Below are 57,671 nucleotides of genomic sequence, written 5' to 3'. Positions count from 1 at the left end.
AATCGAGGCCACCACTCTTGACCGTTTCCTACACGAAAGCGACAAGACCAAGCACACCTTGACCCACGGCGACGTCCTGCTGGTGGACGAAATCAGCATGGTCTCAACCCCCAAACTCAACGAGCTACTGACCCATTCCTACAACAGCGGTGCAGTTATCCGAGGTATGGGCGATACCCGTCAGCTCTCAGCCGTTGGTGCCGGTGGTGCCCTACGACTGATTGAACGAGAAGTCGGTGCTGTCTATCTCGAAGACGTTTTCCGTTTCCGTAACGAGGACGGCAGCACCAACATTGAAGAGGCCAACGCCTCTATGCTCTTGCGTGAACCTGCCGCTACCGGAGCCGACAAACCCTTTGCCTGGTACATCGACAATAACCGTGTGATGGCCGGTGAATCTGATGTCATGCTCTCCAAGGTCTTTGAGGCATGGAGCGCAGATACCGCAGCCGGCAAAAAATCACTGATGCTGGCAGCTAACAATCAGGCCGTCCAAGAGCTAAATAGGCGCGCCCAGATTCAGGCCATTGCCCAGGGCAAGGTAGTGGAAAATAAGTGGGGCATCTCCCTGCATGATTCGACCACAGCCTACAAGGGCGAGACTGTCGTAACGCGTGAGAATGACCGCCGTAACCAGGTACGTGGTGGCAAAGACTTTGTGAAGAACGGCGACCTCTGGCAGGTTCTCTCCACCCGTAAAGACGGGTCTATGGTCGTCAAGAACCTCAAGCACGGTGGTAAGACTGTCCTATCAGCTCACTACGTTGCCAAGAACGTTGAGCTGGGATATGCCTCAACTATTCACCGCTCCCAGGGTGCGACCGTAGACACCGTTCACGCCTACGTTGATAAGAGCACCGACCGCGCCGGGGCCTACGTTGGTATCACCCGTGGCCGTTTCTCCAACCGCATCTACGTGGCTACCGACGCCGAGAACAACCGCGACGCCGTGCTGGAGGCTATCACTAACAACTACGATAAGAACCTCTCCGTGCATGAAGAGGTAGAGCGTCTGCGCGCAGAGACCCGCGACGTGGCAACCCGCGTCAGCATCTACAACAACCTGGCCGAGCACTCCATGAAGCAGTCCTACGCCACCATGCTGCGCCAGGAAGTCGGGGACACCCTGGCTGAGAAGATGATTAACGCCGGGGCTTACGGGGCCCTGTGCTACGAGCTAGATGAAGTCTACCGTGCCGGGTTCGACCCCCGTGATGCTGTACGCCAGGCCTTCCCCACTCGCGGGTTCGAGGACGCCCACGATGCAGCGGCCGTCATGCAGTGGCGTGTGAAGCAGGTACGCGAGCACAACGAGGCATTGCTTGAGGAACGCATGGCCCGCCCGCTAGGTGGCTACTCTGATGCCACACTGGCTAAGATGATTGCCCGTGCTGAGGCCAACCTGCCCAAGAAGCCTGATAGCGCCAACCTTGAAGATGCCAACTGGGCTGACCGTCCCTACGCTCTGGTGAAGACCGAAGAGCTACGCGAGATGCGTATGAAGACCTTTGCCCTGTTGCGCTCTCGTGAGGACGCCAAAGACCCCCATATCGACGATTTGCGGCAGAACGCTTACGCAATGGATAACGAATGGGTACGACGTGCACAGATGGGCCCGGAGCAAAAGGCCGTGGAGCAGTTCGTCCGTGGTGAGAAGCGCCGCGACCACCTCTTCACCATCGTCAAGGCTCTCAAGAGTGAACAGCGTCTGCGTAGAACCGCACTCAAGACCGTAGAAGATGCCGGGTACAAGACCCCGGCCAAGGACGCGGTACGTGCGGGGGTCTCCAACCACACCGTTGACCCGTACTGGGCTACTAACCCGATGGTCAAGCCTGAGAACAAGGCCCTGCTAGCGTCCCACCGTAAGCAAATCGGGCAGCTTATCGAACTGCGCGGTAAGCAGCTGGCCGATGAACGCCCCGAGTGGGTCAAGTCCTTGGGTGAGGTGCCAGCTTATCCCCGTGCAGCCAAGCGCTGGTACAGGATCGCCGGTGAGATTGAGGCCTACCGCAACCAGTACAAGGTGCCTGTCGGTGAGGTTGTGGCCATTCCGAAGAAGTACCAAGAATCGGAGCGCGGCCAGTACCTGCAAGCCCAGATGGTTGCCATGCACAAGAGCTCCCGCCTGTCCTCAACTCTGCTCTCTGCTGAAGAGTCCGCAAGGATTGCACAGCGAGCCGAGCACCTGCAAGAGACCCGCGAGAACCGTTCAGAGGTCGAGTACGTCCTGGATGTGCAGAACCGTGATGAGAAGGTAGCTTACCTCCAGGAGCAGGTCAGCTCCTTTGATGAGCAACTTGCGAATCTATCGGCCCAAAGCGATGAGGTGGCCCGCAAGACCCGTGAGCTCAAGCAGCTGGTAGAAGAGCTGACCCCCTTGCACCAGCAGTACCGTGTGGAGTTGCTCAAGGCTCAGTCTGATGTATTCTTTGACGCGAAGAAGGCCTACCGCCCGGTCAAGGAGGCTAAGGCAGCGCTGGAGGGGGCTAGCTTCTTCAGCCGTGCTAAGGCCGCGCGTCAGGTAGATGAGGCCACCGCCAAGTTTGCTGCATCCTATGGTGGGTTCACCACACTTGAAGAGGTTGAAGCGCAATGGGTGCCTGCCCAGGGTATTGTGCGTGAGGCCAAGGAGCGGTTCGAGCTGAACCAGGCCGCTTTGGCTCAGGCTAAGGAGCAGCTGGAGCAGTTCGAGCAGCAGGGTCAGGACGTGAAGCGAAAGATGATGAAGGCCCGTAGCTCTCGCAAGGACGCTCAGGTGAAGCTGGGTAAGTTGCAGGAGACGGTGCAGGCGCGTCAGCATCGTAGCCGTCAGATTGCTGTGGCTCTTGATGCTCAGGCCAAGCGTGAAAGCGCCGCTGACCGTCTGAACCGGCAACAAAAGGTGTTCAAGACAGCTATCCGGTAGAGGACAGTGTTCTTCCCTAAATCCCCCTTAGTTGCTCACTACCAGGAGGAGCTATATACACAGCTACATATAAAAGGGTTGTAAATCTCAGTAAAAAGTGAAACAATGTAGGTGTAGGATTCCTGAAGCAAAGGGACTCCCGCATTGCCTTAACCCCCGCCACTAGCGGGGGTTTTGTGCATCTACAACGGCTAAGGCCAGATACGCCCTCGACCTCGACTCGGTGTATATATTGAATGGTTGAATGTGTCCCATAAATCACGCTTGAACTTTTGAGCTTTTGGATTACTCTCTTCGATAGTTTCCAGCCGATTGTAGATATAGGTTGTCATGTCAGCAGCCTGAAGCAGTCTACTCTCTGTCGAAGCTATGAATTCAAGATCAGGGTCGATTCCCTGCAACTTATTTGATTTATACCCGTAGGTTCCCTGTGTTCGATAACGTGAGAAATTACTTCGGCTTGTGGTTGCGGTGTGGTGCTCATCAGCTATAATGTGCACTTGGTTTTGTTCATAGCCATAATAATTAATCTGTTCAAAAAGATGGCTGAAAGCACGTTCCCTAGGGCTCATCTGCTTATTAGCTGCTGGGTGAAGCGCAGCATGATGGATGCCTTCCACAAAAACTCGTGCACCTGATTGATAGATTGCATCGAAAACTTTGCGGAACATTGCAAACTTGATACGCAAAGGTACGTCCTTCCACACCCCCTTCCCGTTCATCATCTCACTACCGTGAAACTCTGTGTCTGGAGTCAACACCGGAACCACCTGCGAGTACTCACCCATGATTGAATCCATTTTGTCCGATATCTCTATTATTTGTTGAGCAGAAGCAACGATAGCTCCCATAAAGTAATGAGTATTAGCTCGTTCTGACTCATCGATAAAAGCAAAAATCTCTTGGCTTGGGGAGGGCGGCTGATTCTGACATCCTCCATGAGTTCGACTATCGCAAGACAGAAATTTGTGCTCGGTGTCGCAGAAGTAATAGTGCATCGGAACCCTTGGTATCTATCTTTGTTTTAACATTTATTATTCTAGCTGTCCGAAACAAATCACAGAAAAATAAAAAAAGGGGGTAGTCCACAGGATCTGTGGACTACCCCCTGGCCATTGCTGGCGACGGTGTCTATCTACTAGCTACCGGTAGATTCTTTCTCTTCTGTATCTGAGGGGCCCTCTAGCATCTGAGTGGGTTCTTCTTCTGCCGGGTAGAGCACATCCCAATTAATCTTGGGAAAGGGCCTGGGCTCAGTCATTGCCCGTTCATAGGTGTGAGGCTCAACGTGGTTATAGGGCGTGCAGTTTGAGAACGGGGAGGACGAACCATCAAAGAGCATCTTGTTCTGGATGTCAGCTTCTCGCCACCATTCCCGCAGACTCGTGGCCTGCTTCAAGGCGTCCTCATCCCCCACCGGTGTGCCGGTCATATCGACGTCGGAAATACTCACGGTCAGGGAGGCCGCCCACAGGGCGATGAGGCGGTCTACAGCCTCGGGGTGCAGATACCACTTGATGCAGGGTTGGTGCGCGCGGTTGGACTCGAGAACCTGGAAGTACCATTGCACAAAGTTCTCAAACTCGTCCTGTTGGGCGGGGCTAAGGGTCAGTAGCCGGTTCGGTTCTTGGGGGTTATACAAGGCGCAGGGGCTCCTTCTTATCTGGGGACGGGGACGGGGACGATGAGTTCTCTTTAGCTAGTCCCAGGCTGTAGCCCAGGCTGTTAGCGATTCGCTCTACTTCTTTGGGGTCAATTTTCTCTTTGAGTGCTTCATCTCTGAACCAAGGGGTGGTTTCGACCAGGCCGCGCCCTACACCTGAGATACGGCAGACGGCCCGGAACTGGGGCAGGTTACTGAGTTCGGCCACCGACATAATCTCTTCCTTGCGGCGTGAGATGGAGGTTGAGGTAGCCCCGGTATTGAACCCGCCCTCACGTGAGGCTGAGGACGAAACGGTTTTCTTCTCATAGGTGCCCAGGGTCTTAGCGATAGCCGCTAGCTCACGCTCTTCGTCAATGCCACCACCAACGACCTTGACGGTAGCCGCAGACAGCAGAGCCCTAAAGCCCTTTTCGCCGTAGAGCCTGGCCCCGTCTGAGTATGTCTGGAAATACTGATTGACGATGATGCCGCGAGACCCAAAGTAGGTGTACCGCTTGGGCATGGTGCGAATGTGAACGGTGTTGTTCGCTTCATCGAAATCGCAGACCAAGGGCGGGTCAAGCCGTGGGCTTGCCGCGTCCAAGGCGGCGTTCATGACAGCCTCAGCGAGCAGGGAGGATAAGGTGGCAGCAGAAGAGCCGCCGTCCTTGACCAGAATGATGAGGGTGTCACGGGTACGGACGAACTTGGCAGGGTCAAAGAGCTCGTGCTTGCGGACGGTGCTGGAGTCGAGCCAAGGGATAATCTCATCGTTAGAGAGCGCCGAGAGAATACGAGAGGCACCTGCCAGGATGTTCTCTTTGGTCTTATCGGGCTGTTCTGCCACCTTCTTGACATCAGCAGACAGCAGAGGGAAGTCCTGCTGAACGATGGAATAGAGCTGGGCAAGGGTTGATTCTTGAGTCATTTCCAGCATCTTCACCACCGAGTACCCGCGTGATGAGGCCGCGAGCAAGGAGGCGACAACGACTTTTTGGGCTAGAGGCTCAAAGAAAGCATCCGATGAGACGTTATCGCTTTCGCCTGAGAGCTTGGATGAGTCATTGAGGATCTTTGCGTAGGCTTCAGCGCGAGAGCGAGAGGTGATAGAACCGAGGAAGTTCCAGACCATCAGAGGCTTCTTTTCTTGGTCGTCAGCTACAGGTACAGGTAGTAGCCCCTCTGTATCCCATAACCAGATTTGGCCCATGTGCTGACGGGCGGTAATAATCTCAGCAACCCCATCAGGCTTATTGGCCGTAAAGATATAAGCCCCAGGTGCCTCAATTGCGTGGCGCACTACGATACCGCTGGTTTTACCCATGCGGGGGCCCATAAAGTACAGGCCGACTGACTCCCAGTTCTGGATTACGCATTTTCCTGACCCGATGATACGTCCGATGGTCAGGCCGGTGAGAGTAGCGTGTTTGGAGAGGTTTTTGCCGGTGGCGGTTTTCTCTAGCTTATGTGCCCCCAGCAGCTGATTCTTGCGCTCGGGTGACTTCTCATTAGGTTCTTCACCAAAGACCACGAAGAAAATAACGCAGCCGATGATGACCAGGGCAACGAGAACCCAGCTAAGGGGTGAGGCTTTGATGCGCCCGGTAATGAGTTCGAGAATACCGATAAGGGGGTTGAGGCTTGTGGTTTTGGCCCCGGTGAGCCGTTGCCCTACTTGGAGGGCAACGGCCAGACCGATAAAGCCTAGTACCAGTGTGTAGAGCCCCACCCATGAACGTGAGCGGAACATAAGGTGTGTGTCCTTTCTACTACTTCTTAGGCAGCACGCATAGGTGAGCGGGCACGAGAGATAGCTTGGCCCCATGCTCCATCAGATTCAAAGATTTCTTTCTCGCCCCGTGTGATGGTCAGCTGGAAAGGCTTACCAGGGCCCTCACCGTACTTGAGCAGGAACTTGCCGCGTCCGATGGGAGGTGAGACCTGCATGGTTTCAGGATCCATGTGACCAGCTGGTGACCAGGAGATGAGAGTGTTCTTCTCACGCTGTGTCATGGGCATGACCTTATCTAGGGCCTCCATATCGTCCTCAGCCAGCGCCCCGTAGAGCTTCATGGGTGAGCGCTCAAGGAAGCCCTTAGCCTTTTTAGTCAGGCCAGGGTCGTTGAACACAAAGTCTTTGGGGGTGTGAGTAATGAGAATCTGGGCAATACCCAAGGTGCGGTTAAGTCGGGTGATTTCGTCGATGTGGTGAATCATCTCAGGGTTAATCTCTAGCAGCGCCCAAAGCTCATCCATTGCCACGCAGTAGTTCCGCTGAGGTTCCAGGCCCACATCAGCTAGACGTTTGGCCGCGCCAATTGCAGCCTGACCGTAGGCCCAGCAGACAATCTGGACAGCAGCCAGCAGGTTCTTGTTTTTAGACTCGCGTACCGATGAGATGTCAAAGTCCACTGAACGGGTCACGTCAATCTCGGTAGTGGTCTGGCGAGAGAATACGTCACCGAACGCGCCACCGGTGTTGAAGACGTTCAAAGCCAGCACCAAATCGCGTGAAGCAGCCTTGTATTCTTCTGTGGTTTCAGTCAGTAGCGCGGTTCGCATCGCTTCGTTGCCTGCCAGAACAGCTTGACGTACATCTTCAATCAGAGGCTGGCGGGGCGGGTTTTCTGCCATGCACTGTGCATCTGCTTGGTCGATAGCAAGTGAGAGCAGCAGAGAGTCGTTGGCAACTCGGGTTGCCTTTTCATCACCTGAGAGCCGGAAGAGGGACTGCATGGTAGAGACGCGGCGGGTATGAATCTCTGCCTTGAGGGTCTTTGCGTGGCGGGTGCCATTGGCGGCATCAAAGGCTTCGAGGTCTTTGATACGGTGCCACAAAGGCCCGGCATCCAGAGGGTTAATGGCGTCCAGTTCGGGGCCAGGTTCAATGACCTGCCCGCCCAGGGCCGTGATGGTCTTTCTAAAGTCGGGCTTCACATCGCCCAGGGCCATAATCAAGAACCCTGCATCGGCAATTCCTAGCATCATTCGTTGTACCAGCGTTGATTTGCCGCGCCCGTTGAGACCCATGACGATTGCCAAGGGGGCAGAGATAATACCGGCAAGGTAGAGGGAAACAGGATCTCCGGTGACAGGCTGGCCATTGGTCAAAGAGCGGCCCAAGATGGTGCCAATGAGCGGTTCTGAGGAACCGACGCAGAAGGGGAAGAGACCGGCGACCTGTTGGGATGAGGCTGAAAATTCTACGGGTGGTTCGATGACGCTCATGTAGCCGCCACCTGATTTTTTGAATCCTCGGGAGGTCAGTTCGCTGAATTGTGCTTCTGGTGCCGGGGCTTCTTCGGGGGCAAAGTCTTTTTTGGAGCCGTTGAATTTATCGAGGATTTTGATAGTCCAGTCGATGAGGAAGTCCATGTGTCCGCCTGCCTAACGTGGTGGTGGGTGATGTTTTGAGGTGTAAAGGGGTACGTCCCCCTAAGCCAGCTAGGGCCCAGGGGGACGGGTAACGATGAGGTGCGTAGGTTAGAGCTTGAACTCGCGCGGGATGATGCCAGCTCCCAGGCCCAGGGCAAAGGCTGCATCGTGGGTGTAGGTAGCTTCACGTAAGCCCAGGTTGACCCCGGTGGCCCCGGCACGGCGCACATCGGTGGAGATACGCGGGAACTTCTTTGGGTTATCAGTGGTAGCGCTGACAATCATGGTGAACGGCACCAGCGTGGCCCCGTGTGCCATCTCGTTTTCGGTCTGTTCTGCCTTTTGAATCAGTACGCGAGAGCGGGAGCCTCCCTTTCGCCCTTTCTGGTTGCCTTCATAGAGGGCATCGTTAACGGTGCTCAGGGCGATTTCGTGGCTCTTATCCTGGGCTAGGGGCCGGTAGATAAGGGTCACGCGCTTCTTCTCTAGGTTGGCATCAGGTGAGAGTAGAGCCCGGAGCGAATCTTCCATGAAGAGGGTGGCCGGGGGTTTCCACATCTGGAAGCTCTTGGTGTAGTAGCCCGAGTGCGCGTAGTAGTCCTTTTCGGCGTCCGCGTGAGTGGGCCCTGCTTCTTCCCAGCGCAGATTGGTGCCACCATCAGCCATGCGAGCAACATCAATAGAGTGTGCCTGGCCGGGATTATAGGCGGAGTAGAAACTGTCAGTAATTGATTGGGCATCCATCAGGCGCACTGTACCGGCAGCGGCAGCTGAGAGGGTGTCCTTGAAGCTCTTGATAACCGTAGAGACTTCATCGGCCAGTTCGTCCTTGGTGCGCGCGGCAATGCCCTCTTCGCTCATGGCCCGAGCTGAAAAAGTCAGTGAGACGGTGTGCTCGATACGCGGCAGGGCCTGGTTTTCCATATCCAGTACCTCGTCCATGATTTCCCGAGCAGCTAGGGGTACTGGGGAATCACCGGCGTAACTGCGGTGCTTGGCCACAGCCAGGGGCAGGCGCATACCGGAGTCTTTGGTGGAGACAACGGATGCGGCAACCTGGATGAGGTTGGCGCTGGTGCCTGCTTGGCGCTGGAATGCGGCCCACTGGGCTACCATGCCATCGACGAACTTTTGGTCTAGGAGCTGAAGACCGGGGGCTGCAACAGACATGAAGATGGTGCCGACCTCGCGTTTAGGATCCCAGAGCAGGCCAAAGGGCTCATGGAATGAGTCGATGTAGTCTGAGCATTCGGTGGTAGCCAGTACACCCGGTAGACGGTAGGAGCCGTCGGGGGTATTACCAGAGGGGCCGGGACGGTAGGAGGTCAGGCCTTCCTTTTTTGCTTTGAGAAAGAGCTTTTTCATTTTCTTTTCCTGCCATTTGTAGCGTCCTGCAACCCCCTTGCGGAGGCGACGCAGGATGTAGATGCCGGAGATAGTGATGTAGATAAGCACAACCCACATGGAGTAGCGGGCCAGGGCGGGGATGAGGGAGAGGAGGAACCAGAGGGCAAAGGCACTAAAGATGATGCCCACTGCCAGGTTCGAGACTGCTTTGGGGATGCCAAAGAACCCTGAGTCTGGTGGGATGATGATGTTGCCGTAGCGGGTACGGGTTTCTTCTTGGGTACTCATTTACTGGCCTGCTCCTTCTGGTCTGATAGCGCCTTCGGTTTCGTCCCCAATTGCGCGGGTCATATCTTGCAGATACCGGGCTGCATCGTGGGCAGCTGTTCCCCCGCGTGGGCGGTAGGTGCTGTTGGTGGTGGTAGGTGCCCCGTTGGCAGTGGCGGGAGCCGAGGATGAGCCGCCGTCTGAGTAGCTTGATGAGAGGCTGGCACCTGAGCTTGCAGAGGTATCGGAACCTGCTGAGGTGCCCGAGACCTCAGCGGAGGTTGCCCCGGTACTTGAGCTGGAAGAACCGGCAGCACCGCTTGCGGTAGAGCTAGAGCTAGTGTCTGAGTCGGCTCCACTAGCTGGCGTCTGAGCGCTGGCACCTGTATCGAGGGCGCTAGCTCCTGCTGCATCAGAGGTACTTGCACCTGTATCGGGGGCGTCGGTGCTTGCCCCACTCTGAGCCCCAGCTGGTTCAGTAGTAGAGCTATCGGGTGCGGAGGTATCGGATGCAGGGGCACCGTCAGCTGAGTAGCTATCAGCACCGGCAGCATCAGCGTCACTGGCACCGAGATTCGAACCAGTAGCATCAGCCTCTACCCCTGGTGTGCCGCCTGGTGCAGAGGCTTCATCGGCACCAAGTTCACTAGCACCGGTTGTTTCACCAGCACCAGCACCAGTACCGCCGGCAGCGCCTGAGCCTTCTGCGGAGGCATGGGCTCCACCAGCAGCGAGCTCTGAACTTGCACCGCCAGCAGCCTCAGCACCGGCACTACCACTTGCGCTACTTGCTGCACTGGTGCCAGCTGTGGCCGTACTTGCACCAGCAGCAGTACCACCGGCGGCACTGCCCGCCGCGCCGCCAGCAGCTCCACTGGCACCGGTAGCAGCAGCGGCAGGAGCAGCACCAGCACCACCAGTAGCCGCACCCGCAGCCATCACAATAGCTGCACCCACCGCCGCCGACGCAGCAGAAGAAAGAAAACGACCACCAGATGCACCAAGGACACCAGACATAGGAGCCACCAGAGCAACCAAAGCAGGCAAAGAAAGGCAAGCGAGAATAATAGTCATCAGCCCCGCAATAATTGATAAAGCAGGGTTAGATGTACCCTCAAAGGAGCTGAGATTTCCGCCAAGAGTCAGGGCAACCCCAAAACCATAGATAATGGCAGCAGCTGGTTTGAACATCACGCAGGAAATAATCCAGCCCACTTGCTTCCAGAAGGCCCGGTTTCCTTGAGCAGTTACCGATGCAGCAGCAGTAATCGGCAAAAGACCCGACAAAAGGGAAGCCGCAATATCTGTGCCCATAGCCATCATGAGCTGAATCAGTGAAGCGAATAAGACGAACGGGGCGACATTATAAAGTGCAATAGCAATAAATCCGGTAGTAGCAATTTCTGTTCCTTGTGGGAGCGTAGAAATCATTGTGGCTCCCTCATGGCCAGCTATCTTGACGATGCCCCTAAAAATCCAAGGGGAAAACTCAGAGGAAAAAGCCATCAGTAACTGGGTGCCAGGAATCGCGACACTACCTGCAATAGCTACACGCATCAGCCCTTCGATAAGCACTGAGGTGTCTTCTTTAGCTCCAGCAGATCGTCCTACTCTCACAAAGGCAACGATAAGACCAACTGTGCCAACCATCGCAGCCAGAGGACGGGTGACGTCGCTAATCACTCTGACAACAGATTCCTCGCCATCACCGATAGGTTTAATTTCCAGCCACCAGATTCCAACGAGGTTGAGCATATCCACAAGCCAGATATAGATATATCCTGCTAAGGCTTCAAGAGCTTTGCCCAATGCAGATTGTAAAAGAGAATTGATAACAGGCATCAGTGCTTCTTTCTTCGTGTGTGCCAGTCACAGCGCTTATGTATGGTGGTGCTACCCCATAGGTGATGTGGTAGCACCACACGTTTTAGGTTCGGGTTTACATGAAGAAATTGAAGATGGTGCCAGCCATACCCATCAAAGCAGCGCCAACCAGGGGCCAAGTCGGAGCCTCGACACGTTCTTCTGCGTGCTGGCGGCGAGACTGAGCCGCCTTGACGATGCCGATGATGAAGAAAGCCAGCAGACACATCATGCCGCCGTACATAATCCAGCCGATAACGGTGGTCAGGTTTTCTGCGCCGGGGAATGCGGTGGGGGTTACGTTCATTGGTACGTTCTTTCTATTCGTGAAGAAATGGTGATTTTGGGTGTAAAAATGCCCCTATCTGCAACCGGCCCAGCGCCTGGGGGGGTGTAGATAGGGGCAACTGCACCAGCGCGGTGCAGCAGAGTGTTAGGAGCTTGCTACCTTGCTCAGGCTCTCTAGCGCCTTGCGGTAGCGGTAGGGCAACTTGGTCACGTCCTTGGGTTCTCGCAGGTCATTGACAAAGGGGATGCCCCAGCTGTGCTTGGTCATGCGAAGAGTTTTTTTGGCCTCCTTAATAGTGTCTTTTGAGAGCTTGGGGCGGTCTTCTACCAGCACGATTCCGATAATCTGCTGGCCGCTGGCAGTGGTGCCGGTGCGAAGTAGATTCTGGGCCTTGTAGAGGTGGTCAGCAGCCGTGGTGCTCACAAGAATGACCGCATCACAAACCTGGTGATTCTCGGTCAGGGCACCGCGTGCGAAGCGAACCATCGTGGATAACCCCACTCCCCCAGCTACCGGGTAGAGCCCAATGGACGATGACCCAAAGCTGGGGGCTTCAAAGTGCTTGGACACATCGTTATCGAATAACTCGCTAACGCCGATGTCCTCGACTTCTTCTTTCTTTGTAGGCGGTGCTACAAAGGGGTTAGCCGGGGCGGGTTTTTCCAGTACCGCTTGGCGGCGTGAGAAAACGGCCATGCTAATTCTCCTTTCGTAGGACGTAGAGCTTTGAGGGCACATCCTGGGCAGAGGGCTTATACAGCACCACGGCCCTACCTTGGCTATCAACGTCAGCCGGGATAACAGGGGTAGCGGAGCTAGTAGCCCAGCTGGTGACATCGCCGGTGACGCTAATGCGCTGGGGGTCAGTGCCACGAGCCCAGGCATACCCTCCACCGTAAGAGGCATTCGACCCAACATTCATTGCCTGGTTAGCGGCAACATCCACGAGGGTTGAGCCGGTCAGCAGCAGGTTACGAGCCAGGTCAACAGAAACCTGTGTCTGGTTGTAATTACCCTTGACGGTGCGACCGTTCTCCAAGGTGCCTGTCTCGGTGGCATCAGCTAGAACAATGACCTGTTCGCGTGACTCGGTATTACTAAAGGCAAAGGCCAGGTGGTTATTGACCGATGCGATAAACCCCTGGTAGGTGTAACCTCCAGGGGCTGGAATACTGACCGGAGCCGGTAGTTCAGGTGCGTCCGATGAGATGAGCCATGCTTGGGTATCGACTGTTGAGACCATCCAGACGGTGCCACCGAATACGGCAGCGGGGACGGTATCAGCTGGGGCGGTGAGCTTGGTCAGTTCACCGTGGGTGTTAGGCACCCATACCGCGCCTGTGCTGGTAAAGACTGGCACGCCTGACACCCAGTGCAAGGTAGCTTGGCTCGTGGGGCGGCTGATGGTGTGCAGTTCCCCTCCCAGTGTGCCGATAGCTGCTTGGGAGTTAGCCCCGCCAACAGCAATGATGTTCTCCCCTAGTCCTGTCACGGTGGTGATGGAGGTGATGTCAAAGCCTACAGGGTGAGCTGAGAGCTGTACCCCGTCGAGGGAGTTAGCGGTTTTCAGTTCGCCGCCCTGAGCATAGAGCAATTTATCTCCGACAATCAGCGGTGAGGCTGTGGTGGCTTCTAGGGAGTAGTCCGCGAACGTGTCCCATCCAGCTGGTGCTGAGACGGGCAGCTGTACCGGTGGTGGGGTGTAGATGGGTGCGGCTTCTTCCTGGCCGTTCTTCCATAGCACTGCTCCAATCATGGTTGCAACGCAGAGGATGAAGGCGATGATTGCTCCCCAGAGCTTAGGGGAAAGCCCCCCAAAGGTTTTACCGTTGGAGGGCTTTGATTCTTGAGGGCTGGACTCTGGGAGCATCTGTAGTTCTGTGCCTTGATGATCCATCCACATCTTGTAGATGTTTTCATCATCCATCGCTACATTCACGCGCACAGGGTGCTTGATACCGATGTCCTGGGCGATAGCACCGGCAACCTTGGCAACTTGCTCGTTGCGGTAGGCTACTTGGGTTTCGTCGGCCCATTGCTCTCTATCGTAGGAGTGGGTGATAAGAGTAGAGCCGGGTGCTGAGGCGTAGAGCTGGTGGTTCTCATCATCGACCTCTACCGTAATGACAGGAAAGAGCGGTAGCTCTGGTGGTTTGGTGGTGGGTGTGTCTTCGTTGCTCACTGGTAGGTCACTCCTGAGAAAGAGTCAACCAAAATAGAGCCGTCATCTGCCTTGATGAGAGTTACATCGTAGAAGCCACGAGGTTCACGGCCACCGATAACGCCTGATGAGCCGATACGTACGATAGCCTTATCAGCTTGTGAAAAGTCGGTTGATTCTACAAGGCGCACGATGCCGCGTGTCTTCAGGTCGTTGCGGGTACCATCTATTTGAGTGCGGAAGTTATCGGTGCCGTACGATTCGATGTGGAAAAGGTAGGCCTCGAAATCACGCTCAGGGCCGCGACGTTCGACGGCCACGGCGGCAGCGGCAACAGCGATAGCGTTGTCCTGTTCTTCCACGCTCCAGTATTGGGTGTCAGCCTGATAGGTCTCGATAGTGGCCTGCTGGGTCTGGACGGTGCTTTCCAAGGAGGCGACGTTATCCTGTGCGGTCTTGAGTTCGGCCTGGGTCTTGGAGTAGCCGATACCCAGCACCAGGGTGCTCAGGGCAAGCAGGGCAGTCAGCAGGATAAGGGCCCATGCTTTGATGGAGACTCGTTGCTTGAGGGGCTGCTGGTTTTCTGTTGTGGTGCTCATGGTGATTCCTTTCTACTGGTTGGTGTTGCCGTAGAGCATGCCGGTTTCGCTGGTTGTTGAGTTAATCTGCATTCCGCTGATAGCCCACTGCCCTTCCTCTTCTACAGCAGCTACGGTTGCAAGGGAACGTCCACCTTTATATTCGTAGCCATCTCGTCCGAGCCATGTCCATTCAACGATGACGTCTTTAGCGATAAAGCCTTCTGGCATTTCTTCTGTCTCTTCTGGGGCAAAGCTAACTACCGGGAGGGTGTAGGCTTTGCTTTTTGATACGGCCAGAAAATCCGCACTCATAGCGTTACGAACGTTGGGGTCTAGGGAGTTGTAGTATTCCTCGGTCAGCAGGGGCTGTGCGCGGAGAATGGCTGCTGTGGTGTTGGGGTCAGTGGTGCTGTCCCAGCAAAAGGCAATTTCGGTAAATCCCTTGATGAGAGCTTCGGGGTCTGACCTATCGACGGCGGCCGGGTCGGTGCAGCTGCCTTCTGCCAGAAGTTCCCGTCGTTCAGCGATACTGAGTGTTGCCGAGGGGCTTGGGCTTGCCGTTGCCGCCGGTGAAGTATTGACAGGAGCTGTCGAGCTTTCTTCGTTAGTGTCCTTATCAGGCCAGAGGATGAAGATAGCAACAACTAGGCCCAGCACGCTCAGCAGACTCAAGCCGCCCATGATCATAAGTGTGCCCTTGTACCTTTTATCGGTCATGAGTTCACCCATGCGCCTTTCTCTTTGAGGATGGGTTCGGGGTTTATATTGTGCCCGTTGTAGGGGTAAGCCGGTATAGGCGATTGCGGGTCGTAGATTTCAAAGTGTAGGTGGGTTGCAAAGGCGAACTTTGCCCCGCCACCGGTGCCACCTTCAGTACCGATAATATCGCCGCGTTTGAGGTTTTGGCCGACATTTACGTCGATGGCATGTAGATGACAGAAGCCGAACTGGAAGCCAGGGGCTTCGTTTTGTTTAGCGATGACGCAGCTGTCAGCATCGAGGATGCCAACTACAGTCATGTCGGTGGGGGTGATGATTTCTACACCGGCTTGTCCTTGGCCCAGGCCTGGGGTTGCTAGGTCTACGCCTACGTGGTTATTTTTCCAGTCCCCTGGGGGGAAGACATTTCTCATGCCAAACCCGGAAGTAAAGACGCATCCGGGGCAGGGGTTCGTCCATTCGCCGGTGCCGAGGTCGCCGTCCCAGGCTTTTGCTCCATCGACCTGTGAGCAGGTAGCTGAGAAGTTGACCTGTGCCCCGGAGGTAATGATTTCGACGTAGTGCTGTGTCTCGTTGTAGGGCGGTATGCCACCGTAGCTCAATACAGCACCGGGCCCTGCGTTGTAGGCCGCGAGGGTGAGCTTCACAATCTGGTTGGCGTCCCCGTTAGCTAGGTGCTGTACCTGGTCTTTGAGCTGCTTCATATAGCGGCCCTGGGCGGCGATTGCAGCGTGCGGGTCAAAGGGGTCTTCGCCCGGTGCGATTGCCTCCCAGGTGGAGGGAATGAACTGAGTTAGGCCTTTAGCGCCTGCCGGTGATACGGCGTTAGGATCCCAGTTTGATTCTTGCTGAATCTGCTTGGCAAGTATCTCTGCTGGAATGCCTGAGTCTTCACCGGCCTTTTTAACATCTTCTACATACTCAGCCGGGACATTGATAAGGTTCTCGCCGGTATCACTTGTAGTTGTCACTGCGGGGCTGCATTTAGATGACGCTGTTTCGATGGGGGTAATAACAGTGGCGAAGACGCCAAAGAGTAGAGGTAGCAGGGCAATGACTCCAACCAGCATTGAGATGAGGACGCCTGCACCTATAAGTAGGCCTTTATTTTTCATGCTGTCCCCCCGGCTTATCTAATGCTGGCGAGCTGGAGACCTCTACCGAAGTGTCTATCGAGACGGTCTAAAAGCTGGGTGTAAGCGTGCCAGGGTGTGATGTCCTGGTTGATGGCGTTGGAAGTAACGAGGCTGTGGCAGCTGATGCAGATGGGGCTACGGGTGCCGGTGTCTGGGCGGGTGATGGTGGTGAGTTTGGTGGTGCCGGTGCAGAGGGTGCAGCGGGTGGGGGCTTTAGCCATAGTGTGCTCTTTCGTCTACGTTTGTGGGGTTCGTAGAGGTATATGCACTTAGCTGGTGGTTTCGGCGGGCTGGTGCTGTGGTTTTTTGGAGTCCTTTGCAGCGAGGCTTCATATCGTATCGTGTGATTTCATTTCATATCACATGGTTTCATATCCCATCATTTCACAGCACATCACACGCCATTACAGCATGTCAGATACACATAAGCACAGAGCCACATCACACCACATGAAACGATGTGATATGACATGATTCTGTATGACATGGAATGATGTTATGCATGAACAGCAAGTCCCCTATCAATCACCAATTTGGCCACTGACAGCATCTTGAGGGTCTGGTTGTAGTAGTCCCGACTCAGGGAGTGGGAGATGCCTAGCTGTTCACCAAGGGCGGCCACCGCAGAGGCATTCAGGTCTGTTCCGGTAGCAATCATCGAGACCAGTACGCTAAAGCCAGCAGGCAGGTTAGCCTCCTTACCCGGCAGACAGTCAAGTAAGTCTTCGACAGTAACAGCCTCAGTGCCGCCCTGGGCAGCTAGCCGTTCATGAGCATCCAGCGCACGGTGGATAACCTGGGCCAAGCGCACAGTGTTGGCCTGATTATCCCGCAGGGTCTTTGGGGCGATACCCAGAGCCCTGGAGGCGGCAGCTACGTTGCCATCAAAGGCTAGAACGATTTTCAAGGTGCGCTCTAGGTGGGCGGGGTTTTCCATGATTGCCGCGAGGATGCCCATAATGTGGCTCAAGCGGGTATAGTCGCCGTCTTCGTCAATGATGCCGGTAGCGATGTCTTGTTCAATCAGGGAGAGGGTTTCGCTGATGCCGATGCTGGCTAGGTGGCTGTAGGTTTCATCGTGCTGGGCTTCGGTGAGTTTTTTGCGCTGGTAGGTTTTGACTTCTGTGATTGCCACAGCTCGAATCCAGGGGCCGAAAGGGCCTTTGGTGGGGTCGTAGGAGTCAAGACGCTGGTGTGCTGCTAGCCAGGTGTTTTGGTGGACGTCGTGGGCGTCGTGGGCGGGGCAAGCGCTGGTGAGGCGGGCTCGGATGAGGTAGATGGTGTTCTGCCAGTCTTCGAGCATTTCGGGTGTCCAGGCGCGGGCGGCACCGGTTTGTGTATGAGTCATGATTGTTCTCTTTGGGGTTGATGTTTTAGTCGGTGGTAGTGCTCTGCTGGTGCGGGTGAGTGATGGGGCAGGGCGCGAACCGTTACTGACCAGTGGACTAGATAAAAATGCCGGGCAATTGCGGAAGATACGGGTCAAGCTCAGGACATCTCAAACTCAGGATCTGCAATCGGTTCATCGTTGATTTGAGCTCGTCTTCAACCCAGAAATATCCAGGGGTATATCTACTTACCTTGATGAGATATCTGATGTCTGAACCGAGCATCCGGCCAATTCGCTTCTTCTGGTGAATGTCGATGCCCTGGGGGTCAAGGCTCCACTGTTCGAGCAACAGAAGTGCGCGTTAATGTCAACCAGGGCTGTTTCGATGTTTCTTCTGAACTGGCGATTTGTGAGGGATAGGCGCATAGTGATATTTCTCCTTAGTTGAGTCTGTCGTTTTCACCCTGGGGTGAAGTTACAAGAGCAGTCACGAAAAGCGACATATACAGGATCAGCACGAAAGTGGCTAGATTTTTTATATCCAGAACTGCAAGCCACGTCTGTTCAACAGTTTGTCCCAACGTCAAAGTGTTATTTTGGAGCGCACTTCTGAGGCTGATGACAAAACCAGTCGTGGAAATGTAGAGAAGGGAAAGAATTACTGTCCCGTACACAGCAATGAGGACAAGGGACTTACGCGGCGTACGGTTTTTCACTAGGCGACTTCTTTCTTTGCTTGGCGGCGGGCGCGTAGCTGGTCTCGCAGGGCTTTACCAGCCTCAACGTCTGCGGGGGTCTCGGGGCTGATGGTGGTCAGTGCGCCGGTGGCTTCTTTGAGGCACAGAGGGCAGTGGCCGGTGTACTCACGGGTGTGTACCTGGCAGAAGGCAACTGGTGCTGAGGGCAGCGGGGCTGGTGCGGCAGCTGATTGGGTTTCTTGGGCGGTGTAGCGTTCGATGGTGGCCAGGGCGGTGAGTGCTTCGATACCGCCAGGTTCGTTGCCGATGGCGCGGATGCAAAAGCCCACGGGGTTCTGCACTTGCTTGCCTCGGCGCTCTTCACGGCTAACGAGCAGGCGCATGATGGCATCGAGGGTTGGGCCGTCTACGGCGTCGAGCATGCCGGGGGTGGTGCGGTTGATTGCGGTTCGTAGTTGGAGCTGGGCGACTTCTGCGGGCATGGCCCCGATGGGCTGGGCCGGGTGGTTTTTCAAAGTCTGGTTCGCTTCAGTCAGTCCGTCAGTCATTTTTTCTCGCGCGCCTGTACTTGAGGTGACTGACTGATTGATTGATTGATTAATATCAGTCAAAAGATTTCCTTTTAACGCGCGCGTCGCGCACGCGGTTCCTATTAAGGCACTTTTTTGCTCTACCGGCAGAATCTTGTTTCCTACCGGCACTGTGGTGCCGGTAGGTGACGGGATTTTGCCGGTAAGTCTTGCCTTACCGGCATTTTTTGCCGGTAAAGCCTGACTAGGTGAAACGTTATTTTGCTGAAAGTTATCCACAGACCGACCCTCTCTACCGGCATTTTTTGCCGGTAGAGTCTGGCTAGGGGAGACTTCCCACTCGCCAGTGGTCTCATTGAGCTCTCTTGAAAGCCGCAAGAGCTCGATTTCTTCGGGTGACTCGATGTAATCAGGCAGGGTATAGGTGTCTACCTGTGGGTGCAAGATGATCAGGTCAGCTCCCCTGCCTAGCCCGAATTCACTGCGTTGGCGCTCTGTGTGTAGCAGGTCAAGTTCACGGAGTTTTTTGACTGCTTCGCGTACAGCACGTTCTTTGTAGCCGGTGGTTGCAGCGAGGACTTCTTGACCAGCGTCGTAGATGCCGTGGTGATTGCAACGGTTAGCCAGCTGAAGCAATACTTTGTATTCTGCGCCTTTGATGTCTTGCTTCATGGCCCAGGTGATGTGTTCTAGTGTCATGGGTAGCTTGATTTCTACTTGTTGAATCTGGTGAAGGTCTTAGCGGCTGAGCCTCTGTGCCGGGGCTTTATTCTGCTGCTTGTGTTTCATGAGATAGGGCGGCTTGGTTCCGGTGTTCTCCAGATGCAAGACGATGGTGTTAGTAGGGTGAGGCCCAAATTCGCCGGAGTAACGGCGTTCACGGTGCAGCAGGTTCGCTTCTTCAAACTCGCGTAGGCTTCTCATGATGGTGGATTTGCTCTGACCGGTCACGTAGGTGATGAAGTCGATGCCTTTGATTCCTTCGCGGTCTGAGAAATAGCCCTCATCGTCTGCTGTGATGCCGAGAAAGTGCAGCAGCTGGTATTGAGCTGGGCTTTTTAGCTCGTGTGTGAGTGACCACTCGTAGGCCTTGGATGACATGAGTGTAGCTTTCTATCAGGCGGTGTGATTGTGCATGTAGAATTGATGGGCGTGATACTTTGTGCCTCAGCACAGCGGGTTAGCTCTCTGAAGTGCAGGGTTTTACGTGGCTGAGTCTGGTTTCTTCGATAGGTAAGATCATCTGAGGTTCTCCAGATTTCAGTGAGCAGGCTACTTGCTCCTTTGAAGCAGGTGGCCTGCTTTTTTGTGTCCTCATGGTTTGCCCCCATTGAGGCCTGCTAGTGCTATCCAGATTTCTGCGTGGGTGATGTTGTGGGCCATTGTCTTGACCGCTAGTTCTTTTTCATCGTGCAGGAGTGTGTAGCGGATAACGCGGGCTGTGTTGCGGTGCTTGCCAGGGCGTAGTGCCGGTAGTTTCTCGCGTTTTTCGTAGGCCTTGATTTGGGTCATGAGTTCCCTGCTGGCGGTGCCTGCTTTGTAGGTGGCTAGTGTTTGGATGGGGCGTGGTTTAAGTGTCGGGAGGCCAGGCAAGGGTCCTGGAGCGTTTGTAGGCTTGTATTTGTGGCGGTGTTGGTGCATGAGCTTGGATCCTTTGGAAACAGTCATTGAATGGCTCAAAATTTAAGCGTTTTAACCCGTCAGTAGGTATATGCAGGCTGGGGGCTTAAACAGCGGGCTGTGGCAGAGATTTTTTAAAAAATTTTGTCCATCAGGCGTTGTTGCCTCTATATGAGGTTCCAGCGAAGAAGTCCATGACTTCTAGATTCATTACTGCTGCGAGGGTTTCAAGTTCGCTGATTCGGAACTCGACCCTGCCTGACATCCTGCTTTGGATCACGGGTCTACTTTTTCCGAGGATGGCTCCAATGTCCTTGTACTTGAGTTTCCTGTGGCGAGCTTGGATGCGAATGTTGCGGGCTACGATTTGGTGTGTTCTGAGTGATTGTTTAGGGGTGCTCATCAGGCCGCTACCGCCTGAGCTCCAGATGTCTTATACAAGGTTTCAACGTCTATTCCCAGATGGTCAGCGATTAGCTTCAGCTCATTGACCTTGAATTCGACTTTGCAGGTCAGACGGGAGTTGACAGATTGGCGCGATACATTCAATACCGCAGCCAACTCTCTTTGCGTAAGACCCTGACGTGCCATCTCTGCACGGACGTTGCGTGCAATCTGTTCTTTGTAACTCATACGTTAAAGAGTATTCAAGATTCTTAAACTCTTCAAGCGACAAATATAAGATTCTTAAACTTTCTGTTGGTTTTCGCTTGCACCGTGTCAAGTTATCTGTATAGCATAGAAGCATGCATACATCAGCTAAACCCCTTGGGGTCAACCAAGTTATTACTCGCGAAATCAAGTCAGCCCTAAGCCGTGAAGGTCTATCCCAGAAGGAGCTCGCTAATCGTCTTGGCATTAGCGCTGGTAGTGTCTCTCTCAAAATGCGCGCTGAGGTCTCGTTTACAATGAACGAGCTTCTGAGCATTGCAGGGATTCTAAATCTCTCCCTTAGTGAGCTGTTGGGCGACTCACTTCTACTCTCTCGTGTACCTACTCCCGAATATATGGAAGACGAAAAGGGCAAGAAAAAAGTCGCCCCGATCGGATTTATTCCGAACGGGACGACTTATCAAATGGTTGCGGGGGCAGGATTTGAACCTGCGGCCTCCGGGTTATGAGCCCGGCGAGCTACCGAACTGCTCCACCCCGCGGCGACTCATATAACTATACGCACTTCATCAACACAGCGCAAGCCAAAATTGGCATTTGTGATGTACTCTACACAAAAGGACGCCACCTGCCCGCTGAGTGCGGGAGGCGGCGTCCTTATCTACCTAAGACTGCTACAGCCTGGCTCCTAGTTGGAGGGTGAGGGGCTGGGGCTTGCCTCGGTGGTGGCAGTGCCCTCGATACCTTCAGCATCAATGGCACGCTGCAGAGCCTCGTTCAGGCGGGTCTGGGCTTCACCGTAGGCGGCCCAGTCACCAGCCTTCATGGCGGCGTCCGCGTCCTGCATCGCCTTACGTGCATCTTGTAGGGCGCCGGTCAGGCTCGCGCTGTCAGTGCTGGTCGCAGTACCGTCAGCTGCCTGAGCGGCCTCGGTTTCATCGACACCGGCATCGGCAGCGGTTTCCGCACCAGAGGAACCGCTAAAGAGTTCATCCAGGGCCTCTTCCAGGGTGGGTGCAAAACCGACCTGCTCGCCAAAGCCCACGAGGACTCGGCGCAGTGAGGGGTAGGCAGCATCACCGGACGACTGTACGTAGACCGGCTGCACGTAGAGAATACCGCCACCCACGGGCAGGGTGAGCAGGTTACCGTTGATCACGTCGGAGGCACCCTGGCGCAGCAGGTTCAGCTCGGTTGAAACAGCGGTATCTGAGTTGAAGACGTTCTGAGCCTGGCCGGGGCCGGGAACCACCGATGAGCGGGGCAGCTCAAGCAGGGTCAGCTTGCCGTAGCCTTCAGCCTTTTCGCCGTCCTTACCGGTACCGGCATCACCGTTGGCGGAGAGGAAGCCGTACATGACGTTACGGGTGTTGCTGTCTGACTGCTGGGGGATGAAGCTAGTGGTCAGTGAGAACTGAGCTGAGTCTTCACCCGGCATCTGCAGGGACATGTAGTAAGGGGGCAGGGGGCGGCCGCTGTCGTTAGTGGGGTCGTTGGGAATCGACCAGCGATCGTCCCCGTTGTAGAGACTATTTGCGTTGGTCACGTGGTAAGCATTGAGAATCTCTCGCTGAACCTTGAAAAGATCCTGCGGGTAACGCACGTGCTCAATCAGGGAAGCCGACATCTCGCTGTAGGGGCGCACCGTATCGGGGTAGACCTTCTGCCAGGTCTTCAGAACCGGGTCCTGGTCGTCCCAGGCGTAGAGGGTAACCGAGCCGTCATAGGCGTTTACAGTGGCCTTGACCGAGTTACGGATGTAGTTAACCTGCTGGCTGGGCAGGGCCTGGGTGACGCCGGATGCGGTCTCTGAATCCGAGGTTGCGTTATCAAGCTGGGCTGCCTGCGAGTAGGGGTACTGGTTGCTGGTGGTGTAGGCGTCCACAATCCAAAGTACCTGGCCATCGATGATGGCCGGGTAGGGGTTACCGTCTACGGTCAGGTAGGGGGCCACCTTCTTCACACGCTCTGAGGGATCGCGGTCGTAGAGAATCTGGGATTCGGGGCGGACGGCGTCCGACAGCAGGATGTCTGAGGACTGGAACTTGATGGCGTATGCCAGACGGTTAAAGGCGTTACCGATGACGGGGCCGCCGTTGCCGCTGAAGGTGTATTTGGCGTCCGCGCCGCTTTCGTCGTCAGCCGTCTGGGGGCGGTCAAGTTCTAGCGGTTCGTCCTCGGCGGTACCACCCACGATGGAGTAGTCGGGTGAACTCTGGCCGAAGTAGATGCGGGGCTCATAGTCACCGCTAATTGCACCGGTTGCCTGAATGCCCGACTGGATGAACTTGGGCTTACCGTCGGCTTCAACCTGGTTGCCGTAGGCGGCGATGACGCCGTAGCCGTGGGTGTAGACCACGTGCTGGTTAACCCAGGAAGACCCGGCATTCTGGTCGGGGTTCAGCTCGCGGGCGGCGATAACGGTGTCGGTCTCTGTTCCGTCGATGGTGTAGCGGTCAACCGAGAGGTTCTGCCCAAACTGGTAGTAGGGGCGGAACTGCTGCAGCTGGGCAAATGCACCGGAGACCACGTTGGGGTCGAGCAGGCGGATGTTAGAGATGGTCTCACTCTCACCGCGCAGGGCACCCGCTGCGGTTGAGGTGGTGGCGTCGTAGTTCTGAACCTCGATCTGGTCCAGGCCGTAGGCGGCGCGGGTAGCGTCGATATTGCGCTGGATGTAGGGGGCTTCTGCGGCCTGTTCGTTCGGTACGACCTGGAAGCGCTGTACAACCCAGGGGTAGATACCACCGGCAACCAGCGAAGCAATCACTAGCACGGCGGTGCCGATGATGGGCAGACGGAAGTTCCCGCGCACAGCGGCCAGAACGAAGAGGGCAGCGACCAGCAGGGAGGCGATTGCCAGAATCGCATTCACCGGGATGATCGCGTTGACGTCGCTGTACATGGCACCGGCCCAGGAACCGGACTGGTCCTGGGTTGCGTTGTAGCGGGCCAACCACAGGGTAATGCCGCGCAGCAGAACGAAGAGGGCACCGAGCACTGCGATGTGGCGGCGGAAGTGCACGGTGGTAGTAATACCGCGCTCCCCCACTACGATGCCGCCGTAGAAGTAGTGCATGACCAAAGCTGCCATCGCTGAGAAGATAATGGCGGTGCTCAGCAGGCCGGTCACCACATTGAGGAAGGGCAGGGTAAACATGAAGTAGCCCAGGTCGCGACCGAACTCGGGGTCTGTGGTACCAAAGCTTTCACCCTGGAAGAAGAGCAGGACAGTCTCCCACTGGGTCATAGCCCCACTGCCAACGAAGGCGCCCAGGAGTACCGGCACTGCTATCAGCAGAACCTTACGCATACGCTCAATACCCTGGCGGTAGCGCTCCATGTTCTGGTTAAAGAGGTCCTGCATATCGCCGTAGGGGTCGGGTACAGGGTTGCCGTTGGCATCCACTCGAGGGCCGGAAGGACGGCGGGGGCTGGGTGTTTGCAGCTGACCATGCTTATAGGCGTAAAAGAGGCTGGCCCACACGGCAATACCTACAACGAGAGTTGCAACCAGGAAGACGGCACCGCGGGTCAGGTTTTGGGTGATGAAAACCTTGAGGTAGCCCAGCTGGTCATACCAGAGGACGTCGGTGTACACCTGGGTTGCAAAAACAAAGGCTACGACCAGGGCGGCAATGATTGCCACGGTCACGGTCAGCGGCCGGTTTCTACGTTGAGGAGCGCGTGATGATGAACGGGGAGGGGTGCTTCCGGTACTCACGGGTATCCTTCAGTTGTGTTTCGTGTCTGCCGCAAAAGGTGCGGCCTGTGTGGTGGATGACGCCGCGCAGTGGGCGACGCTACATATAAGACACTATTTTGCCAAAGAAAGCTGTGAGTTTCGAGAGTAGGCTTAGCATTTCAGCTCTGGGGTGACCAGCCCCGCCCCTTAGGAACAGGTGGGGAAGGTTGCGGGGTCTTCACCCTGGCCTATGCGGGTGACCGCATCTACCGCCTCATCCAAAGTTGATACCTTGATGACGTTCAAGCGCCGAGGCACGTTACCGACAACTTCATCGCAGTTATCTGCCGGGGCCAAGAAAACCGTAGCACCGGCGTCCGCAGCTCCCCGCATCTTTTGTTCAATGCCGCCGATGCTGCCCACGGTTCCGTCCGCGTCGATGGTGCCGGTTCCAGCAAAGTGAATACCGCCGGTCATCTCACCCTCGGTCAGCTCATCGATAATACCCAGGGCAAACATCATGCCTGCCGACGGGCCGCCCACTTCTTCTAGGCCGTAGTTGACGGTCATGGGGAACTCAAAAGACCGGGCGATATACAGGCCCAGTACATAGCGCTGCCCCTGCTCGTTGTAGGAGGGGGTGACGGTGACGTCCTGTTCATTGCCGTCGCGGGTCACGGTGAGGGTAACGGGCTGCCCGGCGGACGCGTTCACCCGCTCGGTCAGGTCGGTGTAGCTTGCCAGCGGCTCACCGTTGAGATCGGTAACCACATCGCCCTCCTGGAGGATGCCCTGGCTGGGGCCACCCTCAACGGCACCTGACACCGTTAAAATCTCGGTATAGTCGATGCCCAACTGGGTGAGGGCAGCCGCCTGAGCTACCTCCTGGGAGTTGGTCATATCGGCACTATTCTGCGCACTGACCTGTTCACTGGTCACTGAAGGAGCATAGATCAAATCGCTGGGCAGTACCGCGGTAGAGTCTTCCAGCCAGGTTGCCAGCGCTCCAACCGCAAAGAGAGAAGTGTTGGGTCCGCCTGCAACCGATACCGTGGTCATATCGAGGTTGCCGGTTACCGGGTAGGTCTGGGCGCCCTCAATCTCAATGAGCGGCTTACTATCGAACTCACCGATGGTGTTGAAGGTAGGGCCGGGTGATTCGGTCACGAAATCAACCGGGATTACCAGCGAAAACATCGACAGGCCTAGGGCCCCCACCGCGCTCACCGTGCGCAAATCAGCCCGACGTTCACGGGGGCGGGCACCTGCTTTGTCCCTCTTCGAAAAAACCATAGGACTAGCCTACTAGCAAAATCGCCCAGCCCAGCCCACTCCCCAGTAAATTCCCACTTGGCTCAGGGCTAAAAGCATCCCGGGGTACGCGACGAGGTCGGTAGGCTAGTGAGAAACAGTAGCGGCGGGCGCCGCAGCCCCCTATTGAAACGAGGCAGAACGTGACCAACAACCCCTACGACTCAGCTGGCCGTGACCCCCTTGAAGAGTTCCTCAAGAAGCTACAGGAGCAGGGGTTTGATCCGTCAGCCATGAACGGGGCCACGGGCTTCGACGCCGATGCCCTCAAAAACATGGGTATCCCCCTCGACCCGGCCATGCTCTCGGGCATCTTCGCCCAGGTCAATTCCATGATGAGCGCCCAGTCTAGCGACGACCCCGTCAACTGGGACATGGCCAAGCAGCACGCCCGCCAGGTACTGGCCATGGGCGAAGACCCCTCGGTGACTTCATCCCAGACAGGCGCAGTCCGTGATGCCGCTGCCCTGGCAGATCTCTGGCTTGACCCCGTGACCATCTTCGAGCGTCCTGCCTTCGGTGTTGAAGCCTGGGCCAAAGCCGAGTGGGTTGAGAACTCCTTTGCCACCTGGAAAGACATCGCCGGCCCCGTTGCCGAAGAAGTCTCATCAGCCATGACCTCCTCTATCCAGCAGCAGATGCCCGAAGAAATGGCCGGCATGCTCGGCGGCGGCAATCTCTTTGCCGGTCTTGGCGGCATGATGTTCGGTATGCAGATGGGGCAGGCTATCGGCAAACTGGCCGAAGAGGTCGTCTCGTCCACCGACATTGGTATCCCGCTGGCCCAGGGGCGCTCAGCCCTGCTACCTGCCGGTGTTGCGGCCTTTGGCGAAGGCCTAGAAATCCCGGCCCAAGAGGTCATGCTCTACCTTGCCGTGCGCGAAGCGGCCCTGATTCGCCTGCACAAAACCAACCCCTGGCTGCGTGAAGATATCATCGACCTCATCACACGCTTCTCCCGCGGTATCCGCGTCGATATTGAACGCATGCAGCAGGCCGCAAACGACATTGACTTTGACCCATCAAACCCCGAGGCCATGATGGACGCTTTCGCCGGCGACATGTTCAAGCCCCAGCTGACGGAAGACCAGCAGCTGGCTCTAGATCGCCTCGAAACTCTACTGGCACTGATCGAAGGCTGGGTCAGCCTCATTACCGAACAAGCAACTAAAAACCTGCCCATGGCCCCGCAGCTAGCTGAGACTATGGCCCGCCGCCGAGCCACCGGCGGCCCCGCCGAACATGCCTTCTCGCAGCTGGTTGGCCTTGAGCTTCGCCCCCGCAAAATGCGCGAAGCTCTCGCCTTCTGGCGTCATTATGAAGAGAACCACGGCTTCGAAGCCCGCGATCAGCTCTGGGAAGGCCCCGAAACTCTACCCACCGGCGAAGACCTGGACGACCCCGCAGGTTTCACCTCCCGCCGGGCCCTGCTCAACGCCAGCGAGGACGAATTCGATGCAGCCCTCGAAAAGCTTCTAGCGGGCGGCTACGACGAACCCTCTGAGGGAACCGACAGCAAGGACAAGGAATAGCAGACAGGGGTCTAGGGAAACATCTTCCCTAGACCCCCTTCTTTCAGGCATCCTCTGCTTGTTTTTTCTGCCCAAAGTTGACGCCTTCCAAGAAACCCCGAGCTTTCTCAAGGTGGGGGTAGCGGGCTTCAAGGGCTCTAAACGCCGGTGAATGGTTCGGTTCAAGGAAATGGCAGAGCTCGTGGAAAATTACTGAATCCAGGGCGTATTCCGGTGCGCCCTGAAGTGTATGCGAGATGCGGATAGTGCGCTCGGCTGCCGTGGCAGAAGCCCAGCGCTGTTTCTGGTTGGTGACCCAGCGAATCGACACCGGCTCTGGGGCCTCGGGCAGGTAGGTAGCACGCAGATAGTCTGCCCGCTCCCGCAAAAACTCATCGAGGGCACCCCGCTGGGCACCGGCGTCCTTACGGGCCCGGCGGGCCTCAATCTTGGGAAGCAGACGGACAAGATAGCTCTCGACCTCCTCAGCTGTAGTGGCAGCAGGAACCATCAGGCGCAGGCGTCCGCTCTGGTTCGGTGGAGCTAGCTGCACCGTGCGGGTGCGGCGGGTAGAGCGCACCACCTCAATCTCGGGGCGGGACGCCGTTGCCGGCAGAATCTCACGCGAAATAGCCACTAAACCCCCTTGGGAGCAATGTCGTTGATAAAGCGGGAGCGTTTGCGCCCAGCCCTTCCGCCGGGGGTGCGCGAGCGCGACCAGCTCAAGGTCAGGTAGGAGCGGGCGCGGGTGATACCGACGTAGAAGAGACGGCGTTCTTCGTCGACCTCGTCGCTACTCTGGGCGAAGGAGATGGGCATAAGGCCCTCGTTGAGGCCGCAGAGGAAGACTGCCTCCCACTCCAGGCCCTTGGCTGCGTGCAGGGAAGCGAGGGTAACACCGTTGAGGGAGGGGGCATCGCGGTGCTGGGAGCGCTGGATGAGCACGGCGACCAGCTCGTAGAGGGTGAACTCCGGGGGTAGGTCGGTGGCGCCGTTAGCGGACGCCCGCTCCCGCGCTTGCCTGCGCTCGTCGGCTAGGCGGTCGGCAAGGGACACAAGAGTTTCAAGGGACTCCCAGCGGGCTCGCTCCTGACCGGAACGCTGGGGAGCCTTAGCTGACCACCCCAGGTTTTTGAGGTTATCTCTCACAAGCTGGGTGACGCTGTCGGTGGGTTCAGCTCCCTTGGCTGCCCCCTGGAGCATGCTGATAGCGGCGCGGACTTCGGGGCGGTCAAAGAACTGTTCTGCCCCGCGAAGTTGGTAGTTGATTCCGGCGTCGGTCAGGGCCTGTTCCAGGGCAGCTGACTGGGAGTTGGTGCGGTAGAGAACGGCAATGTCGGCAGCCGGGACGCCTTCCTTGTCGATGAGGTCTTTGATGTCCTCCGCGATTCCCATGGCTTCTTGCTCGTCATCTGCGTATTCGAACCACTCGGGTTTAGCCCCGGGCTCCCTCTGGGAGACCAGTTGTAGGGGCGGGGCCCAGGAGTAGCGGGTGGAGTCGGGCATCTGACGGCGGGCAGCTAGCAGGCGGTTGGCTAGGTCGACCACCTGCGGAGTGGAGCGGTAGTCACGCACCAGCTTGACCACGGTGGCGCCCTCAAAGCGGGTACGGAATTCAAGCAGGTGGCGGCTGGTTGCGCCGGCGAAAGAGTAGATGGTCTGGGAGGCGTCGCCTACCACGCACAGGTCGTCGCGGCGCCCCAGCCAGGCGTCCAGTAGGCGCTGTTGTAGGGGGGAGACGTCCTGGTACTCATCGACCACAAAGTGGCGGTACTGCTGGTGAATCTGGGCTGCAATATCGGGGTTTTCCTCGATGATGGCGACGGTCAGCAGCAGGATATCTTCAAAGTCGATGACGTTGCGCTCGTCCTTAAGCTCCTCGTAGGTGCGCAGCAGGCGCACCATGTCGATGGGGCTGATATCTGCCGGCAGCTCCCGGTGGGCCAGGTGGGGCATGAGGGAGTCGGCCGTGAGCATAGAGACCTTAGCCCACTCGATTTCACTGGCGAGGTCGCGCACGATGGCCCGGTCGGTAGCCAGCCCTAGGCGGCGAGCTGATTCGATGATGAACTGGGACTTGTTCTTGATAATCTCGGGCAGGGCTCCACCGATGGCCTGGGGCCAGAAATAGCGTAGCTGGGCGAGGGCTGCTGAGTGGAAGGTACGGGCTACGACCCCGGCTGCACCCAGTTGGCGCAGGCGCACTTTCATCTCTTCGGCTGCCCGGTTGGTAAAGGTGAGAGCCAGGACAGCCCGCGGGTTGTAGCGGCCGATGGCGATACCGTAGGCGATGCGGTGGGTGATGGCCCGGGTCTTGCCGGTACCGGCACCCGCCATCACGCACATGGGCCCAGCCAATTCGGTAGCCACCCGGCGCTGTTCGGGGTCAAGCCCCTCAAGGATAGTCTCGGGGTTGGGGGCAGACAGGGTAATGGGCTGGGCCCTGAGCTTATCGTGAATCATGGTGCTTCTCCCCTACCCTCGCAGTCCTTGTGGCCGGTAGCGGCCACGCCAGCTATCTAGTCTACCGCCCAGCAGGTCCCAGGGGCTGCCCCAGCCAGAACTCAATCAGGCGGCGGGAAATAGAGCTCGGCCCGGGTAGCTGCACAGTGCCTGACCGGTGGGCATCGAGGAGCTCTGATCGACTGAACCAGCGAATTTCCTCAATCTCAGCCCCGTCGGCTTCAACCTGGTCGGGGTTTGAGATTTCAGCAAGATAGCCGCACATCAGCGACCTGGGGAAGGGCCAGGGTTGCGACCCCAGATACTTCAGCGAAACAACCAGCCCGCCGCATTCCTCGTAGACCTCGCGCAGGACAGCGGTTTCGAGGGCTTCGCCGCCCTCAACAAACCCGGCGAAGGTAGAAAAGCGCCCTTTTCCCCAGGCCCGCGCCTGCCCCAGCAGGATTTTGCTCTCACCCCCGAACTCAGCGGTAACGGCTGTGATAACGGCGGGGTCTGTGCGGGGGAAAAGCTCTCTCCCATCTTCGGTGACCCGCACCCAGCCGCCGCGGGTAGCAAAGGTGGGGGCGCCCGTCCGCGCATCAAACCCAGAGGATGCGTGCCAGGCACTCAAGGACGCCGCAGCCGCCAGCACCTCGCTCCAGGCGAAGGCTGCCCCCTGCCCCTCATAGGCGTAGGCAGCGTAGTCGCGTATGCTCACCCACTCGCCACCCGAACGGGCTGCTACCACCTCAGCGAGGGTTTGCTCCTGGTTTTCAAAGCCCTGGAGGTTCAGGGGTGATTCTCCCAGGTCTAAGAAGCGGGCGAAGTCAGCCAGGATTACGAGCACGGGCTGTTCGTTTGGCTCCCCTATCTGGCTCGGTGCGGACGCCGCTACCCGGCTTCCCGCGAAGATGAGGGTTGGGTGCTGGTGACGGTCGCGGGACGTGTAGTCGAGTACAGCTTCAGTGTGAAGATCAAAAACCTGCGCTAGGTCCAGCGGTTCTAGCCCCTGATCAATTTTGTGAACCAGCACCTTGCCCCGGTCAACTGCAAGCAGGGCGGGGCTAAGGAGCCAGGGGTAAAGGTCGCTGGGTGTTCTATCTGTGGTGTCTTGCCTGTCCGTCAGGGCCTGCCCCAGGTACGCGAAGAACCCCGGACGCTCCCGCACGGCACCGCTTGTTCGCACCCGGTCAGTGGTCAGCGGTAACCACCCCAGGGGTGAAAACCAGCCCTGCCCGCTTGTGCCGGGCGCGGCGTCCGTATCGTCCTGCGAACTGGATACCGACAGATTAGTCATATTTTCAGCATTCATATCGGGTTCGTTCCAACTTCTCTTGTACCCTTAAAAGTGTGACTTCAACACCGCTTCAACTTGCCGCCATCGTATCAGCTGGGGTCCCCGGGCTCTACCCCGTAGCCGCCCTGCCCTCAGCCGACGACACCCTCGACTTCGACTCAGCCATCATCATTGACTCAGCCGACAAGCGCTGGCGCGTCCGTGCCCCCAAGCACCCCGAAGCGAGCGTGCGCCTCGAAGCGGAACACGTCATCCTCCAGTCCTTTACACCGGGGCTCCGAGCCCGCCTGCCCTTCCTCGTACCCACCATCGTGGGTACCGTTCCCCTCGACGGGCGGCAGGCCTTCATCTACACCCACAACCCCGGGTCCCACTACGATATCGACGATTTAGCGGACCTCTCCCACCGAACCCGCGAGGGCCAGCCCAATATTGCGGACGACATTGCCCGCTACATCGCTACCATTCACGTTTTCCCCACCACCATCGTTGAGGACGCCGACCTACCGGTTTACACCGGCCAGCAGGTCCGCGAGCGCCGCCTGGCCGAGCTTGACCTAGCTGTCGCTACCGGCAAGGTACCCTCTGGGCTGCTCACCCGCTGGGAAGAGCAGCTCAACGATTCAGTGATGTGGGACTTCCGCCCCCGCGTCATTCATGGGGACCTCAACGAAGACAACCTGGTGCTTGATCAGAAGAAAATCGTTGAGATCACCGGCTGGTCAGAGGTCTGCGTCGGTGATCCCGCTGCTGACTTCGCCTGGCTGTACGCCTGCGAAGACCCCCTCTTCAGGGAGAGGGTCTTTGCGGCCTACCGTGAAGAGATGCCCCAGGAGCCCGACCGTAACCTCGAAGCTCGAGCTAACCTCTACGCGGAGTTCGGTCTGGCCCAGTGGCTGATTCGCGGGGTCGAGCTAGAAGACCGGGTCATGATTTCTGAGGCTGTTTCTATGCTCGACCACCTCGAAGCTGAGCTGCGGGCCGTTGGAGCCCTAGCCGGCTAACTGAGCGGCCCGTTCCAGGGCCTTCTCCAGCTCTGCCCGGGTGGAGAAGTTGGTCACTTCGATACTTTTGCCGGTTGAAGCGTAGAAGAAATGGGCTTCTACGTTTTCTTCGGGTACCCCCTGTAGACGGGCAAAGCCCAGGCGGTAGAGGGAGAGCTGCACCGACCGTTCTTTGAGCTCCTTCTTGGTGCGCGGCGGCTGCCCCGTCTTCCAGTCCACCAGCTGCCAGACGGTCGAGCCGTCGCCGTCCGTCCGGGTAAAGATAGCGTCGATACGGCCGCGTACCGTTACTCCGGCAAGCGGTGTTTCCAGCGGGTATTCCAGGGCCCAGGGTTCACGGCTTGCCCAGTCGCTGGCGAGGAAGTTCTCTCGCAGGGCCGGAATATTGAGCTCTTCTTCGGTGCTGTCGTCATCGAAATCTTCGTCCATATCGAGCATGCCGCTGGTGCCGAAGTGGTCTTCAACCCAGCTGTGGAAGATGGTTCCCTGGCGGGCCGCGATGCCCGGCTTTTGGGGCATGGGGCGTCGCATGTTGTCGATGACGGCCTGCGGGTCTTTAACCAGGTTGACGAGCAGGGAGGCTGACAGATGGCCGGGTAGCTCGAAGGAGCTGTTTTCCGCGGGTGCGGCTAGCAGGCTCAGGAGCAGGTCGGTTTCTTCCTGCCAGTCTTCGATAGCGTCTCGTGCCTCTTGGCTCTGCTCCGGTGTGGGGTCGGGGAGGGCAGCGAGAGCTTCAGCCAGCGCATCTGCCTCAAGCCCTCCGCGCAGCACGTTCTGGGCCGCACGCTCGACTACCTGGCGGGGGCTGAGCCCTGTTAGGTTGCCCTGTTTGCTCTCGTTTGGGCCAGGTGCAGGGCCTGCTGCTTCGAGTTCCTGAAGGGAGGTCCAGGTCATCTGGTGGGGCCCATCGAAGGGGTCGAAGGGCCAGAGGGCGGTGGTAATCGTGGCTGACTGGGGGTTGACGACGCCTACCTGGTCAGGGTCAAGCTCGCTCAGAATTTCAGCTAACTCAACCCGGGCATCGAGTAACTCGGCGACGAAATCAGACATGAGGCGGGGCTTAGCCGTGGTTCCTTTCCAGGCCGAGGTAGTCAGAACGAGCAGGGATCGGGCACGGGTATACCCCACGTAGGCCAGACGGCGCTCTTCCAGGGTACGGTGTTCTACCGCCTGCTCCGAGAGCTGGGCCATGAAATCACCGAGATCCTGCAAGTGATCAAAGTCTGACCGCCAGCTGGGTAGGTAGGCGGCGTCCCCGCGCAGGGGCCAGGGCAGGGTGTCCGACTGCTTGGTCCAGCGCTCGTCCTTAGCATCGGGGAAGTCCCCGGCAGCCATGCCCGGAATATATACCTGGTCCCACTCCAGCCCCTTTGAAGCGTGCACGGTAAGAATCTGCACCGCGTCGTGGCGGGGGGCCTCTGCTGCCATTTCGAGCCCGGCTTCCTGCTGGGCTGCCGCATCGAGCCAGGCTAAGAAGCCGCTAATCCCCGATGCCGAGGCGCCGGTGGCGCTGAGGGCAAAACGGACGCCGTCCTCCTCCTCTTCCAGGGGCTGGCCGTTAGCAGCGGCCAGGAGCAGGGCGTTCACGCGGGGGGCTGTGGACTCGTAGGTAGCGGCCACGTCGTAGAAGGCGTCAAGGTGCCTGCGAGCCGATGTTGCGTATGCCCCCGGGCGGGCAGCTAGCTCGGTATCGAGCAGGAGGGTGCGCTCGATTTCGCTGATGAGGGTGGTGAGGTCATCGGAGGTGAACTGGCGCAGGTAGGTCAATTCTCTCGATACAGCCTGAAGTCGTTTCAAGCCTTCGGCGCTGATGGGCCGGCCGCTGCGGGCTGAGACCCAGCCCTCCTGCGGCAGGTTTTCGAGTGCCTCAATCAGGGAGGCTCCATCGGTGACGTCGGGGGCGGCAGCCTGGAGCAGGCGCCGGTAGTCTTCAGCGGACGCCGGCACCTGCTCACCAGCGTCCTTCAGGTCTCTCGCGCTGGTGGCGCCGCGTTCAGCGGCTTCGCTCAGGCCCTCAACCTCGTCGAGGATTTCCTGTTCGGTGCGCAGGGCAGCGGCCTGGGCTGTAATGCCAAACCTGATTTCAAGTTCTCGCTGGCGTTTGAGGGCTTCTGCCCATTCGCCAAAGGCTAGCAGGTCAGATAAGCCGAGCCGCCAGCGGGCGCCCGCCAGTATGCGCATGAGCGCATCTGAACGGCCGGGGTCGCTCAGCACTCGGAGCACCGACACCAGATCTACGATTTCGGGGGTATCGAGTAGACCGCCCAGGCCTACTACCTGGTAGGGGACGCCCAACTCGTCGAAGGCTTCTTGCAGGGGTTCCATCATGGCTCGCTTTTTGCAGAGGACGGCCATGGTCGGCATGTCGGAGAGCGGGCGGCCAGCAAAGCTAGAGCGTTGCTCAGCAATCATCTGGCCAAGGGCACGGGCTTCTTGCAGGTCGGTAAGGTACTCCCCTACCAGCACCCGCCCCGCAGTGGGGTTGGGGCGCGCGACCAGGGGCGGCACCTCGATGGTGTGGGTTCGTTGAACCCAGTCGGGGCTTACGCTCAGGGGCTCAGCTACCCGGTTAGCAGCCGCCAAGATAGAAGTGTCGTTTCGCCAGGCCACAGTGAGGTAGCTGGCGGTACGGTCTTCTGCCGGGAAGTAGTCGTAGAAGCTAAAGAGCTGGCCGTCAGAAGCTCCGCGGAAGCCGTAGATAGACTGCTTGGGGTCGCCCACCGCCATCACGGGGTGGGCAGGGGCATCTGCTTTTGCCCCAAACAGATCGGAGAAGAGCTGCATCTGGGCATGGGAGGTATCTTGGAATTCGTCCAGCAGCACCACCCTAAAGCGTTCCCGTTCTGTCTGCGCAGCCTGGGGTACGGTCTTCGCGATATGGGCAGCCTTGGCGATGAGGTCGCCGTAGTCCATCACCTGCATCTGTTCTTTGATGGATGAATAGCGTTTGACCAGCTCAGCGTAAAAAATGCGCAACTGTAGCCCCTGTACCAGGGCCCGCTGTTCGGTGGTAGCTCCCTTGACCGTGGGCTTGCCCAGGGGCTCTACCTGTTTCAGAGTTTCTGTGCACCAGTCGATCACGGCATCGGGGCTTACCAGGTGTTCAGCGCACTCGGACGAGAGTTTGATGATGGCTTCCACCATGGTTGATTTAGCGACGTCTTTTTCAGGCAGCTTACCCTCATAGTGCTCCACAATTTGGGCAACCAGCTGCCAGGTTTGAGCGCCACCCAGCATTTGGGCGTCGTCTTCTACGCCGATGCGTAGCCCGTACTGCTGCACCAGCGTATTAGCGTAGGAGTGGTAGGTGGAGATGGTGGGGTCGCTCGTAACTCCGTCCGCGCCCTGATCAGGGTTTTCTCGCACGAGCCCCTGGCGGCGGAGCTCTTCAAGGCGGGAGCGCATACGCTCCCGCAGTTCACCGGCGGCCTTGCGGGTGAAGGTGACCCCCAGTACCTGGTCGGCGCGCACAAGCCCGTTTGCAACCAGCCACACCACTCGGTCCACCATGGTGGCGGTCTTACCTGACCCTGCTCCCGCTACGACCAAGCGGGGTACTAGCGGGGAGCTGATAATGGCAGACTGCTCCGCTGTGGGCAGGGGGCGGCCCAGGGCTTTTGCAATATCTTCGGGGCTGCGAAAGGTTTCTGCTGGCTTCTGTTCAGTCATGATTCTGCCTTACTGGGCGGGGCGGACGGTGATAGCGCGGCCCCGTGAGCAGATGGGGCAAATATCGGGGAGGGCACAGCCGATGCCAAAGGGGCCACCTGCGGTATGCCGAGCCTGCAGGTGCTCCCCTGCAATCAGTTCGGCAGCCCGGTTGATAAGTTCAACAGCCCAGGTACTTTCAGCGGTCAGCGGGGCCTGCTCCTGCTCGGAGTAGCTCTTCGTGGTCCCACCAATTTGTAGAAGCAGGGCACCGCCAGAAAGCTCGTGGAGCCCGTCGAGTACCGGCACCTGGTTCGGTTGCGGCTTCGCTGGCTGCTCACCCTCTTTCTGGGCTAGGGCATCGTGCTGTAGAGCCTGCTGCATCAGCGCCCCTGCACCGGCTTCAAGAGCAACCTGGTAGGCAGCGAGCTGCGGGTGCTGTTCAAGATCTGCCTTACTGGGTTTACTCTTACCGGTCTTTAGATCGATGATAATGAAGCGCCCTACCTGGTCTACCTCGATGCGGTCTACACGCCCCGACAGCAGGGCGTCCTTGGCGGGGCCGGGCACCAACACACTAAAGGAACCCTCGACACCCACCAGGGAGCGTCCTTTACCCTTGAGGTCTCGCACGTAGTCAGCAAACTTCTGGAGCATGCCCTCAGCCCGCTCCACCATCTTCTGGCTCTCCCAGGTGTCAGGAAGCCCTAGCTGGGGTAGGCGGCGGTGGAGCTCGTCGCGCAGGTCGGTTCCGTTCCCATCGGGCATATCTTCGCAAATGGCGTGGATGAGAGTGCCCAGCGATCGCGAGGCGTCGGTAGCAGCTTCAGCACGGGAGGCAGCTACAAACCAGTCCAGGGGCGAGCGGTGAATCTTTTCAATCTGAGACGGCGATACCGGAATCGGCCCGTCCCCTTCAAAGGCCGGAGCCAGTGAGGACAGGGGCAACAACCCCCACCAGGAACGGGGGTGGGCACCGGGTAGGTTCAGCCCGGAGGTCTGCTCAGGGTCAGCGAGTCGGCCCAGCAGGCGGGCAGCGGCATCGGCTTTCGCCGGTGAAATATGCTGGGCTTCTGACCACTGGCGCAGTTCGGCAACCAGCGAGCGCAGGGTCATGGGGCGGCGGACCTCGGTGAGGGGACGCTCGCCACCGGGGGCCGGGGCAAAGATATCGATCAGCTCGCTGGGGGCCTGATCGGCAGAAGATACAGCGGTGCAGACTACCCGGGAGCGGGCTCGTGAGGTTGCTGTGGCGAACATACGGAACTCGTCGAAACGGTTGGAGCGTAGGCGTTCAAGGAGCGAATAGCCGGGAGCTACTCCCCCACCGTTATTGCGCCCGTTTGTATCCAGGCGCCCGGTAGCTGCGTCCACAAGGTCGAGGGTTCCCAGTAGGGAGCCGCGGACGGTGGTGTTCGGCCAGGTGCCATCTTGCAAGCCGGCGATGTAGACGGTGTCCCATTCGCGCCCTGCGGCGAGAGCGGGGGTCATGATTTCTACGGCGTCGCGGTGGTTGGTGCGCTCTGCCAGGGTATCCATGGGTAGGTCTTGGGCATCGATGTAGGCCAAGAACTGTTCGGCGGTGGCTCCCGGCATCTGGTCGGTGTAGCGTTCGGCTGCCTCAAACAGGCCTATCATGGCGTCGATGTCTCGCCCGGCTCGGTCGGCTCCTGCACCGCCTGAGAGGGACTGGGCTTTCCAGAGGGGGGCGAGTTCTGAGGCCTCCCAGAGTGCCCAGAGCACGGTTTCGGCGGTAGCGCCGGGCTGGTCGAGGGCTTTATCGCCTGCGGTGAGTACCCGGCCCAGGCGGCGGGCAGCAGCGCTGCTTTCGCCGGTGGGCAGTAGTTGGGGGTTGACTAGGGCTTCAACTAGGAGGGCATCGCTGTCGCGGGTGCCCCCGGCGCGCAGTTCTTCTGCGCGGAGACGCTGGCGTAAACGACGCACGTCCATGGTCGAGGCCCCACCCAGACGGGAGGTCAGCAGGGAAACCGCGGTATCAGCGCCCAGGCCCCAGGTGTTTGCTTGCTGGGTAGCTGATAGCTCTGTCTCTGCGTCGTGAGGGCTCGTGGCCCGCTCTGTAGCCCGTAGGCGCCGGGTGTGCAGGATTAGCCCCAGGGCATCAAGGAAGGGGCGGGCGGCAGGTTCATCGCGCACGGGGGTGATAGAAGCTGCTGTTTGTACGGGAACACCCAGGTTAATGAGGGCTCGTTTGAGCCGGGTGACGTCTGAGCCGTTTCGCACGATAATAGCGCTACGCTGGTAGGCCCTGCCACGATAGAGGTGGTCTTCAAGAATCATTTGGGCTAGCAGCTGGTTTTCCTGCTGGGGGGTTTCTACAACCAGCCCCAGCACCTCGGGGTCTGGTTCTGCTGCTTTTGCGGGGTTTAGCAGGGCACCGTCGTCCCCGACCGGCAGGAGGGCTTCTTCGCTGGGCTCCTGCGGAGCGGGGGTAAGGACGCGCCGGTGGGCTGCCCGGGGCACAACGGGTAGGCGGGAGGCCAGTTCTGCCCAGCGCTCGGCGATAACTGGTGCCATGCGCCAGCTCGTGGTGAGCTCTTCTGTAACGAGAGAGGGGAAGATATCGGGGAGGTCGGCTGCCAGCTGGGGGCTGGCTCCGCGGAAGCCCTGCACGACCGTATCGGTGCAGCAGGTCATGACCGCTGCCGGACCTGAGACAAGAAGGCCGTCTAGGTCTGCGGGTTCGCCATCTGCCCCAGCGGCCAGTGAGTTGCTAGCTGTGGCACGCAGGTACTCTGCTGACCTGCCGGTTAGAACAGCCAGCAGCCGGTAGATAGAGGGAGTGAGTTCTTGCACGTCGTCAATGAGCACCAGGTCAAAGCGGGCGCGTTCTGCACTCAGCACATCGGGGTGGGCTAGCAGGGTCTTGGTGGCCTCGTGGATAAGGGCTGCGGGGTCGAAAGCATGCGGGGCGCGGAGGGCGCGCACCTGGCGGTATTCGGTGTAGAGCTTAGCCAGGGCCCGCCACTCGGGGCGGTCGAAGCGCTGCGCTAGGTCTGCAACTGCTGAGGCTGTGAGATCGTATTCGGCCATGCGGTCAAAGAAGTCTCGCACCTCGTGGCGGAAACCGCGGGTTTCAAGGGCTTCACGGAGGTCATCGGGCCAGATAATGCTAGAGCCTTCACCGCTGCGGTGGCCGTCGAGGAGTTCTTTAATCAGGACGTCCTGCTCAGGGCCTGAGAGGAGCTTGGGGGTGAAGTCCAGGTGAGGTAGATACCCCTCGATATGGGCCCGTCGCAGCAGGTCAAAGGCGTAAGCCTGCCAGGCTCGCACCGGGGCGGTTGAGACTGTTGCGGTGATGCGGGCTGAAAGCGCTTCTCGGAACCTGGTTGCGCTGACGCGTGAGGGGGTGAGCACCAGCAGGCGGGCAGGGTCTTTGCCCTGCTCAATGAATTCGGTAGCTGCCTCTAACAGGGCCTGGGTTTTACCGCTGCCGGGCGCGCCCAGAAGCAAGGTAGCGCCCTGAGTCTCTAACTGCTCGTGTGTCACCGTGCACTCCCCATCTTTTGTCGTGGCCGAGGTTCTCACTGTATTCCAAGTTCATCATAGGTGGCTGACATTTTAAGAGCCTGGGCGCCACCTGCCCCAAATATTTTTGTGGCGCTACTTCTGTCGCTACTATCGAAGGTATGACTTCATGGACCGAGCTTCCCCGCGCCACTTTCGATCTTGAGACAACAGGTATCGACCCTAAGACTGCCCGCATCGTCACGGCTTCTTTGGTCTTGGTTTCTCCGGATGGCGAGGTGTTGCGCGCCGGGGAATGGCTGGCTGACCCCGGGGTTGAGATTCCTGAGCAGGCGTCCGCTATTCACGGCATTACCACCGAGTATGCCCGTGAGCACGGCAAGCCTGCCCAGCAGGTGGCCTACGAGGTGGCTATGGCTCTGGGCGGCCTCTTTGCCGACGGTGTTCCCGTCATCGCCTTTAACGCTGCCTACGATTTCTCGGTGCTGCATTTTGAGCTGGCCCGCTACGGGTACCCGCCGCTGACTTGCTACCCCGTGCTTGACCCCCTGGTCATCAATAAGCACGTGCACAAGTTCAAGAAGGGCAAGCGCACCCTGGAAGTGCTGGCCAGCGAATACAGCGTGGAGCTAGAAAACGCCCACACCTCGAAGGACGACGCCCTGGCAGCTGAGCGCCTACTGACGGCTATGAGCTTTGAATACGAAGAGATCGAACAGCCTGCTACAGCCCTGCACGAGCAGCAGATTACCTGGGCAGCTGAGCAGGCAGCCGAGCTGCAGGACTACTTCAACCGCATTGGCAAGCAGGCGGACGTCAGCGGCGCCTGGCCGGTGCGCACCGACTAAGGTTCAGGTAGCGTGAACGCTCCGTCAGAACGCCGGTAGGCAGGTAGGTGCCTTGAGCACCGTCACCTGCCCACCGGCGTCCTTTTCTACCCTCCCTCTACTAGATTTAAAGGAGCAGATACACCACAACCGCAAGGATGACCGTGAACGAGCCCGCGCCCACCAACAGCATCTACCTCGGCTCCACCCGCAACCAGCACAAAGAACTGGTAGCCCAATCAGCGGTCGTCCTCAAGCTAGGCCTACTCCTCATGAAATCTGGAGCCAGCGCCTACCGCGTCAAAACCTCCATGTCCCGCCTGGCCAAAGCCGTAGGACTTGAAGAACATCACGCCCAGGTCCACTTCACCGAACTCTCCACCACCGCCTACTCTGGCGGCAACTTCCGCACCGAGATTGCAGAAACCCGCGTCAAGGGAATCTCCGCCTACAAAATCGACCTGCTCAGCGACTTCGTCTCATCCCTGCCCGAACGCATCGACCCAGCTCTAGCCGACGCAACACTCACCCGCATTGAGAAAGAAAAGCCTCTCTACGCCCCCTGGCTCCTAGCTCTCGCTGCAGCCCTAGCCTGTGCAGCCTTCGCCTTCCTCAACCGGGGCGGGGTCATTGAATGCTCAGTCGTTCTCATCGCGGCCTTCGCCGGCCAGCTCCTACGCTCCACACTAGCCCACCGGGGTCTCAACCATATGGCGGTCTGGATGCTCTGCGGCCTGCTCTCAGCCGGTATCTATGTGGGGGTCATGTCGGCGCTTATCGCCCCCGGTCTCATCGCGGATAACCACCTGGTGGGCTTTATATCCTCAATTCTCTACCTGGTACCGGGCTTCCCCCTGGTCACCGGCATGCTAGAAATAGCCCGCATGGACTTCTCCTCCGGCATCTCCCGCCTCACCTATGTTGCCCTGCTCCTGGGTAGTGCGTCCTTTTCGGTCTGGCTCATCTCCCTGGTCTTTAGCCTGCCCCTAGAGCAGGCCCCAGCCCCGCACCTGGGGTTCTGGCTGCTCCTGATTCTCCAGATGCTGGCTTCCTTCACCGCCGCCTTCGGCTTCGCCATGCTTTTCTCAGCGACTCCCCTCTCCTGCACCTGGGCAGGGGCAATCGCCGCAATCGTAAACCCGGGTCGTATCTGGCTGGTAGAGGCCGGGTGGGCGCCCCACCTCGCCATCGCCCTGGCCGTATTTACCGCCGGGGTACTCTCAGAAATCGTCGCTCCCCTCCACGCCCGCCGGGTTTCCCGCATCTCCCTGGCGGTGCCGGCTACCGTCACCATGGTTCCCGGTGTCATGTTTTACATGTCCATGGCCCACTTCTCTAACGGCGATGTCAATGAGGCCCTAGCCAGCTTCGTGCAGGTCCTGCTCATCTTCGCTGCTCTAGGAATGGGTCTGGCCCTGTCCCGCCTGCTCATGGACAAGAACTGGCTCTACGACCGCGACACCCAGAACCTGGCCACCCTGCCGCAGGGGCACATGAGATAAGGAAACTTACACGCAGAAGTAGGTGAAGAAGGCTCGCAGCGAAGCTGCTGGCTCGGCGGCTGGCGTGAATCGCTTGTGAGCGAAGCGAACCAGCGAGAGGGTCGGCAGCGAGCGCGAGCCTTCTTCACCTCACTATCTAACGTTCCGAACTGATTTAATTTGGTCCTCTCTAGGCTGTCGCCTCCGCCGCTGCTCGGGCGGCGTCGGGCAGGGCCGCGATGATGCGGTCCATGGCGGCGTCATCGTGGGCTGCTGACAGGAACCAAGCTTCGAAGGCGCTGGGGGGCAGGTAGATGCCGGAGTTCAGCATGGAGTGGAAGAAGGCATTGTAGCGGTAGGTTTCTGATGCCTTGATGTCTTCGTAGTTGTGCACGCCCGTATCAGCGGTACCAAAGGCAACGGAGAAGAGGTTGCCTGCGGTCTGGATGGAGTGGTTGACCCCGGCAGCGTTGAAGGCTTCGACCAGGGCGGCCTGCAGCTGGGCTGAGCGGGCGTCAATGGTTTCGTAGACGGTGGCGTCAGCGGCCTTGAGGGTAGCCAGACCGGCGGCCATGGCGATGGGGTTACCGGAGAGGGTACCTGCCTGGTAGACAGGGCCCAGCGGAGCCAGGTATTCCATGACTTCGCGCTTACCACCCAGGGCAGCCATGGGCATACCGCCGCCGATTACCTTGCCGAAGGTGAAGATGTCGGGGGCCCAGTTACCTTCTGCGGGTGCGGAGTAGCCCCAGTAGCCTGCGGATGAGACGCGGAAGCCGGTCAGCACCTCGTCAAAAATCATGAGGGCACCCTGTTCGCGGGTGATCTCGCGCAGGAAGGCGTTGAAGCCCTCAGCAGGGGTCACAACGCCCATGTTGCAGGGGGCTGCTTCGGTGATGATGGCGGCAATTTCGCCGGGGTTGGCGGCAAAAGCTGCGCGGACGGCGTCCTCATCGTTGTAGGGAAGGACGATAGTTTCGGCGGCGGTAGCAGCGGTGACGCCTGCCGAGCCGGGCAGGGCCAGGGTTGCGACGCCGGAGCCAGCTTCTGAGAGCAGAGCATCGACGTGGCCGTGGTAGCAACCGGCGAACTTAATGATCTTGTCGCGGCCGGTGTAGCCGCGGGCCAGGCGGATGGCGGTCATGGTTGCTTCGGTGCCGGTGGAGACCATGCGGATCTGGTCGATGGTTCCGGGGGCTACGGCGTTGATGCGGTCAACTACGAGTTCAGCCAGTTCGGTTTCGGCGGCGGTTGAGGCGCCGAAGGAGAGGCCGTGTTCAACCGCTGCGTGCACGGCTTCGATGACGCCGGTGTGCTTGTGGCCGAGCAGGGCCGGGCCCCAGGAGCAGACCAGGTCGACGTAGTTGTGGCCGTCCGCGTCGGTCAGGTAGGGGCCGGAGGCTTCCACCATGAAGGCGGGGGTGCCGCCAACGGAGTTGAAGGCGCGCACAGGTGAGTTGACACCGCCGGGAATGACGCGGGTGGAGCGGGCAAAGAGGTCTTCTGAGACGGTCAAGGGGTTTACCTTTCGTTGAGCCAGGTGGCGGCTTCGGTGGCGTAGTAGGTCAGGATGATGGAGGCACCTGCTCGGCGGATGCCCATGAGGGCTTCGAGGGCTACAGCCTTGCGGTCGATCCAGCCGGCGGCGGCAGCAGCTTCAATCATGGCGTATTCGCCGGAGACATGGTAGGCCGCAACAGGGACGGGCGAGAAGTCGGCGACTTCGCGCACGATGTCCAGGTAGGCGGTGGCGGGCTTGACCATGACCATATCGGCGCCCTGCTCGATATCGAGCTGGACTTCGTAGAGGGATTCCCGGCGGTTGACGGGGTCCTGCTGGTAGGTTTTGCGGTCGCCGGTGAAGGTGGAGCCCACCGCATCGCGGAAGGGGCCGAAGAAGGCCGAAGCGTATTTGGCGGAGTAGGCCAAGATAGAAACGTCGGTGAAGCCGGCTTCGTCGAGGGCGGTGCGCATGGCGGCGATTTGGCCGTCCATCATGCCGGAGGGGCTGACGGTGTGGGCACCGGCGCGCGCCTGGGAAACCGCCATCTTGCAGTAGGACTCCACGGCGGCGTCATTATCAACGACGGTGTTACCGAAGGCATCTTCGATCAGGGGGCCGCAGTGGCCGTGGTCGGTGAATTCGTCGAGGCAGGTATCTGCCATGACGACCACCGAGTCGCCGAAGTGCTGGCGCACAGCGCGGATAGCCCGGTTGAGAATACCGTCTTCGGCCCAGGCTGCTGAACCGGCTGCGTCCTTATCTTCATCGCGGGGCACGCCGAAGAGGTCAATGCAGCGCACGCCGGCGTCCACGGCTTTTTGTACCTCGTCGATAACGGTCTCCAGGGTGTGCTGATACTGGCCGGGCATGGATTCGATGGCAACGGGCTCCTCAATTCCGTCGCGCACGAAGAGCACCTGCACCAGGTTAGCCGGGGTTAGGGCGGTTTCGGCGGTCAGGGCCCGCATGGGGCCGGTGGTGCGCAGGCGGCGGGGACGCACCGGGAGGGCTGAGGGTTCAAACATGGTCTTCCTTGACAGGTAGGTGTCTTTTTAGCTTAGAGGGCGAGGGCGGCTGCTGCCAGGTCTGCGGCGGCGGGGCTTGCCGCCACGGTGATGGTGGCAGGACGCTGCTGCTCGGGTAGGTTGCGGGCTGCGGCTTCGGTGCTGGCCCCGATGGCAACGGTGGGGGGCAGGGTGCTGCCGGCGGCGTCCGCTAGGGTCTGCAACAGCAGGGGCGAGGTTGCAATCAGGACGTCGGTGGTAGCGAGCGCGGTGACAGCCTCGCCCAGGGTGAGCGCGGAACCTGACGGAGCGTCAAGGTCAGCGGGGTTCTGCTCGGTCAGGGGGTTCTCTGCTGGGTAGGGCAGCATATCGTAGACCGGTAGGGTGGCTACGGTGTAGCCGTAGTCGGTGAGCCCTTCTTCAAGGGTCGGGGAAGCTGTGGTTCCCTGGACGGCCAAGATGGTTTCGTCCATGGGGTTGTCCCATTCTTCGTCGATCAGCCATTCGTCGACCATTCCGGCTGCTGACTGGGTTTCGGGCACGAAGTCGACCAGCAGGCCCCGCTCAACCAGGGCTGCCTCGGTAGCCCGACCGACGGCTGCAACCTGGGCAGCGCCTAACAGCTCGACCAGGCTTTGGCCTAGCCCCTGTGCCAGGGCGTCTAGGCCCAGTACCCCGTTGACCGAGGTGAAAGTGACCCAAGAGAATTCCCCGCGGATCAGGGCGAAGGCGACTTCTTCCCAGTCTTCTGGTTCGGTGCCTACGGGGTCAAGAATGGGGGCGTAGAGCAGCTGCGCTTCGGCGTCCTGTTCCAGAAGAACGCTGGTCAGCGCGGCAGCCTTAGCCGGGGTGCGGGTAATGAGATAGGTAGTCATAGCTCTAGGCACCGCCTTCAAGACCGGCGAGGGCTGCAGCGCCCATGCCCAGCAGGTCATCGGCAGCCTGGGTGCCAAGAAAAGCGGCAGCTTCTACCGACAGGGTCTCTGTCTGCACGGTGTGCCGCAGCAGCTCGGTGCCGTCGGTATTAGCCACAGCGATGTTAAGGACGAGCTGGCCAGCGTCCACCAGGGCGTAAGCCCCAATGGGGGCGGCACAGCCCGCTTCAAGACGGCGGAGCAGGGCACGCTCAGCGGTCACAGCCAGCTGGGTTTCGGTATGGTTGACAGCGGCTACAGCCTGCCCCAGCTCTGTTTGCTCGCCGGCATCGTCGGTACGAATTTCGATAGCGAGAGCTCCCTGGCCGGGAGCGGGCACAACCCTGTCAACCCCCAGGTACTCGGTGATGGTCTCAGCGAGGCCCAGGCGGTGCAGACCGGCAGCAGCCAGCACAACCGCATCGCAGTCACCGGTGATAGCGCCAAGCTTCTTCTCACCGTGCAGGCCGTGGGCACCCACTCCGTAGTGCTCATTACCAGCCACACGGGCCAGGCGGGTACCCACATTACCGCGGATATCAACAATGGTGAGGTCAGGACGGATAGCCAACAGCTGGGCGGCCCGCCGCGGCGACCCCGTACCCACCCGGGCACCAGCAGGCAGGGTATCGAGGGTCAGACCGTCCCGGGCACACAGGGCGTCGCGGGGGTCCTCCCGCTCCGGGGTGGCAGCGACGGTCAGCCCCGGGCAGGGCGCACTGGGCAGATCTTTCAGGGAATGGACGGCCACATCCACTCCCCCATCGAGCAGACGGGAGCGCAGGGTCGCGGCAAAAACACCGGTACCACCCAGCTGAGACAGGGGGCCGGTGAGCACGTCCCCCTCAGTTTTGACGGTGACGGTCTCTAGCTCAATGCCGGTCGCCTCCCGCATACGCTGAACAGCCCAGCCAGTCTGGGTGGTCGCAAGAGCCGACCCGCGCGTACCTACGGTAAATGTTCGAGCTGCCAATGAGCGTCCTTTCGTGCAATCTTTATCTGAAATCTTTAAGCCACCGTGTTGTAGAGGGGGCGCGGGGACGCGCTTGGAGCCGACTGGCTGGGGCTGGCATGAATTGAGCGAGCGCCCCAGCGCGAGCTCAAGAAGGTTAGTCGGCAAAAGCGCGTCCCCGCGCCCCCGAGCTAGAAGCAAGATGGAAACGGCGCACGCTTACGCACCGCACCAACTTGCCCCTGCCGCCTACCAGTCCAGCCTACTAGCCCTTGTAATCAGCAATCACCGGCTTCTCGGAGCCGGGGCGCTGGGACTTGCAGCAGTCGGGGTTGCAGGCGTCGAACCAGCCGTTTCCGCCGCAGACGGAGACGCGGGCTGCCTGTACGCCGTCGGCGTTCTGGGCGGGGGCGGTGGAGGCGACGCGTTCAGCAATCAGCTGGCGCAGGCCTTCAACGTAGGCGGGGTGGGTGCCGGGGGTGGGGGTGCGGGTTGCTGCGAAGCCGAGGCGCTTGCAGGTGTCGAGGGCTTCGGTGTCGAGGTCCCATTTGACTTCCATGTGGTCTGAGACGAAGCCGAGGGGCACGAGCACGATGCCGTCGACCTTACCGTCGAGGGCTTCGAGGGCGTCGTTGACGTCGGGTTCGAGCCAGGGCATGGAGGGCGGGCCGGAACGGGACTGGTAGACCAGTTCCCAGTCGACTTCATCGAGGAGGGCGGGGTCAACGGCCTGGACGCCGGCGAGGACGGCGCGGGCAGCTTCCAGGTGCTTTTCGACGTAGGCGGAGCCGCCTTCGTAGTCGACGCCACGGGGGCCTGCCTCGTTGGCTGCGCTGGTGGGTACGGAGTGGGTGCAGAACATGATACGGATTTTTCCGTTACCCGCGGCAGCCTGCTGGGCGGCAGCGAGCTGGGCGCGGACGTCCGCGAGCCCCTCAACCAGGCCGTCGATGAAGGGCTGGATGAAGCCGGGGGTGTCCCAGAACTGGCGGACCTTGTCGATCTGCAGTTTGCCGTCTAGGCCCAGCTTTTCGAGGGCGATTCCGTAGTCTTCGCGGTACTGGCGGCAGGAGGAGTAGCCGGGGTAGGCGCTGGTAGCCAGCACAAGAATCTTGCGTTTGCCCTCGTCATAGGCCTTCTGGACCACGTCGTTGACGTAGGGCTCCCAGTTGCGGTTAGCCCAGGTGATCTCGATGTCCGGGCCCTTTTCGGCCATAGCCTCGCGTAAGGCGGCCAGCAGGGCGCGGTTCTGCTCGTTGATGGGTGAGACGCCGCCGTTGGCCCGGTAGTGGGTGGCGACTTCTTCCAGGCGTTCGTCGGGGATGCCGCGGCCGGCGGTGACGTTGCGCAGGAAGGGGATGACGTCGTCCTGTCCCTCGGGGCCGCCGAAGGAGGACAGAATCACCAGGTCATAGTCCTGCGGGGCGGACGCGCGGGGGCGGGTGAGAGTACGCTCGCTGGTGTAGGTGCCGATAGTGCTCTCATCGAGCACGGCCGGGCCGTTGGAGGCGGTGTTGGCCGGGTCGGTCTGGTTGGGGATGATGTCGTTAGGGAGCTGGACAGTCATTATGCGATCACCTGGGCAACCTCGGCGGCCTCAATGCGGCGGCCGGTGTAGAAGGGAACTTCTTCGCGTACGAAGTGGCGGGCTTCGGTGTTGCGGAAGGAGCGCATGATGTCAACGAGGAGTACCAGTTCGGGGGCTTCGAGGGCGATGAGCCATTCGTAGTCGTTCAGGCCAAAGGTGGCGATGGTGTTGGGCAGCACCTCGGGGAAGTCAATGCCCTTCATGCCGTGGTTTTTCATGACCTCGCGGCGCTTTTCGGGGTTGATGGTGTACCAGTCGTAGGAGCGCACGAAGGGGTAGACGCAGACCCAGCGTTCGGGGGCGATGCCCTTGGCGAAGGTGGGGGTGTGACCGGCTGAGAATTCGGCGTCGCGGTGTACGCCCATGGTTGACCAGACAATCTTGGTGCCCGAGAAAGCTGCGGTGCGGCGGAAGCTGCGGATTGCTGCCTGCAGGTCTTCGGGCACAGCGCCGTGCACCCAGACCATCACATCAGCGTCGTTGCGCATGGCTGAGACGTCGTAGAAGCCGCGGGTAATCACGCCCTTGGCTTCGAGCTCAGCAACCAGGGCTTCGAGTTCGGCGGTTGCCTCAGCGCCGGTAGTGGCGGGGTCGGCTGCACCTTCGCGGGCAAAAACGGTGTAGAGGGCGTAGTGGAACTGGCTGTCGCCTTCGGCTACTTCGCCGGGGCGCTGGCCCTGAATTTTACCTGCCGCGTCTTTGGCGGTGGGCATGGGCGGACGGCCGCCGTGGCCGCTACCGCCGTGGCTGTAAGCGCCGTGGCCAGCTGAGCCGTGGCCTGCTCTGCCGTATGAGCTGGCGCTGTGGGGGTGTTCTGCAGGGTTACCGTGGTGTGACATGGTCTTACCTTTCGATGTGGGACGTTGAGAGCGAGTAGCCGCTACCTAGTCGGTAGCTGATGTGTCGGTGTTTTTCTGGATGAAGCGCCCCAGATGTTCCTGGGTGTCTGCGGTGACAGCGGCCAGACCGGTTCCGGCAATCCAGGCTCCAACGGCGGTGGCACCTGGCAGGTCGGCGAGGGCGGTGCGGAAGGCAGTGACGCGGTCCTTGTGCCCCGGGGTGGTGGAGGGCAGGGCGCTGCGCCAGCGCACGACGTCCGCGGCCACCAGGTGGCTCTTGGTGATGGGAACACCCAGGAGGTGGGCGGCGTCGTGGAGGCCAAGGGTGACCAGCTGGTCATCGTGCAGGGCTAACTCTGAGAGGGGCGAGGTGTCGTGCTCCTTGCCGCGCCCGTAGGACAGCCGCACCACGTGCCGCCCCTGCCCTGCCCGCTCCGCTACCCAGGCCCACTTGGCGGTGGCGTGGGTGAGAGCTTTGGCGCGGACACCTGTAGCGGCCTCGCTGACCAGTAGCCCGGTGCCGCGCGGGGCGGCATCCAGGTCGGGCTGGTCAAGAACCAGGGAGACCAGGGCAACTTCGGGGCCGGGGGCAACAGCGGGCAGGGCGGAGGCCGGCAGGTGGGGGCCGAGCAGCCGGATAGAGGTCTGGGCGTCGGTGGCAACGACCAGTAACTCACCGCGGATCATGGCTGACTTTTCGCCATATTCGGGCTGACGCTGGATAGCCGTCCAGCTACCGGTCACGGGGTCGCGGTCCACGGCGATAGTGTCGAAGCCGCTCACAATACGCACGCGCTGGCGCAACAGATCATCGACCAGGGCTTCGGAGAGCTGGTTCATGCCCCCTTCGATACCGGCAACCTGGGAGCCTGCCGGTGAAGCAGCTCGAAGGCGGGCGCTAGCGGCGGTGAGAGAGCCGAGCTCTCGCAGGCCGGTCAGCAGGCCCGGGGCGATGGTGGCGATTTCGAGCTGGTCGGGGTGAACCGAGTGCACGCCGGAGACCACCGGGGCTACCAGCTGGTCGAGCACTTGCTGCCCCAGGCGCACCCGCACCAGCTCGCCCAGGGTCTTAGCGGTAGATCCAGCAGATCGAGGGAGCATGGCATCAAGTTTGGCCCGCCGGTAGCCTGCCCGGCCCAGAATTTTCTTGAGATTCGGGTCTTCGAGGCTACCGGGTATACCCAGCACGCCGGTGGACGGCGAGGGGTAGGGTCCGGTGGGCAGATAAAGCCAGGAGCCCAGAGGTTCGGGATTAACGATGCGGTCGGCAAGGCCCAGGTCCGTGAGCAGATCCCGCACCGCGGTGGTGCGGGTTGCAAAAGACTCAGCACCGGAATCCAGCACCAGACCGGCGAGCTGGTGGGCACCAACGGCCCCGCCCAGGTGGCTTTCGCGCTCCACCAGGGTCACTTTTTTCCCGGCCCGGGCTAGTTCACGGGCTGCAAGCAGGCCCGAGATGCCACCGCCGATGACCAGGGCGGTGTTGTGCAGGTGCTGGTGCTGTGCCATGGGGTTCTTTTTCCTAGCCTTTGCGAGTTGAGGTGTGGATGTAGTCGACCAGGCGGGTCAGGACGGTGGGGTCGGTGGTCGGGGGCACCCCGTGCCCCAGGTTGACCACGTGGGCCGGGGCGCAGCGTCCTTCTTCAAGAACCGCATCGGTGTGGGCGGCGAGGGCTTCCCAGCCCGAGGCGAGCAGAGCCGGGTCAATGTTGCCCTGTAGCACGATGCCGCCGCCCAAACGGCGCTGGGCTTCGGAGAGGGGCAGACGGTAGTCAACACCGATGACGTCGGCGCCGGCTTCAAGCATGGCGGGCAGCAGCTCGGCGGTGCCGGTACCAAAGTGGATGCGGGGCACCCCGTAGTGTTCAACTGCTGCGAGGGTGGCTGCGGAGTGGGGCATGACGAAGCGACGGTAGTCGGCCTCGCCCAGGGACCCCGCCCAGGAGTCGAAGAGCTGCACCGCTGAGGCACCCGCCTCAATCTGGGCAGCCAGGAACTGGGCTGAGGTGCGGGCGGCCCAGGCACCCAGGGCTTCCCAGGCTTCGGGGTCGGCGTGCATCATGGTGCGCGGACGCAGGTGGTCACGGGAGGGCCCGCCCTCTACCATGTAGGCGGCCACGGTGAAGGGGGCACCGGCAAAGCCGATGAGCGGGGTGGAGCCCAGCTTTTCAACGGTTAGGGCAACAGCTTCTCGAATGGGGTCGAGGGCTGAGTCTTCAAGTTCGGGCAGGTTCTTAATATCGTCGAGGGTGCGGACGGGGGCATCGAGCACGGGGCCTCGCCCGGGAACGATATCGACACCCACACCGGCTAGCTTCATGGGGATGACGATATCCGAGAAGAAGATACCGGCATCGACCTTGTGACGGCGCACCGGCTGAACCGTAATTTCTGCGGCCAGCTCAGGGGTAAGGCAGGAATCCAGCATGGGAATTCCCTCGCGGACTTCGCGGTACTCGGGCAGGGAGCGTCCTGCCTGGCGCATAAACCAGACCGGGGCATGCTCAGCTTCGCGCCCGGTCAGGGTACGAATCATGGCTGACTCGCCAGTACCGGCGGTCTTCAAGGGGTGGGTAGCGGGCAGGTGGGCAAGCTGCTCGTCGGTGAGCAGGGGGCGCTGACGCAGCGCTGATGACACGGTCTGACTCATATACACCATTCTGCCAAGTTTAAAGCACAACTTTAGAGACAACCTGTCACCAGACCCCCAACAGGGAACTGTTTATAATAGAGTCGTCGTGACTATTTTCAGCCTTGTAGCATCGCATCGCTCCGTCGACCTCACCACCGTGGCTTATCTCAGCGAAGGCGTTGAGAAAATCCACCGGGATCTTGAACGCACCGGCATTCGTGGTGAGGTGATTTTGTCTACCTGCAACCGCTTAGAGCTCTACGCCGAGATTCCCAGCAAGCCGGGGGCAACCGACCAGAACATCGCCAACGATGTTGCTACCGCCTCAGAGCACATTTTTGACCTGATCTCCAAGCGGTCCGGGCTTTCCTATGACCTGGTAGAAAACAGCTTTGATGTGCTGGTGAATGCCGATGCAGCCCACCACCTCTTCACTGTGGCATCAGGCCTGGAGTCGGCCGTTGTGGGTGAACGCGAAATCACCGGCCAGGTGCGCCGCGCCCTGTCTCTCTCCCAGGAGCAAGGACGGGCCACCGGCAACCTGGTGCGCCTCTTTGAACACGGTGCCCAAACCGCCCGCCGGGTCGGTCAGCAAACCATGCTGGGCTCCCGGGGCCGCTCCATCGTGTCGGTTGCCCTAGATATGGCCGACGACATCGCCGACAAAACCTGGGAGGACCGCCGGGTTCTGGTCTTTGGTACCGGCGCCTACGCCGGGGCCACCGTAGCTGCCCTGCACTCTCGGGGGACGACCGATATCTGGATATACTCCCGCTCAGATCGTGCAGCCACTTTTGCCGACAAACGCGGGGTACAGGCAGTGCCCCACGGGGAACTGCACGAGCAGATGGCAGCGGCCGATATCATCATCGGTTGCTCGGGTGGCGCCTCCCCCATGCTCCCCATCGAAATCCCCGCCGGCAAGCGCGTCATCCTTGATTTAGCGCTCTCCCGCGACTTCGCCCCCGAGGTGGCAGACCTACCCGAGGTAGAACTCATTACCCTCGAATCTGTGCGCCTGGCCGCCCCCGAAGAGACCGTAGAATCTGTACACACTGCCCGCACAATTGTGGACGAAGCCGCCGCAGAATTCTCCATCAAAGAGAAAGCGCGCAGCGTCGACGCTGCTATTGTTGCTCTCAGACAACACACCATGAGTGTGCTCGACGCCGAGCTCGCTAAGGTGCACAACCAGTACGGGTGCACCGCAGCAACTGAACAGCTTGAACTCGCAATGCGCCGCATGGTCAAGTCCCTCCTGCACACCCCGACCGTCCGCGCCCGAGACATGGCACGCGAAGGCCGGGTAGACGACTATGTAGCGGCCCTCGAAGTCCTCTACGGAATCGAAGTGCAAGAAACCCCCGAAGAGGCCGAGCCCCAAACCGACGCCTCCTAGCAGGCAGGCACCCCACCAGCCGCGACCCCGTCCGCCCACCATCCCAAAGGTTCGGCAGCAACGATGTCTACCACCATATTTTCAGCTGACTCCGACCCCGGCGACCCCATCGACCCGTCCGGGGCCTCCCGTCTGCCCAAAGACCTGCGCCGCCAGCAGCTCATCGGCAACGCCGTGCGTGTTTTTGCTTCCCAGGGCTACCACGCCACCACCATGGACCACATCGCCACCGCCTCTAATGTGACCAAGCCCGTGCTCTACCAGCACTTCACCGGCAAACGCGACCTCTACCTGGCCGTACTCGATGAACAAATCAACAACCTCATGACCCAGCTGGTGCAGCCTCTCTACACCACCAAGGTCAACCGCGAACGTGTGCAGGGCGTCATTGGCGCCTTCTTCAGCTTTGCCCGCAACAATGTGGCAGGCTACCGCGTCATTTTTGAATCCGACATTCAGAACGACTACGCGGTGCAAGAACGCACCGAGACCATGCACATCACCATCGCCAAGCGAATCGCCGAGGTACTAGCGCCCAATGCGGGCATGCCCTTTGAAGATGCCCTGATGACGGCCCGCATGCTCACCGGCATGGTGCAGGCAGCTGCCCACATGGTCATCGGCACCGACGCCTCACCCCAGCAGCTTGCAATGGCTGAGCGTGCGGTCTTCCGGCTGGCCTGGGGCGGTATCTCCATCATCGATGAAGATTGGGAGTAGCGCCCCCGCCGTTGCAGCCTTTTTCTCCCCTGTCAGCTCAGACCGAAACCCCGCACCTTTCCTGCCCCTACTCACGTAAACTGGTGGGCAGAGACCCCCTGCAGTCAGGTAGGGAACCATCGAAAGGAAACCTCATGGAAATCAAGATTGGCGTTATCAACGTGCCCAGCCAGGTCGTCATCGACACCGACGAAACCGCCTCAGACGTCCGCGCCAAGGTCGCTGCGGCTCTTGAGCAGGGCGGCATCCTGGAACTGACCGATTCTAAGGGTTCCACCACCCTGGTTCCGGCCGCTAACATCGGCTATGTCGAGCTGGGCGCTGAAACCAAGCACCGCATCGGCTTCGGTATCGGCCAGTAACACCGGGCTTACTCAACCAGAGGGCCCCGGGAGTTTGACGCAAAACTCCCGGGGCCCCTCTTACATTTACGGCACTTGGCGGTAGAATAAAGAAGTTATTTGGTTGCCCGGTCGTACCATCCGTATAGACTCACCTGCCTTTAGCTCTCCCGTTCCCGCGCTTGTTTGGCGCCAATTGTAGCGGTTGATAGAGCTTCTTTGCTGCATGAAAACCCACGATCGGCTTCCTCACCTGCCCCGAGCCGGGGCCTCATCTGAAGGAACACGATTCGTGACTGATTTCGATACCTCTAAAACGTTTGCCGACTACGGCGTGCGCCAAGATATTGCCGATGCCCTCGCAGAGAAGGGCATCGTCTCCCCCTTCCCCATTCAGGCCCTGACCCTGCCGGTGGCCCTGTCTGGCCAGGACATCATCGGTCAGGCTAAGACCGGTACCGGTAAGACCCTGGGCTTTGGTCTGCCTGCCCTGCAGAGTGTTGCTGTCCCGGGTTCGGACGCTTTCAACCAGCTTCCCGCCCCGGGCGCGCCCCAGGCCCTGATTATCGTCCCCACCCGTGAACTGGCTATCCAGGTGGGCGATGACCTCTCTGTTGCTGCCTCAAAGACCGGCGTGCGAGTAGCGACCCTCTACGGCGGCCGCCCCTACGACACCCAGGTCAAAGAACTGGAAAAGGGCGTTGAGCTGATCGTGGGCACCCCGGGTCGCCTGATTGACCTGCACCGCCAGAAGTACCTCAACCTCACCCAGATCAAGATTGTGGTGCTCGATGAGGCCGACGAAATGCTTGACCTGGGCTTCCTGCCCGATGTGGAGCGCCTTCTCTCTGCTGTACCCGAGGTACGCCAGACCATGCTCTTCTCGGCAACCATGCCCGGGCCCGTCCTAACCATGGCCCGCCGCTACATGAGCCGCCCCATGCACATTCGCGCGGAATCCGGCGAAGAGGAGACCATGACTAAGGCCTCGATTCGCCAGGTTATTTACCGGGCTCACCCCCTCGATAAGGACGAGCTGGTCGGCCGTATTCTGCGCGCCGAGGGCCGGGGCCGCACCGTCATTTTCACCAAGACCAAACGCTCCGCTGCCAAGCTCTCTGATGAGCTGACCGCCCGAGGTTTCGCGGCCGGCGCTATCCACGGCGACCTCAACCAGGGCGCCCGCGAGCAGGCCCTGCGGGCCTTCCGCAACGGCAAGATTGACATTCTGGTCGCAACCGATGTGGCAGCCCGCGGTATTGACGTTGAGGACGTCACCCACGTCATCAACTACCAGTGCCCCGAGGACGAAAAGACCTACCTGCACCGTGTGGGCCGTACCGGTCGCGCCGAGAAGGAAGGCACTGCCGTCACCCTGGTGGACTGGGAGGATGTGCCCCGCTGGAAGCTCATCAACAAGGCCCTGGAACTGGGCGTGGATGAACCGGTCGAGACTTATTCTTCCTCTGCCCACCTCTTTACTGACCTGGGTATCGCTAAGGGTACCAAGGGCCGCCTGCCTAAGGCTGAGCGTACCGCAGCTGGCCTGCAGGCCGAAGAGGCTGAGGACTTTGGTGGTACCCCGGCTCGTGAGAAGCGCCAGGAGCGCGGCGGCCGCGGGGATCGTCGCGGACGTTCGGGCTCCCGTTCTCCGCGCCGCGAGGGCTCACGCTCTGGCGGTGAGGGCCGGGGGCAGAAGCGCGATGAGCAGCGTGGCGGTCAGGGCGGGGAGGCTGAGTCTAAGCCGCGCCGTCGCCGTACCCGCCGGGTTGAGGGTGAAGCCGGGCAGGAGCGTCCGGCTCGCCGCCAGCGTCAGCAGAAGCCTGCTGAAGCGGCTGAAGGTGGCCAGCAGGGTGAGGACCAGCGCCGCCGTCGCCGCCGCACCCGCCGGGTAGAGGGCAGCGACAGCTAACCCCTAGGTACCATTTAAATCAGAAATGACCAGCAACTAGCTGGTCATTTCTGATTTAAATGGTACTCACAAGAGCTTATTCGTTTATGAAGGTGAAGCATGCTCACAGCGAAGCTGCTGGCTCGGCGGCTGGCGTGAATCGCATTGTGAGCGAAGCGAACCATGCGAGAGGGTCGGCAGCGAGCGTGAGCATGCGGAACCGCCAGTGAACAAGTCACCCTACCCTAGCGGGTGGCGCGGGCCTGGCCTTCTGCATAGCCAGCGGCCGACTGAATACCCACAACAGCTCGCTCGGCAAACTCCTCGATGGAGGCAGCACCGGCGTAGGTGAAGGATGAGCGGACGCCCGAGATAATCGAGTCGATCTGATCTTCTACGCCGCCGCGGCCCTCGGGCAGGTAGATTCGGGCTGATGAGATGCCCTCTTCGAACATTTCGCGGCGGGCCTTTTCAAAGGCTTCGGTCTTGGAGTTGCGGTTGATGACCGCGCGGCGGGAGGCCATGCCGAAGGATTCCTTGTAAAGGCGGCCGTCGGCGTCCTGCAGTACGTCGCCGGGTGACTCGTAGGTGCCCGCGAACCAGGAACCGACCATGACGTTGGAGGCACCGGCGGCCAGGGCCAGGGCGACGTCGCGGGGGTCCTTGATACCGCCGTCCGCCCAGACGTGTACGCCCAGCTTCTTGGCTTCAGCGGCGCATTCCAGCACGGCGGAGAACTGGGGTCGGCCCACGCCGGTCTGCATGCGGGTGGTGCACATGGCGCCGGGGCCAACGCCGACCTTGATGATGTCGGCGCCTGCTTCTGCCAGGTCGCGGACGCCCGCGGCGGTGACCACGTTGCCGGCGGCTACGGGGATGGAGGGGTTGAGGGCTTTGACCTTCTTGAGGGCCTCGATCATGGTTTCCTGGTGGCCGTGGGCGGTGTCGACTACGAGTACGTCGGCACCAGCCTCGATCAGGGCGGCGGCGCGACCTGCTACGTCGCCGTTGATGCCAATCGCAACGCCGATGCGGAGCTTGCCGTTGGCGTCGGTGGCCGGTTCGTAGAGGCTGGCGCGCAGGGCGGCCGAGCGAGTCAGCACGCCGACCAGCTTGCCGTCAGCATCCACAACGGGGGCAACCTTGCGGGACTTCTCGTGCAGAATGTCGAAGGCTTCACGCGGGGTGACGGTGTCGGGCAGGGTGAGCAGTTCGGTGCTCATCAGGTCTTGTACCTGGTCAAAGTTGTCTGCCCCGCGCAGATCCTTGGGGGTAATGACGCCGATGGGGGCTTCGCCGTCCACAACGATAGCGGCCCCGTGGGCGCGCTTGGGCAGCAGGTGGCGCACGTAGCCTGCGGTGTGGTGGGGCTTGACGGTGATGGGGGTGTCGAAAATCAGGTGGGAGTTTTTGACCCGCTTGATGGTTTCGGCGACGATATCGGTGGGAACGTCCTGGGGAATGATGGCGATGCCGCCGCGGCGGGCAACGGTTTCGGCCATGCGGCGGCCAGAAACGGCGGTCATATTAGCGATAACCAGGGGGATGGTGGTGCCGGTTCCGTCAGCGGTGGAGAGGTCTACGCCCATGCGGGAACCTACCGCGGAGCGGGAGGGAACCATGAACACGTCGTTGTAGGTCAGGTCGGTGGTGGGAGTCATATCGTTAAGAAAGCGCATGCTTCCCACTCTAAAAGATGAGCGGCTTCTGGGCACAACATTTCGCCAAGAGCTGATTTTTGCACAGTCTTAGCCTATTTTAAAAAGTTATTAGGTCTACCCTACCCCGATTTTTTATTCGGCGCAACCCTCTACACCTGTTTTCTTAGTCTTGTCGCGCCAGCTTTGGGCAATTTTTCCGTCTAGCTTCTTCTCATCCCTGTGCGCGGACGCCGGGGCGTAGGCTGGTGGGCAGGGGCAGGTTCTCTGCCTCATAGCTTCTTCCGTGAAAGGTTCAACGATGAGCGATTCAAACCTCTTGGTTCCGGCAGCCGATGACCCCACCTGGTGGCGTCAGGCCGTGGTCTACCAGATTTACCCCCGGTCCTTTGCGGATGCCGACGGCAACGGGATCGGCGATCTCAAGGGCATCACGGCTAAGGTTCCCTACC

47 protein-coding genes and 1 tRNA gene (2 of these 48 cut by a window edge) are annotated in these 57,671 nt (G+C 59.7%); 11 read left to right on the top strand and 37 right to left on the bottom strand.

Translation table 11 applies throughout. The annotated features are described in order from the left end of the window. Positions 1-2,908, top strand: the 3' portion of a protein-coding gene (gene mobF, locus ACRCJM_RS01250) for a MobF family relaxase (RefSeq protein WP_431463492.1). Its footprint begins 2,219 nt before the window's first position; 2,908 of the gene's 5,127 nt are visible here — the last part of the coding sequence; its start codon lies beyond the left edge, outside the window; the stop codon is at positions 2,906-2,908. A 191-nt stretch (positions 2,909-3,099) separates the two neighbouring features. Here the strand turns inward: mobF and ACRCJM_RS01245 are convergent, their stop codons facing one another. The 19 genes from ACRCJM_RS01245 to ACRCJM_RS01155 form a co-directional block, all read right to left on the bottom strand. Continuing rightward, positions 3,100-3,906, bottom strand: a complete 807-nt coding sequence (locus tag ACRCJM_RS01245) for a DUF3800 domain-containing protein (RefSeq protein ID WP_431463491.1) — start codon at positions 3,904-3,906, stop codon at positions 3,100-3,102. 140 nt (positions 3,907-4,046) lie between these two features. Further along, the gene (locus ACRCJM_RS01240; protein ID WP_431463490.1) at positions 4,047-4,550 is read right to left on the bottom strand and encodes a hypothetical protein; all 504 of its coding nucleotides are present in this window, start codon (positions 4,548-4,550) and stop codon (positions 4,047-4,049) included. Further along, a complete protein-coding gene (locus tag ACRCJM_RS01235; RefSeq protein ID WP_431463489.1) occupies positions 4,543-6,303 on the bottom strand; it encodes a type IV secretory system conjugative DNA transfer family protein in 1,761 nt (586 codons plus the stop codon). Before ACRCJM_RS01235 ends, ACRCJM_RS01240 begins: the two co-directional genes overlap by 8 nt. A gap of 26 nt (positions 6,304-6,329) precedes the next feature. Next, positions 6,330-7,928, bottom strand: coding sequence for a hypothetical protein (locus tag ACRCJM_RS01230; protein WP_431463488.1), 1,599 nt, complete (start codon positions 7,926-7,928; stop codon positions 6,330-6,332). 108 nt (positions 7,929-8,036) lie between these two features. After that, positions 8,037-9,563 (bottom strand): SCO6880 family protein, encoded by a 1,527-nt coding sequence (locus ACRCJM_RS01225; RefSeq protein WP_431463487.1) that lies wholly within the window; start codon positions 9,561-9,563, stop codon positions 8,037-8,039. Further along, positions 9,564-11,297, bottom strand: a complete 1,734-nt coding sequence (locus ACRCJM_RS01220) for a hypothetical protein (protein WP_431463486.1) — start codon at positions 11,295-11,297, stop codon at positions 9,564-9,566. 184 nt (positions 11,298-11,481) lie between these two features. After that, positions 11,482-11,712 (bottom strand): hypothetical protein, encoded by a 231-nt coding sequence (locus tag ACRCJM_RS01215; protein ID WP_431463485.1) that lies wholly within the window; start codon positions 11,710-11,712, stop codon positions 11,482-11,484. 126 nt (positions 11,713-11,838) lie between these two features. Next, positions 11,839-12,390, bottom strand: a complete 552-nt coding sequence (locus ACRCJM_RS01210) for a DUF6668 family protein (RefSeq protein ID WP_431463484.1) — start codon at positions 12,388-12,390, stop codon at positions 11,839-11,841. 1 nt (position 12,391) lies between these two features. Continuing rightward, positions 12,392-13,876: a hypothetical protein gene (locus ACRCJM_RS01205; RefSeq protein WP_431463483.1), complete on the bottom strand. Its 1,485-nt coding sequence runs from the start codon at positions 13,874-13,876 to the stop codon at positions 12,392-12,394. Then, complete coding sequence (locus ACRCJM_RS01200) at positions 13,873-14,454, bottom strand: hypothetical protein (protein WP_431463482.1); 582 nt, start codon at positions 14,452-14,454, stop codon at positions 13,873-13,875. Before ACRCJM_RS01200 ends, ACRCJM_RS01205 begins: the two co-directional genes overlap by 4 nt. 12 nt (positions 14,455-14,466) lie before the next feature. Then, on the bottom strand, positions 14,467-15,165 hold the full coding sequence (locus ACRCJM_RS01195) for a hypothetical protein (protein WP_431463481.1): 699 nt from the start codon (positions 15,163-15,165) through the stop codon (positions 14,467-14,469). Then, positions 15,150-16,271 carry a transglycosylase SLT domain-containing protein gene (locus ACRCJM_RS01190; RefSeq protein ID WP_431463480.1) on the bottom strand — a complete coding sequence of 374 codons (1,122 nt, stop codon included), beginning with the start codon at positions 16,269-16,271 and terminating at the stop codon, positions 15,150-15,152. The genes ACRCJM_RS01195 and ACRCJM_RS01190 overlap by 16 nt, the downstream gene beginning before the upstream one ends. A 14-nt stretch (positions 16,272-16,285) precedes the next feature. Continuing rightward, positions 16,286-16,513 carry a hypothetical protein gene (locus ACRCJM_RS01185; RefSeq protein ID WP_431463479.1) on the bottom strand — a complete coding sequence of 76 codons (228 nt, stop codon included), beginning with the start codon at positions 16,511-16,513 and terminating at the stop codon, positions 16,286-16,288. Between the two features lie 275 nt (positions 16,514-16,788). Beyond that, the gene (locus tag ACRCJM_RS01180) at positions 16,789-17,640 is read right to left on the bottom strand and encodes an RNA polymerase sigma factor (protein WP_431463478.1); all 852 of its coding nucleotides are present in this window, start codon (positions 17,638-17,640) and stop codon (positions 16,789-16,791) included. Positions 17,641-18,062: 422 nt separating this feature from the next. Then, entirely contained in the window at positions 18,063-18,338 is a 276-nt protein-coding gene (locus tag ACRCJM_RS01175) for a hypothetical protein (RefSeq protein WP_237223460.1), read from the bottom strand. Continuing rightward, positions 18,338-18,868 carry a hypothetical protein gene (locus tag ACRCJM_RS01170; protein WP_431463477.1) on the bottom strand — a complete coding sequence of 177 codons (531 nt, stop codon included), beginning with the start codon at positions 18,866-18,868 and terminating at the stop codon, positions 18,338-18,340. Before ACRCJM_RS01170 ends, ACRCJM_RS01175 begins: the two co-directional genes overlap by 1 nt. A gap of 720 nt (positions 18,869-19,588) precedes the next feature. Continuing rightward, the gene (locus tag ACRCJM_RS01165; RefSeq protein ID WP_431463476.1) at positions 19,589-19,951 is read right to left on the bottom strand and encodes a MarR family transcriptional regulator; all 363 of its coding nucleotides are present in this window, start codon (positions 19,949-19,951) and stop codon (positions 19,589-19,591) included. A 213-nt stretch (positions 19,952-20,164) separates the two neighbouring features. Further along, positions 20,165-20,362, bottom strand: coding sequence for a hypothetical protein (locus ACRCJM_RS01160; RefSeq protein ID WP_431463475.1), 198 nt, complete (start codon positions 20,360-20,362; stop codon positions 20,165-20,167). Positions 20,363-20,872: 510 nt separating this feature from the next. Further along, positions 20,873-21,103: a helix-turn-helix transcriptional regulator gene (locus ACRCJM_RS01155; RefSeq protein ID WP_431463474.1), complete on the bottom strand. Its 231-nt coding sequence runs from the start codon at positions 21,101-21,103 to the stop codon at positions 20,873-20,875. 113 nt (positions 21,104-21,216) lie between these two features. On the opposite strand from ACRCJM_RS01155, the gene ACRCJM_RS01150 reads away from it, so the two are divergent. Further along, positions 21,217-21,591 carry a helix-turn-helix domain-containing protein gene (locus ACRCJM_RS01150; RefSeq protein ID WP_431463506.1) on the top strand — a complete coding sequence of 125 codons (375 nt, stop codon included), beginning with the start codon at positions 21,217-21,219 and terminating at the stop codon, positions 21,589-21,591. Here ACRCJM_RS01150 and ACRCJM_RS01145 read toward each other — a convergent pair. The 3 genes from ACRCJM_RS01145 to ACRCJM_RS01135 all read right to left on the bottom strand — a co-directional run bounded on the left by ACRCJM_RS01145 (position 21,548) and on the right by ACRCJM_RS01135 (position 26,060). After that, positions 21,548-21,624, bottom strand: a tRNA-Met gene (locus ACRCJM_RS01145). The genes ACRCJM_RS01150 and ACRCJM_RS01145 overlap by 44 nt on opposite strands. A 146-nt stretch (positions 21,625-21,770) precedes the next feature. Continuing rightward, positions 21,771-24,806 carry a UPF0182 family membrane protein gene (locus ACRCJM_RS01140; RefSeq protein ID WP_431463473.1) on the bottom strand — a complete coding sequence of 1,012 codons (3,036 nt, stop codon included), beginning with the start codon at positions 24,804-24,806 and terminating at the stop codon, positions 21,771-21,773. A 168-nt stretch (positions 24,807-24,974) separates the two neighbouring features. Further along, entirely contained in the window at positions 24,975-26,060 is a 1,086-nt protein-coding gene (locus ACRCJM_RS01135; protein WP_431463472.1) for a YlbL family protein, read from the bottom strand. A gap of 161 nt (positions 26,061-26,221) precedes the next feature. Between ACRCJM_RS01135 and ACRCJM_RS01130 the strand changes: the two genes are divergently transcribed. After that, entirely contained in the window at positions 26,222-27,610 is a 1,389-nt protein-coding gene (locus tag ACRCJM_RS01130; RefSeq protein ID WP_431463471.1) for a zinc-dependent metalloprotease, read from the top strand. Between the two features lie 43 nt (positions 27,611-27,653). Here ACRCJM_RS01130 and ACRCJM_RS01125 read toward each other — a convergent pair whose 3' ends face one another. The 3 genes from ACRCJM_RS01125 to nudC all read right to left on the bottom strand — a co-directional run bounded on the left by ACRCJM_RS01125 (position 27,654) and on the right by nudC (position 31,331). After that, a complete protein-coding gene (locus tag ACRCJM_RS01125; protein WP_431463470.1) occupies positions 27,654-28,226 on the bottom strand; it encodes a M48 metallopeptidase family protein in 573 nt (190 codons plus the stop codon). Further along, entirely contained in the window at positions 28,226-30,052 is a 1,827-nt protein-coding gene (locus ACRCJM_RS01120; protein WP_431463469.1) for an ATP-dependent helicase, read from the bottom strand. The genes ACRCJM_RS01125 and ACRCJM_RS01120 overlap by 1 nt, the downstream gene beginning before the upstream one ends. 61 nt (positions 30,053-30,113) lie before the next feature. Beyond that, positions 30,114-31,331: an NAD(+) diphosphatase gene (gene nudC / locus ACRCJM_RS01115; protein ID WP_431463468.1), complete on the bottom strand. Its 1,218-nt coding sequence runs from the start codon at positions 31,329-31,331 to the stop codon at positions 30,114-30,116. Positions 31,332-31,384: 53 nt separating this feature from the next. Between nudC and ACRCJM_RS01110 the strand changes: the two genes are divergently transcribed. Next, positions 31,385-32,335 (top strand): phosphotransferase, encoded by a 951-nt coding sequence (locus ACRCJM_RS01110; protein ID WP_431463467.1) that lies wholly within the window; start codon positions 31,385-31,387, stop codon positions 32,333-32,335. Here ACRCJM_RS01110 and ACRCJM_RS01105 read toward each other — a convergent pair. After that, positions 32,324-36,004 carry a UvrD-helicase domain-containing protein gene (locus tag ACRCJM_RS01105; RefSeq protein ID WP_431463466.1) on the bottom strand — a complete coding sequence of 1,227 codons (3,681 nt, stop codon included), beginning with the start codon at positions 36,002-36,004 and terminating at the stop codon, positions 32,324-32,326. The genes ACRCJM_RS01110 and ACRCJM_RS01105 overlap by 12 nt on opposite strands. Before the next feature lie 9 nt (positions 36,005-36,013). Then, the gene (locus tag ACRCJM_RS01100; protein WP_431463465.1) at positions 36,014-39,490 is read right to left on the bottom strand and encodes an ATP-dependent helicase; all 3,477 of its coding nucleotides are present in this window, start codon (positions 39,488-39,490) and stop codon (positions 36,014-36,016) included. A 140-nt stretch (positions 39,491-39,630) separates the two neighbouring features. Between ACRCJM_RS01100 and ACRCJM_RS01095 the strand changes: the two genes are divergently transcribed. Together ACRCJM_RS01095 and ACRCJM_RS01090 are read left to right on the top strand one after the other, a co-directional pair. Further along, positions 39,631-40,317 carry a 3'-5' exonuclease gene (locus tag ACRCJM_RS01095; protein WP_185174396.1) on the top strand — a complete coding sequence of 229 codons (687 nt, stop codon included), beginning with the start codon at positions 39,631-39,633 and terminating at the stop codon, positions 40,315-40,317. Positions 40,318-40,460: 143 nt separating this feature from the next. Continuing rightward, complete coding sequence (locus tag ACRCJM_RS01090) at positions 40,461-41,798, top strand: threonine/serine ThrE exporter family protein (protein WP_431463464.1); 1,338 nt, start codon at positions 40,461-40,463, stop codon at positions 41,796-41,798. A gap of 169 nt (positions 41,799-41,967) precedes the next feature. Here the strand turns inward: ACRCJM_RS01090 and hemL are convergent, their stop codons facing one another. The 8 genes from hemL to hemE all read right to left on the bottom strand — a co-directional run bounded on the left by hemL (position 41,968) and on the right by hemE (position 51,228). Continuing rightward, positions 41,968-43,293 carry a glutamate-1-semialdehyde 2,1-aminomutase gene (gene hemL / locus ACRCJM_RS01085; protein WP_431463463.1) on the bottom strand — a complete coding sequence of 442 codons (1,326 nt, stop codon included), beginning with the start codon at positions 43,291-43,293 and terminating at the stop codon, positions 41,968-41,970. 5 nt (positions 43,294-43,298) lie between these two features. Further along, positions 43,299-44,306 (bottom strand): porphobilinogen synthase, encoded by a 1,008-nt coding sequence (gene hemB, locus ACRCJM_RS01080; RefSeq protein ID WP_431463462.1) that lies wholly within the window; start codon positions 44,304-44,306, stop codon positions 43,299-43,301. Positions 44,307-44,338: 32 nt separating this feature from the next. Continuing rightward, a complete protein-coding gene (locus ACRCJM_RS01075; protein WP_431463461.1) occupies positions 44,339-45,160 on the bottom strand; it encodes a uroporphyrinogen-III synthase in 822 nt (273 codons plus the stop codon). A gap of 4 nt (positions 45,161-45,164) precedes the next feature. Beyond that, positions 45,165-46,172, bottom strand: coding sequence for a hydroxymethylbilane synthase (gene hemC / locus ACRCJM_RS01070; protein WP_431463460.1), 1,008 nt, complete (start codon positions 46,170-46,172; stop codon positions 45,165-45,167). Positions 46,173-46,416: 244 nt separating this feature from the next. Then, complete coding sequence (locus ACRCJM_RS01065) at positions 46,417-47,718, bottom strand: ferrochelatase (protein ID WP_431463459.1); 1,302 nt, start codon at positions 47,716-47,718, stop codon at positions 46,417-46,419. Continuing rightward, entirely contained in the window at positions 47,718-48,578 is an 861-nt protein-coding gene (gene hemQ / locus ACRCJM_RS01060; protein ID WP_431463458.1) for a hydrogen peroxide-dependent heme synthase, read from the bottom strand. The genes ACRCJM_RS01065 and hemQ overlap by 1 nt, the downstream gene beginning before the upstream one ends. A 45-nt stretch (positions 48,579-48,623) precedes the next feature. Then, positions 48,624-50,087: a protoporphyrinogen oxidase gene (gene hemG / locus ACRCJM_RS01055; protein ID WP_431463457.1), complete on the bottom strand. Its 1,464-nt coding sequence runs from the start codon at positions 50,085-50,087 to the stop codon at positions 48,624-48,626. A gap of 13 nt (positions 50,088-50,100) precedes the next feature. Next, positions 50,101-51,228: a uroporphyrinogen decarboxylase gene (gene hemE / locus ACRCJM_RS01050; protein ID WP_431463456.1), complete on the bottom strand. Its 1,128-nt coding sequence runs from the start codon at positions 51,226-51,228 to the stop codon at positions 50,101-50,103. An 88-nt stretch (positions 51,229-51,316) separates the two neighbouring features. Between hemE and ACRCJM_RS01045 the strand changes: the two genes are divergently transcribed. The 4 genes from ACRCJM_RS01045 to ACRCJM_RS01030 all read left to right on the top strand — a co-directional run bounded on the left by ACRCJM_RS01045 (position 51,317) and on the right by ACRCJM_RS01030 (position 55,582). Beyond that, the gene (locus tag ACRCJM_RS01045) at positions 51,317-52,609 is read left to right on the top strand and encodes a glutamyl-tRNA reductase (protein WP_431463455.1); all 1,293 of its coding nucleotides are present in this window, start codon (positions 51,317-51,319) and stop codon (positions 52,607-52,609) included. A 63-nt stretch (positions 52,610-52,672) separates the two neighbouring features. After that, positions 52,673-53,329, top strand: a complete 657-nt coding sequence (locus ACRCJM_RS01040) for a TetR/AcrR family transcriptional regulator (RefSeq protein ID WP_431463454.1) — start codon at positions 52,673-52,675, stop codon at positions 53,327-53,329. Between the two features lie 134 nt (positions 53,330-53,463). Continuing rightward, positions 53,464-53,691, top strand: a complete 228-nt coding sequence (locus ACRCJM_RS01035) for a DUF3107 domain-containing protein (protein WP_237185793.1) — start codon at positions 53,464-53,466, stop codon at positions 53,689-53,691. A gap of 205 nt (positions 53,692-53,896) precedes the next feature. Beyond that, positions 53,897-55,582 carry a DEAD/DEAH box helicase gene (locus ACRCJM_RS01030; protein WP_431463453.1) on the top strand — a complete coding sequence of 562 codons (1,686 nt, stop codon included), beginning with the start codon at positions 53,897-53,899 and terminating at the stop codon, positions 55,580-55,582. Between the two features lie 224 nt (positions 55,583-55,806). On the opposite strand, the gene ACRCJM_RS01025 is transcribed toward ACRCJM_RS01030, so the two are convergent. Next, positions 55,807-57,240, bottom strand: a complete 1,434-nt coding sequence (locus ACRCJM_RS01025) for a GuaB1 family IMP dehydrogenase-related protein (RefSeq protein ID WP_431463452.1) — start codon at positions 57,238-57,240, stop codon at positions 55,807-55,809. A 114-nt stretch (positions 57,241-57,354) separates the two neighbouring features. Further along, positions 57,355-57,495, bottom strand: a complete 141-nt coding sequence (locus ACRCJM_RS01020; RefSeq protein WP_237204589.1) for a hypothetical protein — start codon at positions 57,493-57,495, stop codon at positions 57,355-57,357. Between the two features lie 25 nt (positions 57,496-57,520). On the opposite strand from ACRCJM_RS01020, the gene ACRCJM_RS01015 reads away from it, so the two are divergent. Further along, positions 57,521-57,671 carry the beginning of a glycoside hydrolase family 13 protein gene (locus ACRCJM_RS01015; protein ID WP_431463451.1) on the top strand. It continues 1,535 nt past the right edge of the window, so 151 of the gene's 1,686 nt are visible here — the first part of the coding sequence; its start codon is at positions 57,521-57,523; its stop codon lies beyond the right edge, outside the window.

This window comes from Rothia sp. L_38 (genome assembly GCF_050689125.1).
In the GTDB taxonomy this organism is placed as follows: Bacteria; Actinomycetota; Actinomycetes; order Actinomycetales; family Micrococcaceae; genus Rothia.
This window is presented reverse-complemented; position numbering and strand designations above follow the sequence as displayed.

What these genes read in the sequence shown, in the direction of transcription:
- ACRCJM_RS01170 (WP_431463477.1), bottom strand. Translation starts at nt 18,868, where the DNA reads ATGACTGACGGACTGACTGAAGCGAACCAGACTTTGAAAAACCACCCG.
- ACRCJM_RS01030 (WP_431463453.1), top strand. Translation starts at nt 53,897, where the DNA reads ATGAAAACCCACGATCGGCTTCCTCACCTGCCCCGAGCCGGGGCCTCA.
- ACRCJM_RS01025 (WP_431463452.1), bottom strand. Translation starts at nt 57,240, where the DNA reads ATGCGCTTTCTTAACGATATGACTCCCACCACCGACCTGACCTACAAC.
- ACRCJM_RS01105 (WP_431463466.1), bottom strand. Translation starts at nt 36,004, where the DNA reads ATGACTGAACAGAAGCCAGCAGAAACCTTTCGCAGCCCCGAAGATATT.
- ACRCJM_RS01040 (WP_431463454.1), top strand. Translation starts at nt 52,673, where the DNA reads ATGTCTACCACCATATTTTCAGCTGACTCCGACCCCGGCGACCCCATC.
- ACRCJM_RS01135 (WP_431463472.1), bottom strand. Translation starts at nt 26,060, where the DNA reads ATGGTTTTTTCGAAGAGGGACAAAGCAGGTGCCCGCCCCCGTGAACGT.
- ACRCJM_RS01185 (WP_431463479.1), bottom strand. Translation starts at nt 16,513, where the DNA reads ATGGCTAAAGCCCCCACCCGCTGCACCCTCTGCACCGGCACCACCAAA.
- hemE (WP_431463456.1), bottom strand. Translation starts at nt 51,228, where the DNA reads ATGAGTCAGACCGTGTCATCAGCGCTGCGTCAGCGCCCCCTGCTCACC.
- ACRCJM_RS01230 (WP_431463488.1), bottom strand. Translation starts at nt 7,928, where the DNA reads ATGGACTTCCTCATCGACTGGACTATCAAAATCCTCGATAAATTCAAC.
- hemQ (WP_431463458.1), bottom strand. Translation starts at nt 48,578, where the DNA reads ATGTCACACCACGGTAACCCTGCAGAACACCCCCACAGCGCCAGCTCA.
- ACRCJM_RS01075 (WP_431463461.1), bottom strand. Translation starts at nt 45,160, where the DNA reads ATGACTACCTATCTCATTACCCGCACCCCGGCTAAGGCTGCCGCGCTG.
- ACRCJM_RS01245 (WP_431463491.1), bottom strand. Translation starts at nt 3,906, where the DNA reads ATGCACTATTACTTCTGCGACACCGAGCACAAATTTCTGTCTTGCGAT.
- ACRCJM_RS01210 (WP_431463484.1), bottom strand. Translation starts at nt 12,390, where the DNA reads ATGGCCGTTTTCTCACGCCGCCAAGCGGTACTGGAAAAACCCGCCCCG.
- hemG (WP_431463457.1), bottom strand. Translation starts at nt 50,087, where the DNA reads ATGGCACAGCACCAGCACCTGCACAACACCGCCCTGGTCATCGGCGGT.
- ACRCJM_RS01155 (WP_431463474.1), bottom strand. Translation starts at nt 21,103, where the DNA reads ATGAGTTACAAAGAACAGATTGCACGCAACGTCCGTGCAGAGATGGCA.
- ACRCJM_RS01200 (WP_431463482.1), bottom strand. Translation starts at nt 14,454, where the DNA reads ATGAGCACCACAACAGAAAACCAGCAGCCCCTCAAGCAACGAGTCTCC.
- ACRCJM_RS01180 (WP_431463478.1), bottom strand. Translation starts at nt 17,640, where the DNA reads ATGACTCATACACAAACCGGTGCCGCCCGCGCCTGGACACCCGAAATG.
- ACRCJM_RS01220 (WP_431463486.1), bottom strand. Translation starts at nt 11,297, where the DNA reads ATGCTCAACCTCGTTGGAATCTGGTGGCTGGAAATTAAACCTATCGGT.
- ACRCJM_RS01225 (WP_431463487.1), bottom strand. Translation starts at nt 9,563, where the DNA reads ATGAGTACCCAAGAAGAAACCCGTACCCGCTACGGCAACATCATCATC.
- hemB (WP_431463462.1), bottom strand. Translation starts at nt 44,306, where the DNA reads ATGTTTGAACCCTCAGCCCTCCCGGTGCGTCCCCGCCGCCTGCGCACC.
- nudC (WP_431463468.1), bottom strand. Translation starts at nt 31,331, where the DNA reads ATGACTAATCTGTCGGTATCCAGTTCGCAGGACGATACGGACGCCGCG.
- ACRCJM_RS01160 (WP_431463475.1), bottom strand. Translation starts at nt 20,362, where the DNA reads ATGACCCAAATCAAGGCCTACGAAAAACGCGAGAAACTACCGGCACTA.
- ACRCJM_RS01150 (WP_431463506.1), top strand. Translation starts at nt 21,217, where the DNA reads ATGCATACATCAGCTAAACCCCTTGGGGTCAACCAAGTTATTACTCGC.
- ACRCJM_RS01035 (WP_237185793.1), top strand. Translation starts at nt 53,464, where the DNA reads ATGGAAATCAAGATTGGCGTTATCAACGTGCCCAGCCAGGTCGTCATC.
- ACRCJM_RS01120 (WP_431463469.1), bottom strand. Translation starts at nt 30,052, where the DNA reads ATGATTCACGATAAGCTCAGGGCCCAGCCCATTACCCTGTCTGCCCCC.
- ACRCJM_RS01165 (WP_431463476.1), bottom strand. Translation starts at nt 19,951, where the DNA reads ATGTCATCCAAGGCCTACGAGTGGTCACTCACACACGAGCTAAAAAGC.
- ACRCJM_RS01095 (WP_185174396.1), top strand. Translation starts at nt 39,631, where the DNA reads ATGACTTCATGGACCGAGCTTCCCCGCGCCACTTTCGATCTTGAGACA.
- ACRCJM_RS01195 (WP_431463481.1), bottom strand. Translation starts at nt 15,165, where the DNA reads ATGGGTGAACTCATGACCGATAAAAGGTACAAGGGCACACTTATGATC.
- ACRCJM_RS01190 (WP_431463480.1), bottom strand. Translation starts at nt 16,271, where the DNA reads ATGAAAAATAAAGGCCTACTTATAGGTGCAGGCGTCCTCATCTCAATG.
- ACRCJM_RS01235 (WP_431463489.1), bottom strand. Translation starts at nt 6,303, where the DNA reads ATGTTCCGCTCACGTTCATGGGTGGGGCTCTACACACTGGTACTAGGC.
- ACRCJM_RS01020 (WP_237204589.1), bottom strand. Translation starts at nt 57,495, where the DNA reads ATGAGGCAGAGAACCTGCCCCTGCCCACCAGCCTACGCCCCGGCGTCC.
- ACRCJM_RS01065 (WP_431463459.1), bottom strand. Translation starts at nt 47,718, where the DNA reads ATGACTGTCCAGCTCCCTAACGACATCATCCCCAACCAGACCGACCCG.
- ACRCJM_RS01215 (WP_431463485.1), bottom strand. Translation starts at nt 11,712, where the DNA reads ATGAACGTAACCCCCACCGCATTCCCCGGCGCAGAAAACCTGACCACC.